We start from the raw sequence: 55,306 nt of genomic DNA, 5'->3' as shown, positions 1-55,306 counted from the left end.
AGGGCGTGTCCGTCTACCGCCAGTACAAGGAGTACGCGAGGGACTTCGGGGTGGCGCTCAAGGTCGTCGGCAACAAGGTGCAGGGCCCCGAGGACATCGAATTTCTCCAGGACGAGGTCGGCGAGGACCTGCTGGTCACCGTCGGGCACTCCGACTGGGTGCGGGCGATGGAGAAGGGCCGCCCCGCCTCCTTCGACCTGCTGGAGGCGACCAACCGATTCGCCCTCCAGGCGCTCCAGGACGCCGCCGACGACTCGTACGCGCACCGCGACTGGGTCCGGTACACCGAGCAGATGGTGAGCTTCCACCTCAAGAACGCGGAGAGCTGGGGCAACGCCAAGACCGGAGCCGACCTGGCGGAACAGGTCGACCCCGGGTTCGTCCTGTGCGAGGGCCCGAACGCCCCCGACGCGTTCGACGGCGGCGCGGGCGCCGACGAGGTCGTCAGCCCTCGTCCTCAGCCCCTTCGGCCGGCTCCGCAGCCGGCTTGACGCCGTCGGGGGCGGCCGGCGGCGCCGGCGGCCCCGCGGTCAGGAACTTCGTCCAGCCCTCCTTCGGCGCCTCGCCGACGTCGAGGGTGCGCATCCACTCCAGGGCCTTGGGGTCCTGGGCGTCGAGCCAGTCCACCAGCTCGCGGAACGGCACGCAGCGGACCTCCTTCTGCGTACACATGCCCTTGATCGACTCCTCGACGGCGCGCATGTAGGTGCCGCCGTTCCAGGACTCGAAGTGGTTGCCGATGATCAGCGGCGCGCGGTTGCCCTGGTAGACGCGGTCGAAGGCCTGTCGCAGGCCGTCGCGCATCTGGTCGCCCCAGTAGGTGTGCTGCGAGGGGTCGCCCTGGGAGGTCGTCCCGGACTGGTTGACCATGTAGTTGTAGTCCATGCTCAGTGTGTCGAAGGCGCGGCCCGGCATCGGCACGAGCTGGAGCGGGATGTCCCAGAGGCCGTCCGTCTTCTTGGGCCAGATCTGCTTGCTGATGCCGCTGGAGTCGTAGCGGAAGCCCATGTCCTTCGCCGCCAGCATGAAGTTCTTCTGCCCTTCGAGGCAGGGGGTCCGGGCGCCGATGAGCTCCTTGTCGTAGTCGAAGGGGAGCGCCTGCTCCTGCTTCAGGCCCGCGTTCGTCTTCCAGTTCTTGACGAAGGACTTGGCCTGGTCGATCTCGCTCTTCCACTCCTCCACGGACCAGGTGCCGACGCCGCCGTCGGGCCCGCAGAAGTGCCCGTTGAAGTGGGTACCGATCTCATTTCCCTCCAGCCAGGCGGCACGGACCTGCGCGGCGGTGTCCTTGATGCCCTGCAGGTCGCCGAAGCCGATGTCGGAGCGGCCGGGCGCGTGCTGCGGCGCGGTATAGAGGAAACGCTTCTCCTCCGGGAGCATGTACACGCCGCTGAGGAAGTACGTCATGCGGGCGTTGTACTTCCTGCCCACCTCGCGGAAGTGCGAGAAGAGCTTCTGGCTGTCCTCGCCGGCCCCGTCCCACGAGAACACCACGAACTGCGGGGGCTTCTCCCCCGGCTTCAGCTTCTGCGGCTTCTGCACATTCGGCTGCGGCCCGGTGTACGCCGTCGAACCGTCGCCGATGGGGCGGTTGACGCTGCCGGGGGCCTCCGGAGCGCCCTTCAGCGCGTTCGGGCCTCCGGCGGCCGGGGACTTCGCGGGTTCCGAGGCGGTGCACCCGGCGACGCCCAGGACCAGCGCCGTGGCGACCAGGCCGCCGGCGATCTTCTTCGTGGCGGCGATCATCCGCCCCACCTCTCCCTCGCAGTTCCATCGCAGGACTTCCGCGCCGCAACGTGCCATGCGGTCCACCGCAAGGAAGGTATGACAAGCCGGACAAAATGCTTAATCACCCTTGAGTGCTAATTCATAAGCCATTTGCCCGAATTATCCACCACTCATCTTTACTCTCCATTACCATCCGTTTACTGAGTGTTGAGACTCCCGCCGCTTCACCCCTCATCCCAGAGGAGACGGGACCCCATGACAGCCACCTTCCCCACACGCACACCCCAGGGGATCCGCAAAGATCTCTCCGCGGACCTCTCCGCCTCCATCACCGTCTTCCTGATCGCCATGCCGCTCTCCCTCGGCATCGCCCTGGCCACCGGAGCCCCGCTCCAGGCGGGCCTGGTCGCGGCCGCGGTGGGCGGGATCGTCGCCGGACGCCTGGGCGGCGCTCCGCTCCAGGTGAGCGGGCCCGCGGCCGGACTCACCGTGGTCACCGCGGAGTTGATCCAGCGGTATGGATGGCGCACCACGTGTGCCATCACCGTGCTCGCCGGTGTCTGCCAGCTCGGCCTCGCCGCCCTGCGCACCGCGCGGTCCGCGCTCATGGTCAGCCCGGCCATCGTGCACGGCATGCTCGCGGGCATCGGCGTGACCATCGCACTGGCCCAGCTGCACATCGTGCTCGGCGGCACCCCGCAGAGCTCGGCCGTGGCGAACGTCCTCGGGCTGCCGGCCCAGCTGGCCGACCTGCACCCCGTGGCACTCGGCATCAGCGTGCTGACACTGGTCGTCCTGCTCGGCTGGCCGCGGCTGCCCGGGCGGGTGGGCCGGGGCCTGCGCAAGGTGCCGGCACCCCTCGCCGCCGTCGCCACGGCCACCGCCTTCGCCGCTCTGGCCGGGCTCAGCCTTCCCCGGGTGGACCTGCCGTCCTGGCGCAGCCACGCCCTTCCCGAGATGCCCGAAGGACCGGTTCTCGGTCTCATCGCCGCCGTACTGACCATCACCCTGGTCGGAAGCGTGGAGTCCCTGCTCTCGTCGGTCGCGACCGACAAGCTGATCGCCTCCGAGCGGGGCACGGACAACCGCCCGCCGCGCGCCGATCTCGACCGTGAGCTGCGCGGGCAGGGCGCGGCGAACATCGTCTCCGGTGCTCTGGGCGGGCTGCCGATCACGGGCGTGGCCGTGCGCAGCGTGGCGAACGTCAAGTCCGGAGCGGCCAGCCGGAATTCGGCCATGCTGCACGGCCTGTGGGTGCTGCTCGCCGCCTTCCTGCTGGTCCCGCTCCTCGACCTGATCCCGCTGGCCACGCTGGCCGCCCTGGTGATGGCGGTGGGGGTGCAGATGGTCAGCATCACGCACCTGCGCAGCGTCACCCGGCACCGGGAGGCCCTCGTCTACGGGACGACCATCGTGGCCGTGGTGCTCGGCGGGGTACTGGAGGGCGTGGCCGTGGGCATCGCCGTGGCCGTGGCCCTGGCCCTGCACCGGCTCGCCCGGACGCGCTTCACGCTGGAGCGGCTGGACAGCGGTGTCCACCGGGTCCGTGCGCGCGGGCAGTTGACCTTCCTCGCGGTGCCGCGGCTGAGCCGGGTGCTCAACCAGATCCCGCACGGAGCCCACGCCGTGGTCGAGCTCGACGGGTCCTTCATGGACCACGCGGCCTACGAGACGATCCAGGACTGGCAGCAGTCCCACCTGGCGCACGGGGGGTCCCTGGAGGTCACCGGCCGCTCGGGGCAGGCGGCCCGGATCACCGGGGCCGATCCGGCCGCGGCCGGGAAGGCCGGTTCCCCCACCGGAGCGGACGGGGCCGGAAGCACCGACGGGACCGCGGACGGGGCGCACGGATCCGGTCGCGGCCACGACGGCCGCCACGCCGAGGGCGGGCACCTTGGCGAGCGGTCCCGGCGCGCCCAGCAGCGCGGGACCCACCAGTGCTGCCGCCCCTGGACCCCCTGGCAGAACCACTGCGACCACCGTGCCACGGCCACCCGTACGGCCACGGCCGCGACCATGGCGGCAGCGGCGGCCACGGACCCGCAGGACGTCGGGGCACGGGACGCCGGAGCACAGGGCGTCGGAGCGCAGGACGCGGGGGCGCAGGACCCCTCACCGCCCCGGCGGCGCGGCGCGGGCCAACTGGCCAACGGGATCAGCGCCTTCCAGCGGGACACCGCACCCCACGTGCGGGACGAGCTGGCGCGGCTGGCCCGCGAGGGGCAGCGGCCCTCCCAGCTCTTCATCACCTGCGCGGACTCCCGGCTGGTGACCAGCATGATCACGGCGAGCGGCCCCGGAGACCTGTTCACCGTCCGCAACGTCGGGAACCTGGTGCCGCTGCCCGGGGCCGAGTCCACGGACGACTCCGTCGCGGCGGCCATCGAGTACGCGGTGGACGTGCTGAAGGTGGACAGCATCACGGTCTGCGGGCACTCGGGCTGCGGGGCCATGCAGGCCCTCCTCAGCTCCGCTCCCGGGGTCGCGGTGACCCCGCTGCGCCGCTGGCTGCGCCACGGACTGCCCAGTCTGGAGCGGATGGCGAGCCGCCATCACGCGTGGGCCCGGATCGCGGGCCGGTTGCCCGCCGACGCCGTGGAGCAGCTGTGCCTGACCAATGTGGTCCAGCAGCTGGAGCACCTGCGGGCCCACGAATCGGTGGCCCGGCGGCTCGCCGAGGGCAGCCTGGAACTGCACGGGATGTACTTCCACGTGGGTGAGGCCCAGGCCTACCTGCTGTCCGAGGGCGAGGACTTCTTCGACTGCAGGGTCTTCGACACGGTCGGCCAGCACGCCTGAACCGATACCCTCCGGTATCCGTGCCATCGATTGGCCCCTTCCCGCACCCTGCAGCGGGGAGGGGCCGTTCGCACGCCGTTCTCGTACCGACCGTCTGCGTGATATAGGTCTAAACCAATTTCAGGTTACCCCTTGTCACCCGGGCCGCAGACTGATGAGCTATGCCCGGGGACACAACGGACACCCTGGGAAAGGGAGATGTCGTGAGCAATGAGAGCCTGGCCAATCTGCTCAAGGAGGAGCGGCGGTTCGCACCGCCCGCCGATCTGGCCGCCGCCGCCAATGTGAAAGAGGCTGCGTACGCACAGGCCGACGCGGACCGGCTGGGCTTCTGGGCCGAGCAGGCCCGGCGGCTGACCTGGGCCACCGAGCCGACCGAGACGCTCGACTGGACGAACCCGCCCTTCGCGAAGTGGTTCGCCGACGGCAGGCTGAACGTCGCCTACAACTGCGTGGACCGCCACGTGGAGGCCGGCAACGGCGACCGCGTCGCCATCCACTTCGAGGGCGAGCCCGGAGACAGCCGCTCGATCACCTACGCCGAGCTCAAGGACGAGGTCTCCAGGGCCGCCAACGCCCTCACCGAGCTGGGCGTCGAGGCCGGCGACCGCGTCGCCGTCTACCTCCCGATGATCCCCGAGGCGGTCGTCGCGATGCTCGCGTGCGCCCGCATCGGCGCCGCGCACTCGGTGGTCTTCGGCGGCTTCTCCGCCGACGCCGTCGCCTCCCGGATCCAGGACGCCGACGCCAAGCTGGTCATCACCGCCGACGGCGGCTACCGCCGCGGCAAGCCCAGCGCCCTGAAGCCCGCCATCGACGAGGCCGTCGCCAAGTGCCCCCAGGTCGAGCACGTACTCGTCGTACGCCGCACCGGCCAGGACACCGCCCTCACCGAGGGCCGCGACGTCTGGTGGCACGACGTGGTCGCCCGCCAGTCCGCCGAGCACGCCCCGCAGGCCTTCGACGCCGAGCACCCGCTCTTCATCCTCTACACCTCGGGGACCACGGGTAAGCCGAAGGGCATCCTGCACACCTCCGGCGGCTACCTCACGCAGGCGGCCTACACCCACCACGCGGTCTTCGACCTGAAGCCGGAGAGCGACGTCTACTGGTGCACGGCCGACATCGGCTGGGTGACCGGGCACTCCTACATCGTCTACGGGCCGCTCGCGAACGGCGCCACTCAGGTCATGTACGAGGGCACGCCGGACACCCCGCACCAGGGCCGGTTCTGGGAGGTCGTGCAGAAGTACGGCGTCACGATCCTCTACACGGCGCCCACGGCCATCCGCACGTTCATGAAGTGGGGCGACGACATCCCCGCCAAGTTCGACCTGTCGAGCCTGCGTGTCCTGGGATCCGTCGGCGAGCCGATCAACCCCGAGGCCTGGGTCTGGTACCGCAAGCACATCGGCGGCGACCGCTGCCCGATCGTGGACACCTGGTGGCAGACCGAGACCGGCGCGATGATGATCTCCCCGCTGCCCGGCGTCACGCACACCAAGCCGGGCTCCGCCCAGCGCGCCCTGCCCGGAATCTCCGCCACCGTCGTGGACGACGAGGCGCACGAGGTCCCGGACGGCGGGGGCGGCTACCTGGTCCTCACCGAGCCGTGGCCGTCGATGCTGCGCACCATCTGGGGCGACGACCAGCGGTTCATCGACACCTACTGGTCGCGTTTCGAGGGCAAGTACTTCGCGGGCGACGGCGCCAAGAAGGACGACGACGGCGACATCTGGCTGCTGGGCCGGGTGGACGACGTGATGCTGGTCTCCGGCCACAACATCTCCACCACCGAGGTCGAGTCGGCGCTCGTCTCGCACCCCGCGGTCGCCGAGGCCGCCGTCGTCGGCGCCACCGACGAGACCACCGGCCAGGCCATCGTGGCCTTCGTCATCCTGCGCGGCAGCGCGTCCGAGACCGAGAACCTGGTCGCGGACCTGCGCAACCACGTGGGCAGCACGCTCGGCCCGATCGCCAAGCCCAAGCGGATCCTGCCGGTGCAGGAACTGCCGAAGACCCGCTCGGGCAAGATCATGCGCCGTCTGCTGCGCGACGTGGCGGAGAACCGCGCCGTCGGCGACGTCACCACGCTCGCCGACTCCTCCGTCATGGACCTCATCCAGAGCAAGCTCCCGGCCGCCGCCGGCAGCGAGGACTGACACCACGACACCGGCGTCACCGGCGACGGACGCGGGAAGGGGCACTCGGCGCGACGCGCCGGGTGCCCCTTTCGCGCATAAAGTGACGATCGCCGGATACGCCCTCGCGTACACCCTGTAAAATCTTGAAAGCGTAAAGAAAGACCACAGGGTGCGCCGGGAAGTCTGGTCGGCAACCAGTTCCGTCATGCCGTCCAACAGCCCCCGGAGGTGCCCCCGTGGCCGCGCCCACCCCCACCGACCACAAGAGCCGCAAGCTCCTCGGCCGGCTCTCGCTGCCCGAGAGCCGCTACATCGCCGATGCCCTGCGCGCCGAGACGGTGGGCGGCGTCCTGCTCCTCGTGGCCGCGATCGCCGCGCTGCTCTGGGCCAACATCCCCGCCATCTCGGACAGCTACGCGAGCGTACGGTCCTTCCACATCGGCCCCGCCTCCCTCGGCCTGGACCTCTCCCTCCAGCACTGGGCGGCCGACGGACTCCTCGCCATCTTCTTCTTCGTCGCCGGCATCGAGCTCAAGCGCGAACTCGTCGCGGGCGACCTGCGCGACCCCAAGGCCGCCGCTCTCCCGGTGATCGCCGCCCTCTGCGGCATGGCCGTGCCCGCACTGGTCTACGCACTGGTCAACGTCACCGGCAACGGCTCCATGGACGGCTGGGCAGTCCCGACGGCAACGGACATCGCCTTCGCACTCGCCGTGCTCGCCGTCATCGGCACCTCCCTCCCCTCGGCCCTGCGCGCCTTCCTGCTGACCCTCGCCGTCGTCGACGACCTCTTCGCCATCCTGATCATCGCGGTCTTCTTCACCAGCGAGATCGACTTCCTGGCGCTGGGAGGGGCGCTGGTGGGACTGGCCCTCTTCTGGTTCCTGCTCCGCCGCGACGTCCGGGGCTGGTACGTCTACGTCCCGCTCGCCCTGGTCATCTGGGGCCTGATGTACAACAGCGGCGTACACGCCACCATCGCCGGCGTCGCCATGGGCCTGATGCTCCGCTGCAGCCGCAGGGAGGGCGAGCGGAGCTCCCCCGGCGAGCACATCGAGCACCTGGTCCGGCCCGTCTCGGCCGGTCTCGCCGTCCCGCTCTTCGCCCTCCTCTCCGCCGGGGTCTCGCTCTCCGACGAGGCCATCGCGCAGGTCTTCACCCGCCCCGAGACCCTCGGCGTGGTCCTCGGCCTCGTCGTCGGCAAGGCCGCGGGCATCTTCGGCGGGACCTGGCTGGCCGCCCGCTTCACCAAGGCCGAGCTGAACGAGGACCTGGCCTGGCCCGACGTCTTCGCCGTCGCCACGCTCGCCGGCATCGGCTTCACCGTCTCCCTCCTCATCGGCGAGCTCGCCTTCGCGGGCGACGCGACCCTCACCGACGAGGTCAAGGCCGCCGTGCTGATCGGCTCCCTCATCGCCGCCGTGACGGCGTGCGTGCTGCTCAAGCTCCGCGACCGCCGCTACCGGCTGCTCACCGAGGCCGAGGAGCGCGACGACGATCAGGACGGCATCCCGGACATCTACGAGGAGGACAAGCCCGAGTACCACCTGCGGATGGCGAAGATCTACGAGGACCGGGCGGCGGAACACCGCCGCAAGGCGGAGAAGGCGGCCGCCACCGCGCTCCAAAGCGAAGCCGGGTCCACCACCGAGGCCGACCGTCCGGCATGATCTGAGTGACGACGCGGGGACAGACGCACCACAGCCGCCAGGCGGCGGCGGACGACAGAAGGAGAGAGCGATGAGCGCAGTGGACCAAGGGGCGCAGGGAGCCGAGCGCACACTCGGCCAGCTGGTCGCCTCGGCCACCGCCGAGATGTCCGCCCTGGTTCACGACGAGATCGCCCTGGCCAAGGCCGAGCTCCGCGAGGACGCCAAGCGCGTGGGCAGCGGCAGCGTCTCCCTCGTCGCCGCGGGTGTCTTCGCCGTCTTCTCCCTCCCCGTGCTGACCTTCGCCGCGGCGTACGGGATCCACAACCTGGGGCTCGGCCTCGCCTGGTCCTTCCTGATCGTCGGCGGCGCGTTCCTGCTGATCGCGGGCGTGCTCGCGCTGATCGCCGTACGGAAGTTCAAGAAGATCAAGCCGCCGGAGAAGTCCATCGCCTCGGTCAAGCAGACCGCCGCGGTGGTCGGGACCGTCAAGCCGCACCCGCGGCCGGTGAGTGACAAGGCTGTGGGTGTGGCACGCTCGTCCTCATGACAGCGCCCACGCCGGACCCCAGCATTCCGCCCACGGCCGCCACAGCCGTGCGGCTCGGCCTCCCCGGCGGGGAAGCGGTGACGCACCGGGACGTGGCCGCCAACGGTGCCCGGTTCCACGTCGCCGAGCTCGGTGACGGACCGCTGGTGCTGCTGCTGCACGGCTTCCCGCAGTTCTGGTGGACGTGGCGGCACCAACTGACCGCGCTCGCCGCCGCCGGGTACCGCGCGGTCGCGATGGACCTGCGCGGGGTCGGCGGCAGCGACCGCACCCCGCGCGGCTACGACCCCGCCAACCTGGCGCTCGACATCACCGGGGTCGTGCGGTCCCTCGGCGAGCCGGACGCCGCGCTCGTCGGGCACGACCTGGGCGGCTATCTCGCCTGGACGGCGGCCGTGATGCGGCCCAAGCTGGTGCGCCGGCTCGTCGTGTCGTCCATGCCCCATCCCCGTCGCTGGCGCTCGGCGATGCTGTCGGACTTCGGCCAGACCCGGGCGAGTTCCCACATCTGGGGCTTCCAGCGGCCCTTCGTGCCCGAGCGGCAGCTCGTCGCCGACGGCGGGGCCCTCGTGGGGGACCTGATCCGCGACTGGTCGGGGCCGCGACCTCCCGAGGAGGAGGACCTCGCCGTGTACCGGCGGGCCATGTGCATCCCGTCCACCGCGCACTGCTCGATCGAGCCGTACCGCTGGATGATGCGGTCGATGGCCCGGCCCGACGGGCTCCAGTTCAACCGGCGGATGAAGCGGCCCGTCCGGGTGCCCACGCTGCACCTGCACGGTTCACTCGACCCGGTGATGCGCACGCGCAGCGCCGCCGGATCCGGCGAGTACGTCGAAGCCCCCTACCGGTGGCGGCTGTTCGACGGGCTCGGGCACTTCCCGCACGAGGAGGACCCCGTCGCCTTCTCGACCGAGCTGGAGAACTGGCTGAAGGACCCCGAGCCGGACCGCTGACCGTCCGCCGCACACAGGGCAGTTCAGCAGTCGGATCGCCCTACGGGCATTCAATTGCCCGGCGCATAGGCCAATTGGCCGCCCCGTACGGGGTTACGGACCATGGGGCCCGGGCACAGAGCCGAGTATGAGCTGGACGCACGACTACGGTGACACCGCGCACGAACGCCGCCCGGCAGCCACACCGGGCACGCACGAGAGGGCCGGCCGGCACGGCCACGACCCACGCCTCGGAATTCCCCGCATCCTGCGCCGCCGGGCCCGCTGGGTCTCCGCACGCCTGCGGCATCCACGGACGTAGGGACCCGGCGGGGCGCCGCGTCAGAGGGCGCAGCCCTGGCTCTCGACCCGGCGCTCGGCGGTCCGGCCCTTCTCGATGTCGTCGCGGATCTCGTCCAAGGTCAGCGCGTAGCCGGTGTTCGGGTCGTCGAGGGACTTCGCGAACACGACCCCGTAGACCTTTCCTTCGGGCGTAAGCAGCGGGCCGCCGGAGTTGCCCTGGCGGACCGTCGCGAACAGCGAGTAGACGTCCCGTCGGACGGTGCCGCGGTGGTAGATGTCCGGTCCGTTGGCATTGATCCGGCCGCGGACCCGGGCCGCGCGGACGTCGTACGCGCCGTTCTCCGGGAAGCCGGCGACGATCGCGTCGCCGCCGCTCGTCGCGTCCTTGTCGGTGAACTCCAGCGGCGGCGCCTTCAGCTTGGGCACGTCCAGGACGGCGATGTCACGCTCCCAGTCGTAGAGCACGACCTTGCCGTCGTACAGCTTGCCCTCGCCGCCGATCTGCACGGTCGGCTCACCGACCCCGCCGACGACGTGCGCGTTGGTCATGACCTTGCCGGGCGCGAAGACGAAGCCCGTGCCCTCCAGCACCTTGCTGCAACTGGGCGCCGTGCCCACGACCTTCACGATCGAGCGCTTGGCCAGGTCCGCGACGGGACTGGTGGCGAGCGCCGGGTCGGGCGCCTTCACCTCGGTGATGGGCTCGTTGGAGAACGGGCTGAACACCTGGGGGAAGCCGTTGCGCGCGAGGGTGGAGCTGAAGTCCGAGAACCAGGTGTTCGCCTGGTCGGGCAGCACCCGCGAAACCCCCAGGAGCACCTTGGAGTTACGGACCTCCTTGCCCAGCGTGGGCAGCGAGGTGCCGGCGAGCGCCGAGCCGATCAGCCAGGCCACGAGCAGCATCGCGACCACGTTGACCAGGGCGCCGCCGGTGGCGTCGAGCACGCGCGCGGGCGTACCGGTGATCTGGCGGCGGAGTTTGCCGCCGAGGTGGGTGGTCAGCGCCTGGCCGACCGAGGCACAGATGATGACCGCGACGACGGCGATGACCACGACCGTGGTGGACACCTGGGTGCCGTCGTCGGTCACCCGGTCCCAGATCAGCGGGAGTAGGGCAACGGCGACCAGGCCACCGCCCAGGAAGCCGATCACCGACAGGATGCCGACGACGAACCCCTGGCGGTAGCCGACGATCGCGAACCACACGGCGGCGAGCAACAACAGGATGTCCAGCACGTTCACGTGGGCCACCGTCTCATGCGTGCCAGTCGAGCGGGACCTGACGTGATCGGTCCCACGGACGTTCCCAGCCGGCGAAGTGCAGGATCCGGTCGATCACTCCTGCCGTGAAACCCCAGACGAGGGCCGACTCGACGGTGAACCCGGGGCCCAGATGCCCCCGCGGGTGGACCGTCGTGACCCGGTACTCGGGATCCGTGAGGTCGGCCACCGCAACCGTGAACACCCGGGCCGTCTCGGCCGGATCCACGACGCCGACCGGGCTCGGGGTGTGCCACCAGCCCAGAACCGGGGTCACGACGAACTCGCTGACCGGGATGTAGAGCCGGGGCAGCACCCCGAAGAGCTGAACACCGGACGGATCGAGTCCGGTCTCTTCCTCGGCCTCGCGCAGTGCGGCCGACAGCGGGCCGGTGGTGTGCGGATCCCCGTCCTCCGGGTCCAGCGCACCGCCCGGGAAGGACGGCTGGCCCGCATGCGAGCGCAGCGTTCCGGCGCGCTCCATCAGCAGCAGCTCCGGCCCACGGGGGCCCTCGCCGAACAGGATGAGGACAGCCGACTGCCTCCCCCGGCCGTCCTCGGGCGGCAGGAACCGGCTCAGCTGCCGCGGTTCCACGGTCCGGGCGGCCTCGACGACGGGATCGAGCCATTCGGGCAGCCCCGCGGTGGTGACGGCCGGGCCGCCCCCCTCGCGCACTCCCGCAGTGACCCCGGCCTCGTCCCGTGTACCGCGCGTCATAGGCGCTCCTGTCCGCGTTCCTCTGTCAACAGCGTCTCCCACACCGCAAACGCGGTCCGGGTACCGATTCGTTCCTACGGCTCCGTCGCTCCGGCTCCTACGGCTCCTACGGCTCCGTCGCTCCGCCTCCGGACTCCGGCTCCTACGGCTCCTGTGACTCCTGCGCGGCGACCGCGCCGAGCGGCGGCGCCGGCAGGCCGGGGTAGTCCGGGGGCGGGCTCAGCCGCTGGCCCGGCCGGCCGCCCTTCTCGTACTTGAGCAGCTTCTTCGCCTTCTCCGGGTCCGTCTCGCCCTCCCCGTACGCCGGGCACAGCGGGGCGATCGGGCAGGCCCCGCAGGCGGGCCTGCGGGCGTGGCAGATGCGACGGCCGTGGAAGACGACCCGGTGCGAGAGCATCGTCCACTCGCTCTTGGGGAAGATCGCGCAGATCTCCGCCTCGACCTTCTCCGGGTCCTGCTGCTCGGTCCACTTCCAGCGGCGCACCAGCCGTCCGAAGTGGGTGTCCACGGTGATCCCGGGGACACCGAACGCATTGCCGAGAACCACGTTGGCCGTCTTCCGGCCGACGCCGGGCAGCTTCACCAGGTCCTCCAGCCGGCCCGGCACCTCCCCGCCGTGGCCGTCCCGCAGCGCCTGCGACAGGCCCAGCAGCGACTTGGCCTTCATCCGGAAGAACCCGGTCGGGCGGATGAGTTCCTCCAGATCCTCGGGGACGGCCGCGGCCATGTCCTCGGGGGTCGGATAGGCCGCGAAGAGGGCCGGGGTCGTCTGGTTCACCCGCAGGTCGGTGGTCTGCGCGGACAGCACCGTCGCGACGAGCAGCTCGAAGGGATTGCGGAAGTCGAGCTCCGGATGGGCGTACGGGTAGGTCTCGGCCAGCTCGCGGTTGATGCGACGCGCCCGGCGCACCATGGCCAGGCGGGATTCCTGCTTCGCCGCCTTCGGTTTCTTGGCCGAAACTTTGCCCTGAGGGGCGGTCGCGGCCTTCGGAAGCGCCATCGAGGGGGCTTGTTCGCCCACGGCTGAATTCTGGGCGTCCGTCACTCCTGCGGACCCCTTGGCCTGTGCTCTCAGCGGCTTATTGGACACCCGGCCAGCCTAAGGCCGGGCGCTGACGCCCGTCCGGACCTCAGGTAACACCACCCCGATCGGGCTCTCGCCGCACAGCACGCCCGTCCGTCCGGCATCCTTGTGATTGATCGCACTGTTTGAGCCGTCCGGCAAAATGGGGAGCACGGTCCCCTGAGCTGGTCGACATAGGAGAGAGACTCGTGGACGACGTTCTGCGGCGCGCCCCGCTCTTCGCGGCGCTCGATGACGAGCAGGCCGCGGAGCTCCGCGCCTCCATGGGCGAGGTGACCCTCGCACGCGGCGACGCCCTGTTCCACGAGGGCGACCCCGGCGACCGGCTGTATGTCGTGACCGAGGGCAAGGTGAAGCTGCACCGCACCTCCCCCGACGGCCGCGAGAACATGCTGGCCGTCCTCGGCCCCGGTGAGCTGATCGGTGAGCTGTCGCTCTTCGACCCGGGCCCGCGTACCGCCACCGCCACCGCGCTGACCGAGGTCAAGCTGCTCGGCCTCGGCCACGGCGACCTCCAGCCCTGGCTCAACGCCCGGCCCGAGGTCGCGACCGCCCTGCTGCGCGCCGTCGCACGGCGCCTGCGCAAGACCAACGACCAGATGTCCGACCTGGTCTTCTCCGACGTTCCCGGCCGCGTGGCCCGGGCGCTCCTCGACCTGTCGCGCCGCTTCGGCGTGCAGTCGGAGGAGGGCATCCACGTGGTGCACGACCTCACCCAGGAAGAGCTCGCACAGCTCGTCGGCGCCTCGCGCGAGACCGTGAACAAGGCCCTGGCCGACTTCGCGGGCCGCGGCTGGCTCCGCCTCGAGGCCCGCGCGGTGATCCTCCTGGACGTGGAGCGCCTCGCGAAGCGCTCCCGCTGACAGCTGCCGGTCGCACCGCACGGTCGTACGCGAGAGGGGTCCTGCCCGGCCGGGCAGGACCCCTCCGCATGCCCGGCGGCGCCGCCGTTCGCGGGGCGGCCTCCCCCGGCCCGCCCCCGTGATGCGGCGACGGGCCTTGACCGCCGTGATCTACCGGCCGTCCCGGATCAGGGCGCGCACCTCGTTCATTCGGGTCCGCCGGGGATCAGCCCGTGCTCTTGGAGGTACTCGAGCTGTGCCCGCACGGACCACTGCGCCGCCGGCCACAGGGAGCGGTCGACGTCCGCGTACACCTGGGCGACGACCGCCTCGGGGGTGGTGAAGCCGTTCTCGACGGCCGTCTCGACCTGCGCCAGCCGGTGCGCCCGGTGGGCCAGGTAGTACTCGACGGCGCCCTGTGCGTCCTCCAGGACCGGCCCGTGTCCCGGCAGGACGGTGTGCACCCCGTCGTCCACGGTGAGCGAGCGCAGGCGGCGCAGGGAGTCCAGGTAGTCGCCGAGGCGGCCGTCGGGGTGCGCGACCACCGTGGTGCCACGGCCGAGGATGGTGTCGCCGGTCAGCACCGCCCGGTCGGCGGGCAGGTGGAAGCAGAGCGAGTCGCTGGTGTGGCCGGGCGTCGGCACCACCCGCAGCTCCAGCCCGCCGGTCCGGATCACGTCCCCGGCGGCCAGCCCCTCGTCGCCCAGGCGCAGCGCCGGGTCCAGCGCCCGGACCGCGGTACCGGTGAGCTCGGCGAAGCGGCCCGCGCCCCCCGCGTGGTCGGGGTGGCCGTGGGTGAGCAGGGTGAGCGCGACCCGCTTGCCCGCCCGCTCGGCGGTGGCGACGACCGCCCTCAGGTGGGCCTCGTCCAGCGGGCCGGGGTCGATGACGACGGCGAGGTCCGAGTCGGGCTCGGACACCAGCCAGGTGTTGGTGCCGTCCAGGGTCATCGCGGAGGGGTTGGGGGCCAGTACGTTCACCGCGCGGGCGGTGGCCGGCCCCGAGGTGACGAGTCCGCGGGGCTGTCCGGGCAGTGCGGCGGCGTCGCTCATGCGGGACCTCCCGGGCCGGCGGGGCGTCCGAGGCGGACGCGCTTGGTGAACTCGTCGTGGCCCGGCCAGCTGAGCACCACCTCGCCGTCCTCCAGCGCGGCCTGCGCCAGCACCGGGGCGAGCTCCTGGGCCCCGGCCGCGGTGAGCGCGTCCGCGGCGCTCCCGTACGCCTCCAGGGACCGCAGCGTGGAGATGGTCGGGGGCATCATCAGCAGCTCGCCCTTGTCGTACCCGTCCGCGGCGTCGGCCGGGCGGATCCAGACGGTCCGGTCGGCCTCGGTGGAGGCGTTGCGGGTGCGCTGGCCCTCGGGCAGGGCGGCCACGAAGAACCAGGTGTCGTAGCGGCGCGGCTCGAACTCGGGCGTGATCCAGCGCGCCCACGCACCGAGCAGGTCCGAGCGCAGCCACAGGCCGCGGCGTTCGAGGAAGTCCGCGAAGGACAGCTCCCGCGCCACGAGGGCCTGCCGGTCCGCCTCCCAGTCGTCGCCGGTGGTGTCCCCGACGACGGTGTCCGGGGTCGGGCCGGCGAGCAGGACGCCCGCCTCCTCGAAGGTCTCCCGTACGGCGCCGCACACAATGGCCTGCGCGGTACGGGCGTCGGTCCCGAGCCGGGCCGCCCAGTCCGCCTGCGAGGGCCCCGCCCAGCCGACGTGGTGCTCCTCGTCACGGGGGTCGACCCCGCCGCCCGGATAGGCGTACGCGCCGCCGGCGAAGGCCATGGAGGCCCGCCTGCGCAGCATGTGGACGACGGGCCCGTCGGAGGTGTCGCGCAGGAGCATCACGGTGGCGGCGAGCCGCGGTTCCACCGGGCTGAGCGAGCCGTCCGCGAGCGCGCGGATGCGGTCGGGCCATTCGGGCGGGTACCACTGGCCCCCGGCGGGGGGCTGCTGCTGACCATTCGGCATGGCCGGATGCTACGGCCATCCGGCCCGATGTTCGAGGGTCGTCCTTCCGACGGCCGACGCGCGGCGGCCGGAAGGCGGCGCCCGCCGCTCCCGCGCCGGCGCGGGACCCGCGGCGGGCCGGATCCGGGACGCCGGCACCGTGAAGCGGCGCCGCGCCCCGGCCCGTACGGCTTCCCTCGGGGGGTCAGGCTCCGGGAACCAGCTCGACCTGGATCTCGACCTCGACGGGCGCGTCGAGCGGCAGGACCGCCACGCCGACGGCGCTGCGGGCGTGGACGCCCTTCTCACCGAGAACGGCGCCCAGGAGCTCGCTCGCGCCGTTCAGCACGCCCGGCTGACCGGTGAAGTCGGGGGCCGAGGCGACGAAGCCGACGACCTTCACGACACGCGCGATCTTGTCGAGGTCACCGACGACCGACTTGACAGCCGCCAGGGCGTTCAGCGCGCAGGTGGCGGCCAGCTCCTTGGCCTGCTCCGGCGACACCTCGGCGCCGACCTTGCCGGTGACCGGCAGGCTGCCCTTGACCATCGGGAGCTGGCCCGCGGTGTAGACGTAGGCACCCGACCGCACGGCCGGCTGGTACGTGGCCAGCGGCGGGACGACCTCGGGCAGGGTCAGGCCGAGCTCGGCCAGCTTCGCGTCGACGACGCCGCTCATGCCTTCTCCCGCTTGAGGTAGGCCACGAGCTGCTCGGGGTTGTTCGGGCCGGGCACGACCTGGACGAGCTCCCAGCCGTCCTCGCCCCAGGTGTCCAGGATCTGCTTGGTGGCGTGGACCAGCAGCGGGACCGTCGCGTATTCGAACTTCTTGGTCATGGGAGCGAGGGTAGTGCCTGTGATGCGGGGCTCATGCGCGCCCCGGGAGCCGAGTGGTTAGGCTCGGGCGATGTGAGCAGGCTCCAGGTGGTCAGCGGCAAGGGCGGCACCGGCAAGACCACGGTCGCCGCGGCACTCGCGCTCGCCCTCGCACGCGAGGGCGGACGGACTCTACTGGTGGAGGTCGAGGGCAGGCAGGGACTCGCGCAGCTCTTCGGCGCCGAGGCGCTCCCCTACGAGGAGCGGAAGATCGCCGTGGCGCCCGGCGGGGGTGAGGTCTTCGCGCTCGCCATCGACGCCGAGCGGGCGCTGCTGGACTACCTCCAGATGTTCTACAAGCTCGGCTCGGCCGGACGCGCCCTCAAGAAGCTCGGCGCCATCGACTTCGCGACGACGATCGCCCCCGGCCTGCGCGACGTGCTGCTGACGGGCAAGGCGTGCGAGGCGGTGCGCCGCAAGGACAAGGCGGGGCAGTACGTCTATGACCACGTGATCATGGACGCGCCGCCGACCGGCCGGATCACCCGCTTCCTCAACGTCAACGACGAGGTGGCGGGCCTGGCCCGGTTCGGGCCCATCCACAACCAGGCGCAGGCCGTCATGAAGGTGCTCAAGTCCCCCGAGACGGCGGTGCACCTGGTCACCCTCCTGGAGGAGATGCCCGTCCAGGAGACCGCGGACGGCATCGAGGAACTGCGCGAGGCGGGGCTGCCCGTCGGCCGCGTCGTCGTCAACATGGTCCGCCCGCACCATCTGGACGAGGACACCCTGCGCACCGCGGCCGCCGACCACCGCGCCGGGGTGGCGCGCGCCCTGTCCTGGGCGGGGCTGGGCGGTGCGCGCCGCGGCGGACTCGCCGAGCGGCTGGTCGAACCGCTGCTCGCACAGGCCGCCGAGCACGCGGGCCGGGTGGAGCTGGAGCGCGAGCAGCGCGCCGTACTGACGGGGCTGGACCTGCCGACGTACGAACTGCCCCTCCTCGGGGCGGGGATGGACCTGGCGGGGCTCTACGAACTGGCCAAGGAACTCCGGAAGCAGTCGGTGGCCGAATGAGCGAGGGGGTGGAAACGGTGGGCCTGGACTCTCCGCCGCGGCTGGTGGTCGACCGGCTGCTGGACGACCGGCAGACCCGCATCATCGTGTGCTGCGGGGCGGGTGGCGTCGGGAAGACCACCACGGCCGCGGCCCTGGGCGTACGGGCGGCGGCGCGCGGGCGGAAGGCGGTCGTGCTGACCATCGATCCGGCGCGGCGGCTCGCGCAGTCGATGGGGATCGACTCGCTGGACAACACGCCCCGCAGGGTCGCCGGCGCCGGTGCGGACGGCGGCGAACTGCACGCCATGATGCTCGACATGAAGCGCACCTTCGACGAGATCGTCGAAGCGCACGCGGACGCCGAGCGTGCCCGGGCCATCCTCGCCAACCCCTTCTACCAGTCGCTGTCGGCCGGCTTCGCGGGCACGCAGGAGTACATGGCGATGGAGAAGCTCGGGCAGCTGCGGGCCCGGGACGACTGGGACCTGATCATCGTGGACACCCCGCCGAGCCGGTCCGCGCTGGACTTCCTCGACGCGCCGAAGCGCCTGGGGTCCTTCCTGGACGGGAAGTTCATCCGGGTGCTGATGGCGCCGGCGAAGGTGGGCGGCCGGGCCGGGATGAAGTTCCTGAACGTCGGGATGTCGATGATGACCGGCACCCTCAGCAAGCTGATGGGGGCTTCGCTGCTGAAGGACGTCCAGACCTTCGTCGCGGCGATGGACACGATGTTCGGCGGCTTCCGCACGCGCGCCGACGCGACCTTCCGGCTGCTCCAGGCGCCCGGTACGGCCTTCCTCGTGGTCGCGGCGCCCGAGCCGGACGCGCTGCGCGAGGCGGCGTACTTCGTGGAGCGGCTGGCCGCGGAGAGCATGCCGCTGGCCGGTCTGGTGCTCAACCGGGTGCACGGCAGCGGTGCCGACCAGCTGTCCGCCGAACGGGCGTTGGCCGCCGCAGAGAATCTTGAAGACGGCTGCATTGTCGATCAGGAGTCCGGGAAAGCTGGACTTCGTGACACGGCCGCCGAACCCCCCGGCGCCGATGACGACACCACGGCCGTCGACCGGATCACGGCAGGACTGCTGCGCCTGCACGCCGAACGGATGCAGGTGATCGCGCGTGAGCAGCGCACGCGTGATCGCTTCACCTCGCTTCACCCCGAGGTGGCGGTGGCCGAAGTGGCCGCCCTGCCCGGCGATGTGCACGACCTCGCCGGGCTGCGGGCCATCGGAGAACGACTCGCGGCCGGGGTGCCGGCCGGAGCGTAAGGCGTTCGTACGAGGGTGGCCGCCGTGTGATCTACCCGGCTGCCGCGTACGTCTCGTACGGAACGTCGATCTCCGCGTCTGCATCCATGGTCAGGATGCCCGTGCTGCGCTCGTACTCCGTGCGTGCGGTTTCGAGCAGCCGTCGCCACGAGGTGACGGTGGGACGCCGGCGCAGCAGCGCACGTCGTTCCCGCTCGGTCATTCCGCCCCACACGCCGAACTCGACGCGATTGTCGAGCGCGTCGGCCAGGCATTCGGTCCGCACCGGACATCCGGTGCACACCGCCTTGGCCCTGTTCTGTGCCGCTCCTTGAACGAACAGTTCATCCGGATCGGTAGTGCGGCAGGCTGCCTGCGCACTCCAGTCGGTAACCCAGCCCATCCCGGCGCCGTCCTCTCCCGAATCGAGGCTCCCCCACGGCGGTAGCGGCATATTCACCGCTGCCAGTTGAGGACGTTACGGAAGGCGGGCAGAGTGCAACACCCCCGACGGGCCCAATCTTGAATGGTCCGAACGGACTATGGGTAAGCGGCAGATCACCCGACGGAGTGATGCTGCGACATGCCCGACCATTCCGGCGATTCGGGTGTAATCGGCGGATCAAGTTCACCGGGGCGGCGAGATTCGGACATCAGTCCACCCCATTCGGGAAGGGTGAAAATCAAGCCGAGGGGTTGATGTCGCACCGGTCTGCTGTGACAGTTGGGGGCAGCTTAGGCCAAGGCATTCGCGTGTGTCCGGTGAATCAGAACGTAGGCTGCCCTCCATGGGAAAGAAGCGCTCGGGCGGCGGGCTCACCGGGAGCCAGCAGGCCGCCAAGTTCCTCGGGGTGTCCGTTCTCTCCGGAGTCGTGCTGGCGGGCATGGCGATTCCGGCTGCAGGCGCCCTGGGACTGGCCGCCAAGGGCACGGTCGAGGGATTCGACGAGATCCCGGCCAATCTGAAGACCCCGCCGCTCAGCCAGCGGACCACGATCCTGGACGCCGAGGGTGGCCTGATCGCCACCGTCTATTCGCGCGACCGGCAGGTGGTCCCGCTCACGTCGATCTCCCCGTACATGCAGAAGGCCATCGTCGCCATCGAGGACTCGCGTTTCTACGAGCACGGCGCGGTCGACCTCAAGGGCATCCTGCGCGCGGTCAACCGCAACGCGCAGGAGGGCGGCGCGGCCCAGGGCGCGTCGACGCTCACCCAGCAGTACGTGAAGAACGTCTTCGTCGAGGAGGCCGGCGACGACGAGACCAAGGTGCGCGAGGCCCAGGAGAAGAGCCTCGGCCGCAAGATCCGCGAGCTGAAGTACTCGATCCAGGTCGAGGAGGAGCTCGGGAAGAAGAAGATCCTCGAGAACTACCTCAACATCACCTACTTCGGCCAGCAGGCCTACGGGATCGAATCCGCCGCGCAGCGCTACTTCAGCAAGCCGGCCAAGGACCTGACTCTGGAGGAGTCCGCGCTGCTGGCGGGCGTCGTGCAGTCGCCGAGCCGCTACGACCCGGTGAACGACAGCCAGGAGGCGATGAAGCGCCGCAACATCGTCCTCCAGCGGATGGCCGACACCAGGGACGTCTCGCAGGCGGAGGCCGACGCGGCCAAGGCCAAGCCGGTCACCCTGAAGGTCACCAGGCCCAAGAACGGCTGCATCACGGCGGTCAAGGGCGCGGGCTTCTTCTGCGACTACGTGCGCAACTCCTTCCTGACCGACCCGGTCTTCGGCAAGACGCGCGAGGAGCGGGCGAAGGTCTGGAACAAGGGCGGCCTGACCGTACGCACGACCCTGGACCCGCAGTCGCAGGACGCGGCCAACGAGTCGATCAAGGACCACGTCTACCAGGAGGACTCCATCGCGACGGCTGTGACCATGGTCCAGCCGGGCACCGGGCGGGTGCTGGCGATGGGCCAGTCCAAGCCGTACGGCTTCGGCAAGAACGAGACGCAGATCAACTACTCCGTGGACAAGCGGATGGGCGGCTCGAACTTCGGCTTCCAGGTCGGTTCGACCTTCAAGCCCTTCATCGCCGCCGCCGCCCTGGAGCGGGGCATGCCCCCGACGAAGGTCTACGGGGCCCCGAACAAGATGGCCTACCCGAGCCCGATCTCCCGCTGCGACGGCTCGAACTACATCAACGTCAAGAAGGAGTCCGCGGAGAACGAGACCGAGGACGAGATCGGCCCCTACTCGCTGCGCACGGCGATGGAGAAGTCGATCAACACCTACTTCGTCGAGATGATCGGCGAGATCGGCCTGTGCCCGGTGTCGGAGATGGCGGCCAAGCTCGGCGTGGTGCCGGCGAGCGGCGCGAAGCTGGCCGACGGCCCCGCCATCGCGCTCGGCTCGGAGGAGATGTCCCCGCTGACGATGGCCAACGCGTACGCGTCCTTCGCCAACCGCGGCGTCTACTGCACCCCGGTCGCCATCGAGTCGATCACCGACGCGCACGGCAAGGCGCTCGCGGTGCCCAAGAGCAAGTGCGAGCGGGCGATGTCGCAGACCACCGCCGACACCATCAACACCCTGCTGAGCGGTGTGGTCGACTCCGGCACCGGTGAGCGGGCCGGCCTGACCGACCGCGACAGCGCGGGCAAGACCGGTACGACCGACTCCCGGTACAACGCCTGGTTCGTGGGCTACACCCCGAACGTCTCCGGCGCGGTGTGGGTCGGCTCGGGCGGCGCGAAGAAGATCACGATGGAGAACATCGTGATCGGCGGCAGGTCCTACGCCAAGGTCTTCGGCGGTGGCCTGCCCGGCCCGATCTGGAAGGACGCGATCACCGGCGCGCTGTCCGGCCGCGAGGCCCTGCGCTTCACCACGGTCCACATCGCCGAACCGAGCGTCCCCTCCGGCGGCTCCCGCGGCAACAAGCCGTCCACCAGCCCGAACCGGCCCGGCAAGCCCGGCGGCGACGGCAAGCCCGGCGGGCGGCCCGGCGGCCAGACCTCAGGCCAGACCTCAGGCCAGACGGGCGGCTCCACCGGCGGCTCCACGGGCGGCGCCGAGGAACCGGACACCCCCTTCCCCGGGATCACGATCGACCCGGGCGACGTGATCGGCGGCCGCGGCCCCCAGTAGCGGGCGGTGCGCGAGGACGACACGAAGGGAGGGCCCCGGCCGTTCGGCCGGGGCCCTCCCTTCGTGTCGTGCGCGTTCGTCGTGCGCGTTCGTCGTGCGGGTCCTACGAGAGCGCCTTCTTCACGGCAGCGGCGACTCGGCCGCCCTCGGCCAGCCCGGCGACCTTCGGGTTCACGATCTTCATGACGGCGCCCATGGCCCGCGGCCCCTCGGCGCCCGCCGACCGGGCCTCCTCGACGGCCTCCGCCACGATCCCGGCCAGCTCCTCGTCGGAGAGCTGCTGGGGGAGGTAGGTGTCCAGGAACTCGCCCTCGGCGCTCTCGCGTGCGGCCTGCTCGGGACGACCGCCCTGCGCGAAGGCGTCCGCGGCCTCGCGGCGCTTCTTCGCCTCCTTGGCGATCACCTTGAGGACTTCCTCGTCGGAGAGCACACGGGCCTCCTTGCCCGCGACCTCCTCCTTGGTGATGGCGGCGAGGGTCAGACGCAGCGTGGACGAGTGCAGTTCGTCGCGCGCCCTGATCGCGGTGGTGAGGTCTTCCTGGAGCTTGGCCTTGAGCGTGGTCATGCAGGTGAGTGTGCCAGGTGCGGGGACGGTGGCGCCCACTCGTTTTCCGGTCTGCGACGATGGGTCCATGCGCGCGCGTTACGGAGTACCACTGAAAGCGGCTGCCGGAATCGCTGCGGTGGGGGCCGCGGGTGTGGCTTATGCCGCCGGTTTCGAGGCACGGTCCTTCCGGCTGCGCCGGGTCTCGGTGCCGGTGCTCCCCCGGGGGATGCGCCCGCTGCGCGTACTCCAGGTCTCGGACATCCACATGGTCGGCGGGCAGCGCAAGAAGCGCGCCTGGCTGCAGTCGCTGGCGGGGCTGCGCCCCGACTTCGTCGTGAACACCGGCGACAACCTCTCCGACACCGAGGGCGTCCCCGAGGTCCTCGACGCCCTCGGCCCGTTGATGTCCTTCCCCGGCGTGTACGTCTTCGGGTCGAACGACTACTACGGTCCGCGGCTGCGCAACCCCGGGCGCTACCTGGTCGAGAAGGTCCAGGGCCGGCACGGGCTGAACGGCAACAAGCCGGTCGTCGGCGCCGTGCACAACCCGTGGGAGGAGATGCGGGACGCCTTCGACGCGGCAGGCTGGCTGAACCTCACCAACACCCGGGCCCGGATGAAGCTGGACGGGCTGGAGCTGGCCTTCACCGGCCTCGACGACCCGCACATCAAGCGTGACCGCTACGGGAGCGTCGCCGGCGGACCGGAGGCGGCCGCGGACTTCTCACTGGCCGTGGTGCACGCCCCGTACCTGCGCGTCCTCGAATCCTTCACCGCCGACCGGTACCCGCTGATCCTCGCGGGCCACACCCACGGCGGACAGCTGTGCATCCCCTTCTACGGGGCCCTGGTCACCAACTGCGACCTGGACACGAAGCGCGTGAAGGGCCTGTCCACGCACGAGGCGGCGGGCCACCGCTCCTACCTGCACGTCTCGGCCGGCTGTGGCACGAACCGCTTCACCCCGGTCCGCTTCGCCTGCCCGCCGGAGGCCACCCTCCTGACCCTCACCCCGAAGGCGTAGGGCCCCCGCGCCCGCTCCGCGAAAACCGGATTTCGTCTCCGGCGAGAGGTCCGCTAAAGTAATCGATGTCGCCAGGACAGCAACACTTCAGGGCGGCGATCGGGGTGTAGCGCAGCTTGGCAGCGCGCTTCGTTCGGGACGAAGAGGTCGTGGGTTCAAATCCCGCCACCCCGACAGAGTAAGACCAGGTCAAGGGCCTGATCCGCATCGCGGATCAGGCCCTTCCTGCGTTTGCCGGGGGCGTCAGTAGGGGCGGGGCGACATGATGTGGGGCTCTATGGCCGGGGCCTCGAAGACGCAGCGGGGGATGCCCGGGCCCGGGGTGGCGCGGACGGAGACCTTCGTCGGGGGGTCCGTCGGTAGCTCGATGCGGACGGTCACGGGGTGGTCGTCGTGCGTCGTCGCGTGGCCCGTCTCCTTGCCGTCGACCAGGACCTCGACGACCGCGGTGCGGCCGGTCTGGACGGTGGCACTGACCGAGTGGCCCGCGTGGTCGATGTGGAAGTGATGCCGCCGTCGCATGAGACCGCCTCCCGCCGCTGCCCCCACGTCCCCACGTCCAGCGTAGCCAACAGCGGCTAGGAGCTCTCGTGGAGTGCCGCCAGCTCCGTGCGGGCCAGGCTCGGCAGGTCGGCGGTGGGGGCTGCCCCGGTCAGTGCGTCGAGGTGGTCGAGGACCGCCGCGACCGTGCGGAAGGGGCCCACCGGGCGGAGCAGCCAGAGGCGGCACCGGGGGCGGGGCGGCAGGCCGAGGGCGGCGAGGGCCTCGTCCGCCTCGCGGTCGAGGTCCCGCAGGTCCGGCTCGGGCAGCGGGGCGCACTCCACGCCGGTGATGTGGCCGTGGCCGTCGAGTGCGGTGTCGACGGCCCAGTGGGTGGACCGGTCCGGGATCCAGGTGCGGGCGGCCGGGGGCCAGACGTACGGGAGGAAGACCCAGCGCAGGTCCTCGGGGGCCGGCTCCCAGCCGAGCGCCTCCAGCTCCCGCATCTCGGGCAGCCGGTCCGCCTCCAGTTCGCTGCGGCCGGTGCGGCGCTGCGCGAGCGGGTGCGGTGTTCCGTCCTCGTCCCACGACATGTCCTCGTCCCACGACATGCGGGCACGCTATCCGACCGGGTGCCGGATCCACGTGACCTGCGCCGTGGGCGTACCCGTCAGGCGTCCAGGGGGTTGGCCGCGATGCGGGTGGCCGCGCCGGAGGCGACGTAGGCGGCGGCCGCGCAAGCCGGCTTGCGCCTCGCCTGGTCCTCGACCAGGGCGGTGAAGACGGGGCCGAAGCCGGCCCGCGGGTGGGCGGCGAGGAGGGCGGCGGTGAAGGACGCGTCGAACTCGACGAGGCGCACGCCGGAGACGTCGGCGCTCGTGCCCACCTGGAGGAGGTGGCTCTCCACGTCCTCGGCCGCGCTCACGTCGTCTCGCATGTGCAGGACGATGATCTCCTCGGCGCGGGCCCGCCGGTCCGCCGGCCAGCCCAGGCCCGCCGTCAGGACGCGCGCCACGTGGCCGCCGGCCTCCTCGAAGGGCAGGGTGTGGCTGTCGAACGGCGCGGTGAGGCCCAGGTCGTGCAGGAGGGCCGCCACGTAGAGGAGTTCCCGGTCGTACTCCAGGCCGTGGTCGGCCGCGTACCGCGCGCCGAAGGCGTAGGAGCGCACGGAGTGGTTCAGGAGCGCCGTGCCGGCGTACTCCGACGCGATCTCCAGGGCGGCACGGGCTGAGTCGGTGTCGAGCGTCCACGTCATGGCACATCAGCGTAGGCGGCGGGTGAAGTCGACGTCCGACGGGGGCTCCCCCGGCCAGCTGAGCCGGGTCGGGGCGGGCGGGGTCTCGGCCAGGACGGAGCCGCGCGAGACCACGTAACGGGGGCGCACCTGACGGCGGATCGCCTCCTCGGGCGAGGGCGCGGGCAGGAGGACGAAGGAGGCCGGGGCGCCCGCGGTGATGCCGTATTCGTCGGGGCCGAGACCGAGGACGCGCGCCGCACGGTCCGTCACCATCGAGAAGGCCACCGGGATGTCGTCGGCCCCGGTGAGCTGGGCGGCGTACAGGCCGACGAGGGCGGTCTGCAGCGGATCGGCGGTGCCGAGGGCGTTCCACGGGTCCATCACGTCGTCGTGGCCGAAGGCCACGTTGACCCCGGCCGCCAGCATCTCCCGGACCTGGGTGAGGCCGCGCCGCTTGGGATAGGCGTCGAAACGGCCCTGGAGGTTGAGGTTGGCGAAGGGGTTGGCGACCAGGTTGATGCCCGAACGGGACAGCAGGCGCTGGAGTTTGTAGCTGTACGCGCCGTTGTAGGAGCCCATGGCCGTGGTGTGCGAGGCGGTGGCGCGTTCGCGCAGGCCCGAGCGCAGGGCGAGGGTGGCCAGCACCTCGACGAAGCGGGACTGTTCGTCGTCGATCTCGTCGCAGTGGGCGTCCACGCGCAGGCCGTGTTCCTCGGCCAGCGCGAAGGCGGTGTGCAGCGAGGCCACGCCGTCCTCGCGGGTGTCCTCGAAGTGCGGGATGGCGCCGACGACGTCCGCTCCGCGGGTGACGGCCTCGCGCAGCAGCGCCTCACCGTCCGGGAAGGAGACGATGCCCTCCTGCGGGAAGGCGACGATCTGCAGGTTCATGACGTCCCGCACCCGGTCGCGCACCTCCAGCAGCGCGTCGAGGGCGGTGAGGGACGGGTCGGTGACGTCGCAGTGCGTACGAACGTGCAGCACGCCGTGGCAGGCCTGCCAGCGCAGCACCTCGGTGGCCCGCGCGATCACGTCCTCGCGGGTCAGGGTCCGTTTGCGCTCGCTCCAGCAGGCGATGCCCTCCCACAGGGTCCCGGAGGTGTTGGGGCGCGGCTCGCCGGCGGTCAGCGCCGTGTCGAGGTGGATGTGCGGTTCGACGAACGGCACGGTCAGCAGCCCGCCGTGCGCCTCGATGAGGATGCCGGTGACCGGCGGTTCCTTCTGGTCGTCGTACGGGATCACCCGCGCGATACGGCCGTCCTCCCCGACCTCGACGTCGTAGAGGCCTGATGCGTCGGACAGGCCTGATGTGTGCAGCAGCCGGGCACCCCGGACGATCATCCGCATGGCGCCAGCGTACGGACGACGGCCCTCAGCCGCGCTTGGCCTGGGCCTTCTGCTGCATGCCGCGCGTCTTCGCGGCGTTGGAGTGGGCGTCCTTGAACGCGGCCTTCGCACGGGCCTCGGCGGCGGTGTTCTTCGCCAGCGCGCGTTCGGAGTCCTGGTGCAGGTGGTGGCCGGTGCGGGCCTTCTTGGCCATGATCGTTCCTCCTCGGCGTACGAGTTCCACTGTGCGCCCGTTCGGAGCAGTCGGCATCCCGGGAGCGGCTGCGGCCACAATGGGCGCATGACCAGCGACAGCGAGATCACCCCCGAGATGCCCGACTGGGAGAAGCGGTTCCGTGCGCCGCGCGTCGGGCTGCCCGAGTGGGCCGAGGACGCCCCGGACCGTTCGCTCTTCGTCTCCAACGCGACCGGCACCTTCGAGATCTACGCCTGGGACCGCGCCACCGGCCGGCAGCGGCAGGCCACCGACCGCCCCAACGGCACCACCGACGGCACCCTCTCCCCCGACGGCGAGTGGATCTGGTGGTTCTCCGACACCGACGGCGACGAGTTCGGCACCTGGGTGCGCCAGCCCTTCGCGGGCGGCCCCGACGAGCCGGCCACCCCCGGCCTGGAGCCCTCGTACCCGGCGGGGCTGGCCATCGGGCGCGACGGCACGACGGTGGTCGGGCGCTCCACGGACGAGGACGGCTCGACCATCCACGTGGTCCGCCCGGACGGCTCCGCGCCCGCGGTGATCTACCGGCACCGGGAGTCCGCGGGCGTCGGCGACCTGTCGTACGACGGGACCCTGCTGGCCGTCGAGCACACCGAGCACGGCGACGCGATGCACTCGGCACTGCGCGTCCTCACCCTCGACGGGGCCACCGTCGCCGAGCTGGACGACTCCCGGGGCGGGACGGAGGAACTCGGCCTGGAGGTGCTCGGCTTCGCCCCGGTCGCGGGCGACACCCGGCTGCTCATCGGCCACCAGCGTCGCGGCCGCTGGGAGCCGCTGGTGTGGGACGTGGCCACCGGCACCGAGCAGGAACTCGCGATCGACCTGCCGGGCGACGTCAGCGCCGAGTGGTATCCGGACGGTTCCGCGCTGCTGGTCGCGCACAGCTTCGAGGCGCGCAGCGAGCTGTGGCGCTACGACCTGGCCGCGGGGGAGCTCGTACGCGTGGACACGCCGCCGGGGACGGTGTCCGGGGCCACCGCGCGGCCCGACGGGACGGTGGAGTACCTGTGGTCCTCGGCCGCCGAACCCTCGTCGGTACGGTCCACCGCGGGTGGTGTCGTCCTGGACCCGCCGGGCCTGCGGCCGCCGGGCTCGCTGCCGGTGGAGGACGCCTGGGTGGAGGGTCCGGGCGGCCGTATCCACGCGCTCGTGCAGCGTCCGGCCGGCCACGGCGACGGCCCCTTCCCGACGGTCTTCGACGTCCACGGCGGGCCGACCTGGCACGACAGCGACGCGTTCGCCGCGGCCCCGGCGGCCTGGCTGGACCACGGCTTCGCGGTGGTCCGGGTCAACTACCGGGGTTCGACGGGTTACGGCCGGGAGTGGACGGACGCCCTCAAGCACCGGGTCGGCCTGATCGAGCTGGAGGACATCGAGGCGGTCCGGGAGTGGGCGGTCTCGTCCGGCCTCGCGGACCCGGCGCGCCTTGTCCTGTCGGGCGGCTCCTGGGGCGGGTACCTGACGCTGCTGGGCCTGGGCACCCGGCCGGGCGCGTGGGCGGTGGGCCTGGCCGCCGTACCGGTGGCGGACTACGTGACGGCCTACCACGACGAGATGGAGGCGCTGAAGGCGCTGGACCGCACCCTCTTCGGCGGGACGCCGGAGGAGGTCCCGGACCGGTTCGAGGCGTCCTCCCCGCTGACGTACGTGGACGCGGTGAAGGCCCCCGTGCACATCGCGGCGGGTGTCAACGACCCCCGCTGCCCGATCCGGCAGATCGACAACTACGTGGACCGGCTCGCGGCGCGTGGGGCGGTGCACGAGGTGTACCGGTACGACGCGGGGCACGGCTCGCTCGTCGTGGAGGAGCGGATCAAGCAGGTCCGGATGGAGCTGGAGTTCGCGCTGAAGCACCTGCCCGCCCGACCCTGAGGACCGGTGGCCGGTGCACCCCCCGTACCGTGGTGGGGTGCACCGGTTTCTCCTGACCCCGCGCTGGTGGGGGATCAACGTCTTCGTCGCGCTCGCGGTCCCCTTCTGCCTGTTCATGGGGTCCTGGCAGCTCGGCCGGTTCGAGGCCCGTGTCGACAGCCACCGGGAAGCGACCGCCGAGCGGCCCGCCGACCAGGTGGCGGCCCCGCTGGACTCGCTGCTCCCGGTCGACACCGAGACCTCCGGACGGCTGGCTTCCGCGTCCGGGGAGTACGCCGAGCAGATGCTGGTGCCCGAGCGGCGGCTCGACGGCGCGACCGGTTTCTACGTCCTGACGCTGCTGAAGACCGACTCCGGCAAGGCCGTCCCGGTGGTCCGGGGCTGGCTGCCGGGCGCGGCGGACCCCGCGAAGGCGCCGGCCGCGCCGGCCGGGCGGGTCGAGGTGACCGGAGCCCTCCAGGCCCCGGAGAACTCGGGCACGAAGGGGGTCCACGCCCAGGGCGGTCTGCCCGCCGGGCAGGTCGGCGTGATCGCGGCGGCCACGCTGGTCAACATCGTCCCGCACCCCCTGTACGACGCCTGGCTGACCGTGCAGACCCCGGCGGACGGCATGCTTCCGGTGCCTGCGCAGGCGCCGACCAACACCGGACTCGACCTGAAGGCCTTCCAGAACCTCGGCTACACCGGCGAGTGGTTCGTCTTCGTCGCCTTCGTGCTCTTCATGTGGTTCCGGCTCTACCGCCGCGAGGTGGAGACGCTGCGCGACGCGGAGGCGGGCCTGCTCGACCCCACCGCCGCAGCGGACCCCGCCGCCCCGGCCGGCGCGGGGGACCCCGCCGCCCGGACCGCCACGCCGGATCCCGCCGCCCGGACCGGCCCGGCGGAGCCCGCCGACCCGGCCGGGCAGGACCCGCAGGATCAGTCGTCGACCGGGATCGCACCCGTCCGGTAGACCGTGCCGCCGCAGGCGTCGGGGATCGACGTCCGCGTCGTCGGTGCGCCGCCGGTCGGCGGGGTGTGGGACACCTCGACGACGCTCGGCGCCTGGGGAGTGCCGGTCTGCGGCTCCGACGCCGCGCCGGTGCCCAGGCTGCCCGAGGTGCCCGCCGACCCGCTCTGCGGCGGCGTACCGCCACTGGTGGCGCCGGTCGCCGCACAGGGCTCGCCCGGCGGCACCCAGGCGAAGCGGACCTCGTAGGACTTGTGTGGCCTGAGCACCACCACCGGCGCCTCCGCCGACGGGTCGGGCAGCAGCCCGCTGCCCGGGTCGCCCGCTGTATGGCCGACCACCGCGACCCCGGATCCCGGGGCCAGCGTCGCGGCGGGCGCGGAGGCCGCGGTCAGGGCGTCCCGGCCGGTGACGGCGCAGCCCTGGGACGAGACGTTGGTGACCCTGAAGCCGCCGGCCACCCGGCCGTCACCCTCCGGGTTGCGGATGAAGCCGACGACGCCCAGCTGTTCCGCCCCGCATCCGGGCACGCCCGGCGCGGCCACCGGCGGCAGCGGGCCGGTGCCCGCCGCCGGACCGGCCGTGGAACCGGCAGGTCCGCCCGAGGCTCCGGTGCCCGCCGGGCCCGAGGCCGGCCCACCGGACGGGGAGCCGCCCTGCGAGGGGGCCGGCTGTCCGGCGCCGCCCGCGTCCGGGGAGCCGCTGACGGAGCCCCCCGTCTTCGGGTAGGCGCCGTGTCCGTTCTGGTGCGGGTCGGACGCGCCGCCCCGCTTGGTGCCCGGCTGTGCCTCGTGGCCGGCCATGGCATGGTGGTCCGGGGCCGTGCCCTCGCCGCCCGCCAGGTGCAGGGCGGCCGGAATCGCGGTCCCCGCCAGCAGCGCGGCCGCGGCCGCGCCGACGACGACGGCCCGGCGCCTGCGGGCCCGGCGCCGCGCGGGAACGCCGTGCAGGATCCGCTCCAGCGCGTCCCCGGAGGGCTGGAGGCCCTCGACGGCCCCGCGCAGGAGGATGCGCAGTTCGTCCTCGCCGCTCGCGGCGTCCGGCGCTGTGTGGTCGTCCATCATGACTGCGCAGCCTCCATCGCCACCCGCAGCGCGGCAATGCCCCGCGATCCGTACGCCTTGACCGAGCCGAGCGATATGCCGAGTGTCTCGGCGACCTGGGACTCCGTCATGTCTGCGAAGTAGCGCAGCACCAGCACTTCGCGCTGGCGGCGCTGGAGCCCGCGCATCGCCTTGATCAGGTCGTCCCGTTCCAGCTGGTCGTAGGCGCCTTCTTCGGCGCTCGCCATGTCCGGCATGGGCTTCGACAGCAGCTTGAGGCCGAGGATGCGCCGGCGCAGGGCGGAACGGGAGAGGTTCACGACGGTCTGGCGCAGGTACGCCAGGGTCTTCTCGCGGTCGCGGACCCGGTTGCGGGCGGAGTGCACCCGGATGAACGCCTCCTGCACCACGTCCTCGCAGGAGGCAGTGTCGTCGAGGAGCAGCGCGGCCAGCCCGAGGAGCGAGCGGTAGTGGGCCTGGTAGGTCGCCGTGAGGTGGTCGACCGTGGTGCCGGCCACCACCTGCGCCGCCACGTCGGCCGTCGGGCCCGCCGTCACCTCCGCCGCGGCCGTCGCGTGGGCCGTCACCGCTGCGGTCGGCCCGGCCGTCTCGTCCCTGCCGTTCCCGTCCGCCCCGGCGTTGTCACGCTGGGCGGGCACGAGGCCGCCCGGGACCGGTGCGGCGGCCCGTGCGGGCGCCTCCGGGGTCCCCGGCCGCGGAACGGGAACGATCACGGGAAGACCGCCGCCTGACGTGCGGAAATGCCGGCGCGGCGGGACGATACCCACGCGTGCCGGTAGGACGGCCACTTCGAGCAGTGCCTCTGCCACGCCTGTAGGACGCGCGTCCCCCCGTCAGGGTTGTACGCGCGTGGAAGCCTCACCGGAGAAACCCGTATTGCGCTCATGCGTACCCGCTCTTCCCGATTGCCCCGTCCAGCGAAACGGCAGTCGGGCCATCACCTTGATCAAGGGATCGGCACCGATCCTACAAAGCGAATTACGCAAATTCACCTGCGATCAGTTCCGCGATCTGCGTGGCGTTCAGCGCCGCCCCCTTGCGGAGATTGTCGGCGCACACGAAGAACTCCAGCGCGTACGGGTCGTCGAGCGAGGCCCGCACCCGCCCCACCCAGGCCGGATCCGTCCCGGCGGCGTCCACGGGGGTGGGGAACTCCCCCGCCTCGGGGTCGTCCACGAGCACCACGCCGGGCGCGGCCTCCAGGATCTCCCGGGCGTGCGCGGCCTTCACCTCGTTCCCGAAGCCGGCCCGCACGGTCAGCGAATCACCGGTCAGCACCGGCACCCGGACGCAGGTCACCGACACCGGGAGCGTCTCCAGCTGGAGGATCCGGCGGGTCTGCGCCCGTACCGCGAGCTCGTGCGAGGACCAGCCGTCCTCGTCCAGCTCGCCGCACCACGGCACGACGTTGAGGGCCAGCGGTGCCGCGAAGGGGCCGGTGTCCTCCCCCACGGCGCGGCGTACGTCGCCGGGCTGCTCGCCCAGGGAGGTCCCGGCGACCAGCGACAGCTGACGGCGCAGCGCCTCGGAGCCGGCCCGGCCCGCCGCGCTCGCGGCCTGGTACGTGGAAACGGCCAGCTCGGTCAGTCCGTACTCGGCGTGCAGCGCGCCCAGCGAGGCGATCATCGCGGCGGTGACGGTGTCGGGCGCGGCGACGATCCCGCGCGGCCGGATCCGCGCAGCGTGGGCGTTGATCTCGGGCACCACGAGCGGCACCTCGGGATCGTCCCGGAAGGCGGCGGACTGGTCGACGACGACCGCGCCGCGCGTGGTGACGACGGGGGCCCACCTGGCCGAGATCTCGGCGGGGGTGAGGAAGAGGGCGATGTCACCCGGGCCGAGTCCGTCGAAGGCGTCCTCGGTGAGGGCGAGCACCTCGCACTCCTGCCCGCGGACGGACAGCATCCGCCCCGCCGAGCGCCCGGAGGCGATCAGGCGTATGTCGCCCCAGACGTCGGCCCGCTCGGACAGCATCCGGAGCAGGACCGATCCGACCGCTCCGGTCGCCCCGACGACGGCGAGAGCCGGAGCCGGGGTCGACCGGGGTGCCGTCATCGTCCGGTGCCCCCGTAGACGACGGCCTCGTCGCTGTCGGAGTCGAGACCGAAGGCGGTGTGCACGGCGCGGACGGCCTCGTTGACGTCGTCCTGGCGGGTCACGACCGAGATGCGGATCTCCGAGGTGGAGATCAGCTCGATGTTGACGCCCGCGTCGGACAGCGCCTGGAAGAACGAGGCGGTGACGCCCGGGTTCGTCTTCATGCCGGCGCCGACCAGGGAGATCTTGCCGATCTGGTCGTCGTAGCGCAGGGAGTCGAAGCCGATCGCGCTCTTCGCCTTCTCCAGGGCGTCGATGGCCTTGTGGCCCTCGGCCTTGGGGAGGGTGAAGGAGATGTCGGTCAGGCCCGTCGAGGCCGCGGAGACATTCTGCACGATCATGTCGATGTTGATCTCGGCGTCCGCGATGGCGCGGAAGATCGCCGCGGCCTCGCCCGGCTTGTCCGGAACGCCGACGACCGTGATCTTGGCTTCGGAGACGTCGTGAGCGACTCCGGAGATGATGGCGTGCTCCACCTGCTCGTCCCCTTGCGGATTCTCGTTGCTGACCCAGGTGCCCGGCAGTCCCGAGAAGGACGAACGGACGTGGATCGGGATGTTGTATCGGCGTGCGTACTCGACACAGCGGTGCAGCAGCACCTTGGAGCCGGAGGCGGCCAGCTCCAGCATGTCCTCGGAGGAGATCCAGTCGATCTTCCGGGCCTTCTTCACGACGCGGGGGTCCGCGGTGAAGACGCCGTCGACGTCGGTGTAGATCTCGCAGACCTCGGCGTCCAGCGCCGCGGCGAGCGCCACGGCGGTGGTGTCCGAGCCGCCCCGGCCCAGGGTGGTGATGTCCTTGGAGTCCGCGGACACGCCCTGGAAACCGGCGACGATGGCGATGTTGCCCTCGTCCAGCGCGGTGCGGATACGGCCCGGCGTGACATCGATGATGCGCGCTTTGTTGTGGACCGAGTCGGTGATGACGCCTGCCTGGCTGCCGGTGAACGACTGGGCCTCATGGCCCAGGTTTTTGATCGCCATGGCCAGCAGGGCCATGGAGATCCGCTCTCCGGCGGTCAGCAGCATGTCGAATTCACGCCCGGCAGGCATCGGGGAAACCTGCTCGGCGAGATCGATCAGCTCGTCCGTCGTGTCGCCCATCGCGGAAACCACGACGACCACTTGGTGGCCGTTCTTCTTGGCGTCCACGATCCGCTTGGCGACGCGCTTGATGCCCTCGGCATCGGCTACGGAGGAGCCTCCGTACTTCTGCACGACAAGGCCCACGTGCGCTCCTCGCTCAGTCCGTCTCATTGCTGGTGCAGTCTAACGAGCGACCGGGATCCGACCGTCTCGTACCACATCATGAGACGAAAAGATCAGAGTCCGGGTTCCCGTGCCGGAGGGTCACTTCCGCCGGGTGGTCCGGGGCGGGTCACCTGCGGCAGGTCAGGTGCGCCCGTCAGGTGCGGCCCAGGCGGCCCAGCTCCTGCGCCATCACCTGTCCGGCCTGCTCCGCGAGGTCCTCCTCGGTCAGGTCCTCGTCCGTGTCCAGGCCGTCCAGGGCCGCCAGCGGCTGGTTCAGGCGCACGTGCGAGATCAGGGACTGGAGGGCGCGCAGGGTCGCCGAGGCGGTGGGGCCCCAGTTGGTGAAGTACGAGAACTGCCACCACCACAGCGCCTCCGTGGTGCGGCCCGCCTGGTGGTGGATCAGCCCGTGCCGCAGGTCGGCGACCACGTCGGCCAGGTCGTCGGAGATCCGGTGGGCCACCGGGGCCTTGCGCGGCTCGTACGGGTCGAAGACCTCGGAGTAGACGTCGACCGGCTCCAGCATGATCGCGAACCGCTCGCGCAGGTCGTCGACGTCCGGCTCGGGGCCGAGGTCGGGCTCGTAGCGCTCGTCGGGCAGCACGTCCTGGTACGCGCCCAGCCGGCCGCCCGCCAGCAGCAGCTGGGACACCTCCAGGAGGAGGAAGGGCACCGCACTGTCCGGGTCCTCGCCCTTGGCGACCTCGGTGACCGCGACGATGAACGACTCGATCTGGTCCGCGATCGAGGCGGCGAAGTCGTCCGGATCCTGGCCGAGAGCGTGCAGCGTTGCGTCAGACATCGAGAAGTCGCCTTCCTTCAAAGGCCCGCCCCAGCGTGACCTCGTCCGCGTACTCGAGATCTCCCCCGACGGGGAGCCCGCTGGCCAGGCGGGTGACCTTCAGGCCCATGGGCTTGATCATGCGGGCGAGGTAGGTGGCGGTCGCCTCGCCCTCCAGGTTCGGGTCGGTGGCGAGGATCAGCTCGGTCACCTCGCCGTCCGCCAGGCGCGCCAGCAGCTCGCGGATGCGCAGGTCGTCGGGGCCGACGCCCTCGATCGGGCTGATCGCGCCGCCGAGGACGTGGTACTTCCCCCGGAACTCGCGGGTCCGCTCGATCGCGACCACGTCCTTCGGTTCCTCGACGACACAGATGACCGTCGTGTCCCGGCGCGGATCGCGGCAGATGCCGCACCGCTCCTCCTGCGCCACGTTCCCGCACACGGCGCAGAACCGGACCTTGTCCTTGACCTCCAGCAGCGCGTGCGCGAGGCGGCGGACGTCGGTGGGCTCGGCCTGCAGGATGTGGAAGGCGATCCGCTGCGCGCTCTTGGGCCCGACGCCGGGCAGCCTGCCCAGTTCGTCGATCAGGTCCTGGACCACGCCTTCGTACAACGGACTGCCTTCTTTCGGATGGGATGCGTCGAGTGGGAGGTGACGGGTGGGAGGTGACGAGGGAGGGTACTGCTAGAACGGCAGCCCGGGAATCCCGCTGCCGCCGCCCAGGCCCTGCGCGAGCGGGCCCAGCTTCTGCTGCTGGAGCGCCTGGGCGTTCTCGTTCGCGGCCTGGACCGCCGCGACCACGAGGTCGGCGAGCGTCTCCGTGTCCTGCGGGTCCACGGCCTTCGGGTCGATCACCAGCGCGCGCAGCTCACCGGAGCCGGTGACGGTCGCCTTGACCAGGCCGCCGCCGGCCTGGCCCTCCACCTCGGTCCGCGCCAGCTCCTCCTGGGCGGCAGCGAGGTCCTGCTGCATCTTCTGGGCCTGCTGGAGCAGCTGCTGCATGTTGGGCTGGCCACCACCGGGAATCACAGGGCACTCACTTCCGTACGTCGGTACCGTCAGGACTCTCGCGCCCGAGACCTTCGGAACGCTTGGTCAATCCGAGCCTACGTGCTCCCCGGGCGCCGCGCCCTACGCCGTGAGGACCAACTCTTTCGAGTGAGGGACGGGGCGTACGCGCACCTGATGGAGCCCTCCTTGCGAGCGGAAATCCCGGGATTCGTTGCCCATCGCCCGTCATTCGAAGGTAGGAAGAGCATGCGCATCATTGCGCACACGCGCACCACCACACGTCAGCGCAGGCAGAGGGAGTGCCGGGTGAGCCAGCCGGAGATGCAGCCCGAGGGGCCACCCCGGGATCCCCGGGAGGAAGGCGGCGGGCCGATGGCGGCGGGCGATCTGACCGGCCGGCCCTTCCCCCTCGGGGACTGGGGGGAGCCCGCCGAGCGGCTGGACGAGCTCTACCGGCGGGTCGAGGCGGACGCGCTGCGCACGGCCGAGTGGTATCTGTCCGACCGGGCGTGGAAGCGCCGCGGGGCGCGCGTCCTGCGCGTCGGCGCGGCCCTGGGGGCCGTCACGGGCGCGGCGATGCCGGTACTGGAGCTGACGGGCTCGGCGCCGGGCGGAGGATCGACGTACGGGTACCTGGCGCTGCTGCTGGGCGCGGCGGCGCTGGCCTGCGACCGGTTCTTCGGGCTGACCTCGGGGTGGATGCGGGACGTGGCCACGGCCCAGGCGGTGCAGCGCAGGCTGCAGACCCTCCAGTTCGACTGGGCGTCGGAGAACGTCCGCGAGGTGCTCGGGCCCACCGAGGGCACCGCCAGCGAGGCCGCCGAGCGGTGCCTGACCGTGCTGCGCCGCTTCTCCGAGGACATCACGGAGCTGGTGCGGTCGGAGACGGCGGACTGGATGGTGGAGTTCCGGGCCGGGCCGGCGCCGCTGGTGATGCAGTCGCTGGGCGCCCCCGGGGCGCGCGGCACGGACACGTACGTCCCGCCGGCCCGCTTCCCGCTGCCGCCGGGAACCCGCCCGAACATGCCGCGGCAGCGACCCCCGGAGCAGCCCCGCTGAGATCGGGAGGGGTGGGGCGGTGGCGCCCCGCCCACCGGCTCGGCCTTGGGCGGGGCCCGGCCCGGCGGTGGTTCGGTTCGGCGGTGGTTCGGTTCGGCTGTGGTTCGGTTCGGCCGGTCAGCTGGTGCGGTGCGGTTCAGCTGAAGATGATCATCGAGCCCTGTCCGAGACTGCGGGTGGCCGCCGCGTGCAGTCCCAGCCAGACGTGCCGCTCCCGGGCGAAGGGGCTGCCGTCGTACGGGACCGGTCCCGCCGGCTCCTCCAGCGACGTCGGCCGCCCGGGCGGCGCCGGAGCCGCCGGCGGGTTCCCGGGGTCTATCCCGATGGCGGGCGCGACGAACACCAGCTCCCGCAGGAGCCCCTGGGCGGACCCCAGCGGACCGCCTCCGGCCAGCAGTTCCTCGTTCGCGAGCGGCGCCGCGAAGTCGACGGGCACGTAGGCGCCCGCGTGGTCGTAGTGCCACACCAGGTGCGACTGCTGCGCGGTGGGCTCGAACATCTCCAGCAGCTGTTCGTAGTCCCCGCCCAGTTCGTCCACCGGGGTCACCGGCAGGCCGCAGAGCTGGAGCAGGTAGGCCCGTCTCAGGAAATGCAGGGCGTCGTAGTCGAAGCCGGCGACCGGGGCGACGTCCCCGCTCAGCCCCGGCATGTACGCGAACACGGGCACGGACGGCAGCCCGGCCTCACCCAGCGCCTTGTCGTACGAGGCGATCTCTTCCGCGAAGGGGTTGTCGGGGCTGTGGCACAGCACGTCGACAAGGGGGACCAGCCACAGGTCACAGGCCAACACGGCCTCCGATCAGTCGTTGTCGCCGATCGGGCCAGCGTAGTGCGCCGAACACCCTCCGCGAAGGGGTGCGCCGAACCGGGCGCCCCCGCGGCTCACCGGGATCGAAGCGGAAGGACCGGGAACAGGCGTCGCTCCACCGGGAACAGGCGTCGCTCCACCGGGAACAGCGGGTCTCAGAGCCGGGCGGCCCAGGCCAGGGCGTGCTCGTTGTAGCCCTGCACGATGCGGCGTACCTCGTCGGCGTCCGCCAGGGTCACGGCGTCCACCAGATCGCTGTGCCCGTCCCAGAGGGCCTCCCGCAGCCGCGGCTCGCGCTGCAGGTGGGGGACGGCGAAGACCCAGCACTGCACGCGGATGCGGTGCAGGAACTCGCTGATGTAGCTGTTGGCGACCAGACCGCTCAGCTCCCGCCAGAAGCGCAGGTCGTAGCCGATCAGCACCTCCAGGGAACCGCTCTGGGCGGCCCTGCGCGCCTCCTCGCCCCGGCGGCGCACCGACACCAGCATCTCGCCGGAGCCGGGGGCTGCGCCCCGCTCGGCAAGCCGGCGGAAGATCCCGTCCACGACCAGCGAACGGGCCTCGATCATGCCGCGGAAGTCGTCGACGGAGAGGATCCGCACACGGAACCCCCGGTGCTGGACCAGTTCGAGCAGCCCCTGGGCCGAGAGGTCCACGAGCGCCTCGCGCACCGGGGTCGCGGAGACCTCGTACTGCTCGGCGATCTGCTTCACGGTGAACTCGGTCCCCGGAGGCAGACGCCCCGCGAGCACCTCGTCACGCAGCGCGTCCGCGATCTGCTGGCGAAGTGTGTTGCGGGTGACAGCCGCGCTGCCTGGCATAGGGGTCCGTCCTGTCGTCGAGCTTCGGACACCATAGGCCAGACAGCGAGTCTGAAACCGATCGGTTTGTGATCGTTATGTGGAGGTCAGGACCGTTATGCGGACGAGAGCCGCGTTCAGGCGGTGGTGTGGCGGTCGGCGACCGTCAGCGCCTCGTCCAGCAGGGCCAGGCCCTCCTTCGCCTCCGCCTCCGTGATGGTGCACGCGGGGACGACATGGGTCCGGTTCATGTTGACGAAGGGCCACAGTCCGGAGGCCTTGCAGGCCGCCGCGAACTCGGCCATCGGGGCATTGTCCGCACCGGCCGCGTTGTACGGGACGAGCGGCTCGCGCGTCTCCTTGTCCCGTACGAGCTCCAGGGCCCAGAAGGCGCCGAGGCCGCGGACCTCGCCGACCGAGGGGTGGCGCTCGGCGAGCTCCGCGAGCGCCGGGCCGAGCACGTTCTCGCCGAGGTGGGCGGCGTGCTCGACGACGCCCTCCTCCTCCATCGCGTTGATCGTCGCGACGGCGGCGGCACAGGCCAGCGGGTGGCCGGAGTACGTCAGTCCGCCCGGGTAGGGGCGGGTCGCGAAGGTCTCGGCGATGGCGGCCGAGATGGCCACGCCGCCGAGCGGCACGTAGCCGCTGTTGACGCCCTTGGCGAAGGTGATCAGGTCGGGGGTGACGCCCCAGTGCTCGGCGGCGAACCACGCGCCTGTCCGGCCGAAGCCGGCCATGACCTCGTCGAGGATGAAGACGATGCCGTAGCGGTCGCAGAGCTCGCGGACGCCCGCGAGGTAACCGGCCGGCGGGACCATGATGCCCGCGGTCCCGGGCACGCTCTCGAGGATGACCGCCGCGATCGACTGCGGGCCCTCGAAGGCGATGGTGTCGGCGAGGTGGGCAAGGGCGCGCTCGCACTCCTCGGCCTCGGTGGTCGCGTGGAAGGCGGAACGGTAGAGGTACGGGCCCCAGAAGTGCACGACACCGGCGGCGGCCGTGTCGGACGGCCAGCGGCGCGGGTCGCCGGTCAGGTTGATCGCGGCGGCGGTGGCCCCGTGGTACGAGCGGTAGGTGGAGAGCACCTTGGCGCGGCCCGTGTGCAGTCGGGCCATACGGACGGCGTTCTCGACGGCCTCGGCGCCGCCGTTGGTGAAGAAGATCTTGTCGAGGTCGCCGGGGGTCCGCTCGGCGATGAGGCGTGCGGCCTCGGAGCGTACGTCGACGGCGAAGCCCGGCGCGAGGGTGCAGAGCCGGGCGGCCTGCTCCTGGATCGCGGCGACGACCTTGGGGTGCTGGTGGCCGATGTTGGTGTTGACCAGCTGGGAGGAGAAGTCGAGGTAGCGCTTGCCCTCGTAGTCCCAGAAGTAGGAGCCCTCGGCCCCCGCGACGGCGAGCGGGTCGATCAGGGCCTGGGCGGACCAGGAATGGAAGACGTGCTTCCGATCTGCGTCCTTCACGGCGGCAAGGGTGTGCGGGGTGGCATGAGGGGTCATGGCGTCACGCTAGAAGTGCGCAGGTGGGGAGGGATATCGGCGGACTGTATGGGGGTGGCGGGCGGGTCTCGGCAGTCTGTCTGCGCCATCCGATCGCCCGAGGAAGTATTGACAGCATCCTGTCGTTATGACAGCCTCTTGTCATAGGCGCTTTTCGTGGAAGGCCGGCACGGACGGCCCGCGCGACACGCATAACGACCACCGCGAGCACCGCAGGCACCACGAGGGCTACGAGCGCCACGAGCACCGCAGGCACCTGGCACACCTGGCACCACCCGACGCTGGAGGCGAACCACCATGAGCGAGACCGCACACAAGCCCGTCCACCTCGCGGTCTACGACACCTACGCGGACTGGGAGACCGGCCACACCACCGCGCACCTCACCCAACGCGGCCACGCCGTGCGGACGGTCGGCTTCGCCCCCGAAGCGCCGGTCACCACCATGGGCGGCGTCCGCATCCAGCCCGACCTGGCCCTGGCGGACCTGCGACCGGAGGACTCCTCGCTGCTGATCCTCACCGGGGCCGCCCTGTGGGACGCGGGTGACGAACTGGCGCCCTTCGCGGCGAAGGCGCGGGAGTTCCTGGCCGCCGGGGTGCCGGTCGCCGCGATCTGCGGGGCCACCGCGGGCCTCGCCCGCGAAGGCCTGCTGGACGACCGCGCCCACACCAGCGCAATGTCCCTCTACCTGGCCGAACAGCCCGGCTACGGGGGCGCCGAGCACTACGTCGAGGTCGACGCGGTGACCGACGGGAACCTGATCACGGCGGGTCCGACGGAGCCGGTCGCCTTCGCCCGTGAGGTCTTCGCCCGCCTGGACGTCTACAAGCCTGACGTCCTGGACGCCTGGTTCGGGCTCTTCCACCACTCGGACGAGAACGCCTACCCGGTCCTGATGGCGGCGTCGGAGGCGGGCGATGCCTGAGACGTCGCCGACGCTTGAGCCGTCGATCGAGCCGTCGCCTGCCGGGTCCGCCCGGACCCGCCAGGACCTGCTGAGCCGCACCGCACTCGGGGTGTTCCGGCTGAACGGCCAGTTCCTCTCCCTCTCCGAGGAACTGGCACGGCCGGCCGGACTGACCGCCGCGTGGTGGCAGGTGCTGGGAGCGGTGCTGCGGGAGCCCCTGCCCGTCGCGGGGATCGCCCGGAGCATGGGGATCACCCGGCAGAGCGTCCAGCGCATAGCGGACCTGCTCGTCGCCAAGGGCCTCGCGGAGTACGCGCCGAATCCCGCCCACCGGCGGGCGAAGCTGCTGCGACCGACGGAGGAGGGCCGCGCGGCGGTGGACCGGATCGGCCCGGGCCACTCGGCCATGGCCGCCCGCCTCGCGGCGGAGCTGGGCGACGCCGCCTTCGCGGAGACGGTGGGCGTGCTGGAGCGCCTCGCCGCCGCGCTCGACACCCTGCCCGCGGCGCACGATCCGGCCGCCGCGGCCGGTCCGGCAGATCCCACCGGTTCGGGCGAGCAGGCCGGTCCGGGCGATCCTGCCGAAGCCCCTGGTCCGAGGCGTCGGGCCGGGGTCTGAGGGCGTCCGGCGGCGGCGTAAGGCGGCCGCCGGGCACGCGCCTCGGTCCGGTCCGCCCCGGTCCGGTCCGCCCCTGTCCGGTCCGCCCCGGTCCGGTCCGCCCCGGTCCGGTCCGCTCAGGGGTTCGGTCCCCCGTGAGGGTGACCGGAGGCAACCGGCGGGCGCCCCCGGCCGTCCTTCCCGGCGGAGCTGTTCGGCCAGCAGGGGGAGGACCGCCCGGCCATGGAACGACTGCAGCCGCACGACCCGCACCGCATCGGCCCCTACCGCCTGCTGTCCCGGCTCGGCGCCGGCGGCATGGGGCAGGTCTACCTCGCCCGCTCCGACCGCGGCCGCACCGTCGCGGTCAAGCTGGTCCACCCCGGGCTCGCCGCCCACGAGGAGTTCCGCATCCGCTTCCGCCAGGAGGTCGCGGCGGCCCGTCGGGTCGGTGGCGAATGGACCGCCCCGGTCCTCGAAGCCGACACCGAGGCCGCGACCCCTTGGTTCGCCACCGGCTACGTCGCCGGACCGAGCCTGCGCCGCGTCGTCGCCCACGACACCGGCCCGCTGCCGGCCCGTTCGTTCCGGATCCTGGCCGCGGGCCTCGCGCACGCCCTGCGGGACATCCACGACGCCGGCATCGTCCACCGCGATCTGAAGCCCTCGAACGTCCTGATCACCCTCGACGGCCCACGCGTCATCGACTTCGGCATCGCCCGCGCACCCACCGGCCACGGCGAGGGCCCGACCCGGGTCGTCGAGGTCATCGGCTCCCCCGGCCTCATGGCCCCGGAGCAGATCCGCGGCGAGCCGGTGACCGCCGCGTGCGACGTCTTCTGCCTCGGCGCGGTCCTGGCGTACGCGGCCACCGGGCGCCTGCCCTTCGGTGACGCGGAGCAGCCCGGCGGCATGGCGGCGCTCCTGCTGCGCAGCACCGGGGCGGAACCCGACCTGGCCGGCGTACCCGCCGAGCTGCGGGACCTCGTACGGGACTGCCTGCACCCGGATCCCGGCGCGCGGCCCGGACCCGCGGAGGTACTGGCCCGGGCCGGCGCCGACGACACCGTGGCCGACGGAAGGGCCCTGGAGCCCTGGCTGCCGGCCCCGCTGGTGGCCCGGCTCGGGAGGCACGCCGTACAGCTGCTGGACCGCGAGGACGCCGGGCCGGACCGCGCAGTGTCGACGCCGCCTCCGCCGCCGCCCTCCTACTCCGCGTACCCACCGCTGGAACCGGAACCTCCGCCCAGGCCCTGGACGGCGTCCACCGCCGCACTCCTCGTGGTGGCCGCGGTCGTCGCGGGCCTCTCGGCCGGCACCGTGTACGCGGTGGTGAGCGGGGCCGAGGATCCGCGACCGCCCGTCACGGGCCCCCGTAAGCCGACGACGACCGGCACGGGCCCGATCGCGGGCGCGGGGTCGGCGCCGGGGTCCGGGGCGGGCTCCACGTCGGGTTCGGGTTCGGGTTCTGCTTCCGCTTCCGCTTCCGCTTCGGCTTCCGCTTCGGCCCTGGGTTCCGCGCCGGCCCCGGTGTCCGGCAGCCTGCCCGAGGCCTACATCGGCACCTGGCAAGCCGTACGCGGCAGCCGGACCTGGCGGCTCACCCTCACGCACGGCCGGGTCGGCGAGCCGGTGATGACGCTGTCCGTCCAGGACCCCGGCTTCGCCTGCGCCTGGACCGCGCCTCTGCGCAGCACCCACGACCCCGTGGAGCTGGACGCCTCCACCGTCACCTCCGGCGCCCCGCCGACGTGCACGGCGGGCGGCCGGAGTCGGCTCCTGCTGCTGCCCGACGGCGCCCTGCGCAGAGAACTCGTAGGCAGTGACAGCCCCCCGCTCGACTACCGCAGGCAGTGACCCGGACCGTTCGCGTCGAGGTCAACGAGCCTGCAGGCAGAGCCCGTTGCGCACGAAGAGTCGCTGCCGGACACTGCGGAGCACGGAGCCGTTGAGGGTGGTGGCACGGCTGTGGGAGCGGACCGCGGCAGGTGGCTGGGACGGCATGGCCGGGCTCGTCGCCGAGACCGCCGTCATCGACCGGATGCCGCGAGCCGGTCCAGTTCCTCGCCGATCGCCACCCGCAGGACGTCATGGCGCGGAGCCAGCGCGTACCGCTCGCCGCGCCAGCACTCCTCCTCGTCGTACAGCCACACGGGCAGCCGGACGCGGTCGGCCGGCTCCCAGTCGTAGCGGGGCCAGACATGGGCGTGGAGGTACGGGTCGGTGTTGCCGAGGATCTCGATGTTCACCCGGCGGAAGGCCGGATCGAGCCGCGCACAGGCCCGCTCGACGGCCTCTGCCAGACGCTCCGTGTCCGAGAGGTACGCGGCCCTGCGGGGCCGGGGCAGGTCCGAGAGCCGGGTCGTGGCCGGGTCGTCGGTCAGCAGGACCGAATAGCCGGGGAGGAACTGCCGGTCCCCGATGACCGCGAAGCCGGCGTCGAGGCGGCGCAGGACGGTCGGGTTCGCACCGCGGTGCGCGCTGCCGATGCGATCGTGATGCCAGTCTTCCTCGGCCATTGCCCTACTCCAAGTGGTCTTGTGCTGCCGGATGCCGGGGGTTCGTCGAAGCGCGCCGGGGGAGGCGTCGTGGCTCTGGAGTATCTGCCGTCATACCTAAGAGCGACGTAGGGACACGGCTCCGTGGCGGGACGCCGACGAGGGGCGTGGATTTCTAACTTCGGTGGTGGAGAAGGGCACTGACGGTCCTTCCGGGATACCGAGGGAACACACCATGGCGACGGGGACGGCGGCACGGACGGCGGGCACCGCTGGGGCCGCGAGCACGACACGGACGACAACGACGGCGGCAACAGCGACGGCGGCGGAAGTCGGCGCGGGCGCAGCCGCGTTCGGCTTCCGGTGGGCGGGGGCGCTCGGGGGGCGGCTGCGTCGTACGGTGCTGGCCTCGCTGGTCGCGGCCGCCGTGGTCGTCCCCGTGTCCGCGGCCTCCTCCGCGCACACACCGGCCCCGGCGGCCGTCGCATTCGCCGAGGGCGCACCGCCCCAGAGCCGGTATGCCGCCAATCGGGACAACCTCGCCGAGGCGGTCCGTATGGCGGAGCACACCGACCGCGCCGGACGGGCCGACCGGCTGCGGACCATGGCGGCGGCCGGCACGGCGCAGTTCCTCACCTTCGACGGCCGCGGCAGGGGCCGGGCCGTGGAGGTGTTCGGTGACCTGGAGAGCGCCGAGCGGATCGCCGTCCTGGTGCCCAGCTCCGACACCACCCTCGACACGTACGAGAGGTTCCGGTCCGGGGCGGTCGCCCTCCAGCAGCGTCTCCAGGCGGGACATCTCCGCGCCGCCGTGGTCGCCTGGCTCGGGTACGACACTCCGCGCACGGTCAGCACGACCGTGCTGACCGTCGGCCGGGCGGACGACGCCGCAGCCGAACTTGAGCCGTTCCTGGACCGGTTGGCGAGCATGGCGGCGCCCGGCGCCCGGCTCTCTCTGCTCTGCCACTCCTACGGCTCCGTCGTCTGCGCGCGGACCGCGACGGGCCCGGCCGTCGGCGACGTGGTCCTGTTCGGCAGCCCCGGCACCGGGGCCGGATCCGTCCGCGAGCTGCCGACCGCGGCCCGGGTCTGGGCCGGCCGCGGCGATGCCGACTGGATAGCCGACGTGCCGCACGTCCGGCTCGGCGGGCTGGGCTTCGCCGCCGACCCGGTCGATCCCGCCTTCGGGGCGCGGGCGTTCGCCGCCGGGGCCGGCGGGCACAGCGACTACCTCAAGCCGGGCACCCGGTCCCTCGACGCCCTGGCAGCGATCGTCCTCGGCACCGCTCCCGTCGAGGAGGCCGGCCATGCGTGAGCTCCGCGCACGCTGGTCCGCCCTGGCGGCGGGCATCGAGGCGGCCACGCCGGCCGACCGGGACCGGGCTGTGGACGCGCTCCGGGCCCTGGCGATCCTCGGCGTCGTCCTCGGCCACTGGCTGGTCACCTCCCTGACCGCCGAAGACGGCGGTCTGCGCGGCACCAGCCCGCTGCTGCACATGCCCTGGCTGGCCCCGGTGTCCTGGGTGTTCCAGACGCTGGCGGTCTTCTTCCTGGTCGGCGGCCATGTCGCCGCCCGCGGGTACGCCTCGGCGCGCGAGCGGGGCGTCTCGTACGGGGCCTGGGTCGGGCAGCGGTTGGGCCGGCTGTTCCGGCCGGTCACGGCGGTGCTCGTCCTCTGGACCGTCGTGGCGGGCGGGATGCTCCTCGGCGGGGCGGAGCTGTACACCGTGACGACGCTGGTCAGGCTGGTCCTGTCGCCACTGTGGTTCCTGGTCGTCTTCGCCGCGCTCACCGCCGCGACTCCGCTCGTGGCCCAGCTCCACCCGCTGTGGCCGGCGGCCGTGGTGGCGGGTGTCGACCTGTGGCGCTTCGGGCCGGGCGGGCCCGCGTGGATCGGCTGGGTCAACGTGGCCGCGGGCTGGCTCGTCCCGTTCACGCTGGGCGCCGCGTGCGCGCGCGGGGCCTTCGCCCGGCGCGGCCGGCTCCTGCTCCTCGTGGCAGCGGCCGGGGCGGCGACGGGCGCGCTGGTGCTGTGGGGCGGGTATCCGGCGTCGATGGTGGGCGTGCCGGGGGCGGCCGTCTCGAACCTGAACCCGCCGACGCTCGCCGCGGTCGCGTTCGGAGTGGCCCAGGGCGGGCTGGCCCTGCTGGCCCGCGACCGACTGGCCCGGCTCATGCGTCGGCCCGCTGCCTGGGCGAGCGTGGCGTTGGTGAACCTCTCCGCCATGACGGTCTTCCTGTGGCACCAGACCGCCATGATGGCCGTCACCGCCGTCGCACTGCTGCTCCCGGGCCGCCTGCCCGGGCTGCACACCGTGCCCGACTCGGTGGGCTGGATAGCGGCCCGGGTGCTGTGGCTGCCGGTGTTCGCGGCCGCGCTGGGGCTCTGCTGGGCGGCGTTCCGCATCCATGAACAGGACCGGCGTTCACGGTCGGCCGCGGTCACCGCCGCCCGCCGTGTCCCGTGCCCTTCCGCCGAGGAGATCACCCATGCCTAGGCTGACCGACGTGAACGAGCAGCGCCTGCCCACGGCCGAGCCGAAGCCCGCCGTGCCCGACGTGCCCGACGTGCCCGCCGTGCCCGCCCAAGGCGTGGGACCGCGCATGGCGTTGGCCCTGGAGCTGTTCACACTGCGGCGCGATCCCCTTCCCGCGATGGGACGACCGAAGTGGCTGGCCCGGCTGCCGCACGTGTTCGTCGCGTATGCGGCGGTGTTCTTCGGATTCCTCACCACCGAGCAGCTCATGGACCACTACCACGTCAAGGGCGGGCCGCCGCTGGCCGTCGCGCTCCTGACGGCTCTGTCCATCTGGCTCGCGATGTTCCGCCCGATCGCGGCCTGGTGGCTGGGGCTGCTGGCCGCGAGCTGGATCGCCTGGATGGTCCGAGACACCGTCGGGCAGGGCCAGACCTGGCCCTGGATGCCGGGCGGGATGTTCGCGCTCGCCCCCGTGCTGCTGCTGGTCGCCCTCCGGGTGCCGCCGCGGGTGACCATATGGGTCGTCGGCGTCTCCGTCGCCCTCACCGGCGCGGCCGAGCTGACCTTCCGTCCGGACGGAAGCCAGATCTCCTCCATGGCGGCCACCGTCCTGTTCGGCTTCGTCGGGCTCCTCGGGTACGCGCTGCGCGCCCTGCGGCTGGCCCGTGGCGAACTGGTCGAGCAGGAGACCCTCACCGCGGAGGAGCGGGCCCGGCGCACCCTGTTGGAGGAGCGCAGCCGCATCGCCCGCGAGCTGCACGACGTCGTCGCACACCACATGTCGGTGATCTCCATCCAGGCGCAGGTCGCCCCGCACCTCGTGGAGAACCCGTCGGAGGAGCTCAGGGAGAACCTGGCGGGCATCCGGGAGAACGCGCTGGAGGCCCTCACGGAGCTGCGCCGGGTGCTGGGGGTGCTGCGCTCGGAGCAGCCCGGTGATCCCGCGGACCCGCAGCATCCTCAGCCTACCCTCGCCGAGCTGGACGGCCTCGTGGACAACGTGCGGGGGGCGGGGCTGGACGTCACCACCGAGGTCGCGGGCATCCGCCGGTCGCTGGCCCCCGGGGTGGAGCTCACCGCCTACCGGATCGTGCAGGAGGCACTGAGCAACTGCCTTCGTCATGCGCCCGGTTCGCGGGTGGAGGTGGGCGTCGCCTACGGGCCGCGCGAGCTGCACCTGTGCATCGCCAACAGCGCGCCGACCCGGCCGGCCCCGCCCTCGCAGGGAGCGGGGCACGGGCTGCTGGGGATGCGGGAGCGGGCGGGCATGCTGGGTGGCGAACTGGCCGCGGGCCCACGTCCCGACGGAGGGTACGAGGTCAGCGCCGTGCTTCCGATGGATCCGCAGAACCCGGCCGCCGGTACCGGCCCCGAGACGAAGAAGGCCCCATGAGCACCCCGATCAAGGTGATGATCGCCGACGACCAGATGATGGTGCGGCAGGGCTTCACCGTGCTTCTCGACGCCCAGCCCGACATGGAGGTCGTCGGGCAGGCGGTGGACGGGGCGGACGCCGTCGCGAAGGTCGCCGAGCTGACCCCGGACGTGGTGCTGATGGACATCCGCATGCCGGGCATGGGCGGCATCGAGGCCACGTCGGTGATCACCCGCGTCCCCGGCGCCGCGGTGAAGGTACTGGTGCTGACCACCTTCGACCTCGACGAGTACGTGTACGAGGCGCTGCGGGCCGGGGCTTCCGGGTTCCTGCTGAAGGACGCCTCCGCCGATCAGCTCGCCGAGGCGGTGCGGGTGGTGGCCGCGGGTGAGGCGCTGCTCTCGCCGAACATCACCAAGCGGCTGATCACGGAGTTCTCACGGCTGGGCGCGCCGCGCGCGCCGTCGAGGGCCCGGATCGACGCGCTGACCGAGCGGGAGACCGAGGTGCTGTCGCTGATCGCGCAGGGCCTGTCGAACGCGGAGATCTCCGAGCACCTGGTCCTGGCCGAGCAGACGGTGAAGACGCATGTGAGCCGGATCCTGGTGAAGCTCGGTCTGCGGGACCGGACGCAGGCGGCGGTGTTCGCGTACGAGACCGGTCTGATCCGTCCGACGGGCTACTGACGGACCGGTGTAGTACTTGAGAGGGACCCGGGGAAATCCCCATCAGCGGCGACGCGGACGAAGGCGGTACCGACCTACGGTTGTGCGTATGACCGAGACGACCACCGGGGGGACAGCCCGGACGCCTGAATTCCGACTGGCATCGGAGGTGATCGATACCCTGCGCCAGGACCTCCTCACCGATGCCTTCGCCTACCGGCCGCTGCCCCTGGCGGGGCCCCTGGGGCGTTTCTCCCGACTGCTTCCCCGGGCGATACGCCATTACGCGCCGTGGCGGCGGCACGTGGCGGTGGGACTGCTGGCCTTCGTGGCCGTGCTCTTCACGATGGAAGGGCAGTCGAGCTATCTCGGTGATCTGGGGCAGCTCGTCATGGGGCTGACAGCCGCGGTTCCCGTCGTGATGACGCTGGTGCGGCCGATCGGGGCGTGGTGGGCGGCCGTCGCGATGACGGTGGTCCTGGCCGCCCTCGGCGGCAGCGGGAGCTGGCCCTGGACCCCGGGCGCCTTCTTCTCCTACATCGTGGTCATGGTCCTCGTCACGCTGCGGACCGGCCCCCGGGTGGCGGCCTGGATGTGGGCGCTGACCCTCGCGCTGGGCACCGCGCTCTCCGTGGTCTTCAGCGGCGAGTGGGGGTCGAACGTGCCGGGAATGGCGGTGACCTCGGCCTTCGCCCTGGTGGTCGCCGGCAGTATCCAGATACGCCGGCACGCGAAGGCGGAGGTGAGCGCGCAGCAGGAGGTCACGGCCGTCGAGCGGGACAAGCGGACGCTGCTGGAGGAGCGGACCACGATCGCGCGGGAGCTGCACGACGTGGTGGCGCACCACATGTCGGTGGTGGCGATCCAGGCGGAGGCCGCCCCGTACCGGGTGAAGAACCCGCCGCCGGAGCTGGAGGCGGCGTTCGCCACCATCCGGGAGAACGCGGTGGCGGCCCTGACGGAGCTGCGGCGGGTGCTGGGTGTGGTGCGGTCCGCGGACTACGAGGCGCCGGAGGCCCCGCAGCCGACGCTGGCCTCGCTGGACGGACTGCTGGCCAATGTGCGCGAGGCCGGGCTGAGCGTGGAGAAGACGGTCACGGGTGCGGTGCGGGAGCTGCCGCAGGGCGTGGAGCTGTCGGCGTACCGGATCATCCAGGAGGCCCTGAGCAACGCCCTGCGGCACGCGCCGGGCGCGGCGGCCGGGGTGGAGGTGTCGTATGTGCTGGGCGGCCTGGGGATACGCGTCGTCAACGAGGCGCCGACCGGGGACGTGCCGCCCTCCGCGGGGGCCGGCCACGGGATCACCGGAATGCGGGAGCGGGTGGCCATGCTGGAGGGGGAGATGACTGCCGCGCGGACGGAATCGGGCGGGTACGAGGTCGCGGTGTTCATTCCGGTCCGCAACCGTCCCGAGCCGGTGCCCGAGCCGCGGGAGGAGACGGTATGACGATCAGGGTGCTGATCGTCGACGACCAGATGATGGTCCGTGAGGGGTTCTCCGTTCTGCTGAACGCCATGGACGGCATCGAGGTGGTGGGCGAGGCGGTCGACGGCCGGGAGGCCCTCGCGCAGGTGGCCTCGCTGCAGCCGGACGTGGTGCTGATGGACATCCGGATGCCGCAGATGAACGGCCTGGAGGCGACACGGGAGATCGTGGCCGCCGACACGGACGCGAAGGTGCTGGTCCTGACGACCTTCGACCTCGACGAGTACGTGTACCAGGCGCTGCGGGCGGGCGCGTCCGGGTTCCTGCTGAAGGACGCGTCGGCCCGTCAGCTGGCGGACGGGGTACGGGTGGTGGCGGCCGGCGAGGCACTGCTGGCACCCTCGGTGACCAAGCGGCTGATCGCGGAGTTCTCGAAGATCTCCGAGGCGCGCAAGCTCGCGGATCCGGCGGGGGTGGGCGAGTTGACGGAGCGGGAGACGGAGGTGCTGATCCTGATCGCGCAGGGGCTGTCCAACGCGGAGATAGCCGACCGGCTGATCGTCGCGGAGTCCACGATCAAGACCCATGTGAGCCGGATCCTGGTGAAGCTGGGCCTGCGCGACCGGACGCAGGCGGCGGTGTTCGCCTATGAGACCCGCCTGGTGACACCGGCCTGATCCGCGGGTCGAGCCCTTAGTCTGCGGGGATGGGCTTTGATCCGTGGGATGCCGCGTTCGTCGCCGATCCGTACCCGGCCTACCGGGAGTTGAGGGAGCGGGGGCGGGCCGTCTGGTGGGATGCCACCGGGCAGTGGCTCGTGCCGCACTACGCCGATGTGAGCGCGCTGCTGCGGGACCGGCGGCTGGGGCGGACCTACCTCCACCGGTTCACGCACGAGGAGTTCGGGCGGCAGGCACCGCCGCCGGAGCACGAGCCCTTCCACGTGCTCAACGGCAACGGCCTGCTGGACCTGGAGGATCCCGCGCACGCGCGGGTGCGCAGGCTGGTGGCGAAGGCCTTCACCCCGCGGACGGTGGAGCGGCTGGTGCCGGCCGTGCAGCGGATGGCCGGGGAACTGGTCGGCCGGCTGCTCGCGGACGGCGGCGGGGACCTGCTCACGACCGTCGCCGAGCCGCTGCCGGTGGCGGTGATCGCGGAGCTGCTGGGGGTGCCGGAGTCGGACCGGGGGCTGCTGCGGCCCTGGTCGGCGGACATCTGCGGGATGTTCGAGCTGCGGCCGGACGAGGAGACGGCGCGGCGCGCCGTGCGGGCGAGCGTCGAGTTCAGCGCGTACGTGCGGGAGCTGATCGTGGAGCGGCGGGCGCGCCCCGGCGAGGATCTGATCTCCGGACTGATCGCCGCCCATGACGCCGAGGGGCGGCTCAGCGAGCAGGAGATGATCTCCACCTGTGTCCTGCTGCTGAACGCCGGGCACGAGGCCACCGTCAACACCACCGTCAACGGGTGGTGGGCGCTGTTCCGCAACCCCGACCGGCTCGCCGCACTCCGCGCCGGCCACGATCCCGAAAAGTTGTCCACAGCTGTGGATGAACTCATGCGGTACGACACTCCGCTCCAGATGTTCGAACGCTGGGTGCTCGACGACATCCGGGTCGGCGACACCGACATCCCCCGCGGGGCCGAGGTCGCGCTGCTCTTCGGATCCGCCAACCGGGATCCCGCGCGCTTCGAGGACCCCGACAGCCTGGACCTGGAGCGGGCCGACAATCCCCACCTGACCTTCGGCGCCGGGATCCACTACTGCCTGGGGGCACCGCTGGCGCGGCGGGAACTGGAGGCGTCGTTCGGGGCGCTGCTGGCGGACGGCGTCCCGCCGATGCGGCTCGTCGAGGAGCCGCGGTGGCGGGACGGGTACGTCATCCGCGGGCTGGAGCGCCTGCTCGTGGAGTTCTGAGCGTTCGGGACTCAGGCGGTGATGTCGCGGCGGCGCAGGGCGGCGAGGCCGGCCGCCGTCAGCGCGGCCGCCAGGACGGTCAGGGCCAGGAGCGGGACCCACGACACGGACTCCGTCCCCGGGAGCCTGGGCAGATGGGCGAAGGGTGAGAGGTCCAGGGCGACCTGTGGGAGGTTCAGTGCCGGGCCGAGCCAGCCCAGGACCAGGGCGCTCCCGGCCACCGCCCAGGCGGCCGCCGCGTACGCGGGGACCGCGCCGTGGAGCAGCGCCGCCAGGGCCCCGATCACCCACACCGCGGGGAGCTGGGCGAGGGTCGCCGCGACCGTCGTCCCCACCTCGCCGCCGTGCCCGATGCCCAGGCCGAGCCCCGCCAGCAGGAGCATCAGCGCCGACCCGCCGTAGGCCACCGCCAGGTGGCCGCCGGCCCACCGGAGCCGGCCGACCGCGTTCGCGAGCAGCGGTTCGGCCCGCTGTCCCGACTCCTCACCGCTCAGGCGCAGGACCGCCGATACGGCGTACAGGGCGGCGACCATGCCGAACATGCCGGCCATCGTGGCGAGGAAGGCGTCGGTGAGCCCGCCCTGCCCGCCCATCCGCTCCATGATCTCGCGCGTCCTGTCGTTGCCGCCGACCAGGTCGGCGGCACCGTCCGCCATCCCGCCGAAGACCGCACCGGCCGTCAGGAAGCCGGCGCTCCAGCCCGCCAGGGTGCCGCGCTGCAGCCGCCAGGCCAGCGCGCCCGCCGTACCCAGCCGTCCCTCGGCCGGCCCCGGACGGGACGGAAGGAAGCTCATCCCCAGGTCACGGCGCCCGGCCAGCAGGTACCCGGCGCCCACCTGCGCGGCGACGGCGGCGGCGAGCAGCAGGAGCACCCACCAGCGCTCGTCGGCGAAGGCCCGTACGTTCTCCACCCAGCCGAGCGGGGAGACCCATGTCAGGGCGGACCGGCCGCCGGCCGTACCGGCGTCGCCGGCGGCTTTCAGGACGAAGGCCGCGCCGAGCAGCGCGGCCGTGAGCCCCTTGGCGGTCCGGGCGCTCTCGGTCAGCTGGGCGGCGACGGCGGCCGCGCCGGCGAAGAGCATGCCGGTGCCGGCGAGGGCCAGCGCGAGCGCGGCGGCGCCCGGTGCCCCCTGCCCGGCGAGACCGCCGGCGACCAGCAGGCCGAGGCACAGGTTGGCCACGAGGGCGGCGAGCAGGGCCGCGGTCAGCGGGGCACGGCGTCCCACCATCGCTGCGGAGAGCAGTTCCTGACGGCCCGTCTCCTCCTCCTCGCGGGTGTGCCGGACCACGATGATCAGGCTCATGACGGCCGCGAGGACCGCGCCGAACACCCCGGCGCGCCAGGCGGTCAGGCCGCCGAGGGAGTCGCTGAAGACCGGTCCGTACAGTGCGCGCACGGAGCTGTTGGCGTTCATCGAGGCGGCGGCCGAGGCGCGTTCCGCGGCGGTGGCGTACACGCTGCCGAGGGCCCCGGGCATGCTCACCACCAGGAGCGTCGTGAGCAGGATCCAGACCGGCATCATCACCCGGTCGCGGCGCAGGGCCAGCCGGAGCAGCGCACCGGTGCCCGCGAGGCCGGTCGGTCGTCGCTTCATCGCACGCTCGCCCCGCTGTCGCTGTCGCTGTTGCCGCTGTCGTTGCCGTTGCCGTTGCCGTTGCCGTTGCCGTCGGTGTAGTGGCGCAGGAAGAGCTCTTCGAGGGTGGGCGGGGTCGCGGTCAGGGAGCGCACGCCCGACGCGGCGAGGGACCGCAGTACGGCGTCCAGCTTGTCGGTGTCGGCCTGCAGGCGGACCTTCAGCCCCCGCACCTCCATGTCGTGCACGCCCGGCAGGCGGGCCATGCCGTTCGGCGGACCGGCGAGCTCGGCGCTGATCGACGTACGGGTGAGGTGGCGGAGTTCGGCGAGGGTGCCGGTCTCCACGGTGCGGCCCCGGCGGATGATGCTGACGCGGTCGCAGAGCGACTCGACCTCGCTGAGGATGTGCGAGCTGAGCAGGACGGTGCGCCCGGCGGCGCGGGCCTCGGCGACGCAGCTCTGGAAGACGCCCTCCATCAGCGGGTCGAGGCCGGACGTGGGTTCGTCGAGGATGAGCAGTTCGGCGTCGGAGGCGAAGGCGGCGACGAGGGCGACCTTCTGCCGGTTGCCCTTGGAGTACGTACGCCCCTTCTTGGCGGGGTCCAGCTCGAACCGCTCGACGAGCTCGGCGCGCCGCGCCCGGTCGAGGCCGCCTCGCAGCCGTCCGTACAGGTCGATGACCTCGCCGCCGGAGAGGTTGCGCCACAGGGTGACGTCTCCGGGGACGTACGCGACGCGGCGGTGGAGGGGGACGGCATCGGCCCACGGGTCGCCGCCGAGGAGTTCGGCGGTGCCGGAGTCGGCGCGCAGCAGGCCGAGCAGGATCCGGATGGCCGTGGACTTGCCGGCGCCGTTGGGGCCGAGGAAGCCATGGACCTCGCCCGCGGCGACCGACAGGTCGAGTCCGTCCAGCGCACGGGTGCGGCCGAAGGCCTTGTGGAGGCCGACAACGCTGATTGCCTTCGTCATACCTCCGAACGTACGACAATTTCACAAATTTGTGAAGCTTGGGAATCTCAAGAATCGCGTAAAGTTGGGAGAGTGGCGGACGACATGATGAAGACGGATGGGGACGGGCCCGCGGACGCGGCCCCCGGACGCGACGAGGGAGCGGTCTCCCGGTTCGTGGAACGGTTCGCCGCGCAGCTGACCGAGGCAGGCATGCAGCGGATGGCCGCACGCGTCTTCGCGCAGCTGCTGGCCAGCGACGGGGGCTCGATGACCTCGGCGGAGCTGGGCGAGGCCCTCCGGATCAGCCCGGCGGCGGTCTCGGGGGCGGTGTCCTACCTGACGCAGGTCAGCATGGTCAGCCGCGAACGCGAACCGGGCTCGCGGCGGGACCTTTACGTCCTGCACAACGAGCTCTGGTACGAGACCTTCACCCGGCGCGACCAGGTCCTGACCCAGTGGGGGAAGACCCTGCGCGAGGGCGCGGCCAGCCTCGGCGCCCATTCACGGGCCGGGGCGAGGGTCGCGGAGACGGCCGCGTTCTTCGAGTTCATGCAGGGCGAGATGCTGGGGCTGATGGACCGCTGGCGCATCCACCGGGCGACGCTCGACCTCGGCTAGTGCCAATGCCGTTCGGTTAGGGGTTCGGTTGGCGGCGCAACGCTCGGCGTTTCGGCTGGTGATACGGGTGCAGCCCTTGTAGTGGTTCTCGGGTCC

53 protein-coding genes and 1 tRNA gene (1 of these 54 cut by a window edge) are annotated in these 55,306 nt (G+C 72.1%); 26 read left to right on the top strand and 28 right to left on the bottom strand.

Going from position 1 to position 55,306, the window contains the following annotated elements:
- On the top strand, positions 1-491 hold the 3' portion of the coding sequence (locus ACIPXC_RS20450; RefSeq protein WP_401619988.1) for an ATP-binding protein. Its footprint begins 568 nt before the window's first position; the window shows 491 of its 1,059 coding nt (coding positions 569-1,059); the start codon falls outside the window, past its left edge; the stop codon is at positions 489-491.
- On the opposite strand, the gene ACIPXC_RS20445 is transcribed toward ACIPXC_RS20450, so the two are convergent.
- Positions 445-1,746, bottom strand: coding sequence for a hypothetical protein (locus ACIPXC_RS20445; protein WP_401619985.1), 1,302 nt, complete (start codon positions 1,744-1,746; stop codon positions 445-447). The genes ACIPXC_RS20450 and ACIPXC_RS20445 overlap by 47 nt on opposite strands.
- A gap of 237 nt (positions 1,747-1,983) precedes the next feature.
- Here ACIPXC_RS20445 and ACIPXC_RS20440 point away from each other — a divergent pair, with 237 nt between their 5' ends.
- The 5 genes from ACIPXC_RS20440 to ACIPXC_RS20420 all read left to right on the top strand — a co-directional run bounded on the left by ACIPXC_RS20440 (position 1,984) and on the right by ACIPXC_RS20420 (position 9,826).
- A complete protein-coding gene (locus tag ACIPXC_RS20440; RefSeq protein ID WP_401619982.1) occupies positions 1,984-4,527 on the top strand; it encodes a bifunctional SulP family inorganic anion transporter/carbonic anhydrase in 2,544 nt (847 codons plus the stop codon).
- A gap of 161 nt (positions 4,528-4,688) precedes the next feature.
- The gene (gene acs, locus ACIPXC_RS20435; protein ID WP_401619979.1) at positions 4,689-6,689 is read left to right on the top strand and encodes an acetate--CoA ligase; all 2,001 of its coding nucleotides are present in this window, start codon (positions 4,689-4,691) and stop codon (positions 6,687-6,689) included.
- Positions 6,690-6,907: 218 nt separating this feature from the next.
- Positions 6,908-8,341, top strand: coding sequence for a Na+/H+ antiporter NhaA (nhaA, locus tag ACIPXC_RS20430; RefSeq protein WP_401619976.1), 1,434 nt, complete (start codon positions 6,908-6,910; stop codon positions 8,339-8,341).
- A gap of 70 nt (positions 8,342-8,411) precedes the next feature.
- Complete coding sequence (locus tag ACIPXC_RS20425) at positions 8,412-8,870, top strand: phage holin family protein (RefSeq protein WP_183066580.1); 459 nt, start codon at positions 8,412-8,414, stop codon at positions 8,868-8,870.
- Complete coding sequence (locus ACIPXC_RS20420) at positions 8,867-9,826, top strand: alpha/beta fold hydrolase (protein WP_401619972.1); 960 nt, start codon at positions 8,867-8,869, stop codon at positions 9,824-9,826. Before ACIPXC_RS20425 ends, ACIPXC_RS20420 begins: the two co-directional genes overlap by 4 nt.
- 321 nt (positions 9,827-10,147) lie before the next feature.
- Here the strand turns inward: ACIPXC_RS20420 and ACIPXC_RS20415 are convergent, their stop codons facing one another.
- The 3 genes from ACIPXC_RS20415 to nth form a co-directional block, all read right to left on the bottom strand.
- Positions 10,148-11,350, bottom strand: coding sequence for a MarP family serine protease (locus ACIPXC_RS20415; protein ID WP_401619969.1), 1,203 nt, complete (start codon positions 11,348-11,350; stop codon positions 10,148-10,150).
- Positions 11,351-11,363: 13 nt separating this feature from the next.
- Positions 11,364-12,086 carry an NUDIX hydrolase gene (locus tag ACIPXC_RS20410; RefSeq protein ID WP_401619966.1) on the bottom strand — a complete coding sequence of 241 codons (723 nt, stop codon included), beginning with the start codon at positions 12,084-12,086 and terminating at the stop codon, positions 11,364-11,366.
- Positions 12,087-12,228: 142 nt separating this feature from the next.
- Positions 12,229-13,107, bottom strand: coding sequence for an endonuclease III (gene nth, locus ACIPXC_RS20405; protein ID WP_401619963.1), 879 nt, complete (start codon positions 13,105-13,107; stop codon positions 12,229-12,231).
- A gap of 251 nt (positions 13,108-13,358) precedes the next feature.
- On the opposite strand from nth, the gene ACIPXC_RS20400 reads away from it, so the two are divergent.
- Positions 13,359-14,033 carry a Crp/Fnr family transcriptional regulator gene (locus ACIPXC_RS20400; RefSeq protein WP_003981529.1) on the top strand — a complete coding sequence of 225 codons (675 nt, stop codon included), beginning with the start codon at positions 13,359-13,361 and terminating at the stop codon, positions 14,031-14,033.
- Between the two features lie 185 nt (positions 14,034-14,218).
- Here the strand turns inward: ACIPXC_RS20400 and ACIPXC_RS20395 are convergent, their stop codons facing one another.
- The 4 genes from ACIPXC_RS20395 to ACIPXC_RS20380 all read right to left on the bottom strand — a co-directional run bounded on the left by ACIPXC_RS20395 (position 14,219) and on the right by ACIPXC_RS20380 (position 16,785).
- A complete protein-coding gene (locus ACIPXC_RS20395; RefSeq protein ID WP_401619960.1) occupies positions 14,219-15,064 on the bottom strand; it encodes an MBL fold metallo-hydrolase in 846 nt (281 codons plus the stop codon).
- The gene (locus tag ACIPXC_RS20390) at positions 15,061-15,969 is read right to left on the bottom strand and encodes an NUDIX hydrolase (protein WP_401619958.1); all 909 of its coding nucleotides are present in this window, start codon (positions 15,967-15,969) and stop codon (positions 15,061-15,063) included. The genes ACIPXC_RS20395 and ACIPXC_RS20390 overlap by 4 nt, the downstream gene beginning before the upstream one ends.
- A 184-nt stretch (positions 15,970-16,153) precedes the next feature.
- Positions 16,154-16,627: a RidA family protein gene (locus ACIPXC_RS20385; RefSeq protein ID WP_401619955.1), complete on the bottom strand. Its 474-nt coding sequence runs from the start codon at positions 16,625-16,627 to the stop codon at positions 16,154-16,156.
- The gene (locus tag ACIPXC_RS20380) at positions 16,624-16,785 is read right to left on the bottom strand and encodes a DUF4177 domain-containing protein (RefSeq protein ID WP_007264966.1); all 162 of its coding nucleotides are present in this window, start codon (positions 16,783-16,785) and stop codon (positions 16,624-16,626) included. Before ACIPXC_RS20380 ends, ACIPXC_RS20385 begins: the two co-directional genes overlap by 4 nt.
- A 72-nt stretch (positions 16,786-16,857) precedes the next feature.
- On the opposite strand from ACIPXC_RS20380, the gene ACIPXC_RS20375 reads away from it, so the two are divergent.
- Both ACIPXC_RS20375 and ACIPXC_RS20370 read left to right on the top strand, forming a co-directional pair.
- Complete coding sequence (locus ACIPXC_RS20375) at positions 16,858-17,838, top strand: ArsA family ATPase (protein ID WP_401619952.1); 981 nt, start codon at positions 16,858-16,860, stop codon at positions 17,836-17,838.
- The gene (locus tag ACIPXC_RS20370) at positions 17,835-19,088 is read left to right on the top strand and encodes an ArsA family ATPase (RefSeq protein ID WP_401619949.1); all 1,254 of its coding nucleotides are present in this window, start codon (positions 17,835-17,837) and stop codon (positions 19,086-19,088) included. The genes ACIPXC_RS20375 and ACIPXC_RS20370 overlap by 4 nt, the downstream gene beginning before the upstream one ends.
- Before the next feature lie 31 nt (positions 19,089-19,119).
- Here ACIPXC_RS20370 and ACIPXC_RS20365 read toward each other — a convergent pair whose 3' ends face one another.
- Positions 19,120-19,470 carry a WhiB family transcriptional regulator gene (locus ACIPXC_RS20365; protein ID WP_030648100.1) on the bottom strand — a complete coding sequence of 117 codons (351 nt, stop codon included), beginning with the start codon at positions 19,468-19,470 and terminating at the stop codon, positions 19,120-19,122.
- A 385-nt stretch (positions 19,471-19,855) separates the two neighbouring features.
- On the opposite strand from ACIPXC_RS20365, the gene ACIPXC_RS20360 reads away from it, so the two are divergent.
- Positions 19,856-22,159: a transglycosylase domain-containing protein gene (locus tag ACIPXC_RS20360; RefSeq protein WP_401619945.1), complete on the top strand. Its 2,304-nt coding sequence runs from the start codon at positions 19,856-19,858 to the stop codon at positions 22,157-22,159.
- 103 nt (positions 22,160-22,262) lie between these two features.
- Here the strand turns inward: ACIPXC_RS20360 and ACIPXC_RS20355 are convergent, their stop codons facing one another.
- Entirely contained in the window at positions 22,263-22,724 is a 462-nt protein-coding gene (locus tag ACIPXC_RS20355) for a GatB/YqeY domain-containing protein (protein WP_401619942.1), read from the bottom strand.
- A 67-nt stretch (positions 22,725-22,791) separates the two neighbouring features.
- Here ACIPXC_RS20355 and ACIPXC_RS20350 point away from each other — a divergent pair, with 67 nt between their 5' ends.
- Complete coding sequence (locus ACIPXC_RS20350; protein WP_401619939.1) at positions 22,792-23,730, top strand: metallophosphoesterase; 939 nt, start codon at positions 22,792-22,794, stop codon at positions 23,728-23,730.
- A gap of 100 nt (positions 23,731-23,830) precedes the next feature.
- Positions 23,831-23,904: transfer RNA gene (locus tag ACIPXC_RS20345), tRNA-Pro, on the top strand.
- Between the two features lie 69 nt (positions 23,905-23,973).
- Here the strand turns inward: ACIPXC_RS20345 and ACIPXC_RS20340 are convergent.
- From ACIPXC_RS20340 to ACIPXC_RS20320, 5 genes are read right to left on the bottom strand one after another with little or no spacing between them, the layout of a single operon-like run.
- On the bottom strand, positions 23,974-24,252 hold the full coding sequence (locus ACIPXC_RS20340) for a hypothetical protein (RefSeq protein WP_401619936.1): 279 nt from the start codon (positions 24,250-24,252) through the stop codon (positions 23,974-23,976).
- A gap of 56 nt (positions 24,253-24,308) precedes the next feature.
- Positions 24,309-24,821, bottom strand: a complete 513-nt coding sequence (locus ACIPXC_RS20335; RefSeq protein ID WP_401619932.1) for a DUF5956 family protein — start codon at positions 24,819-24,821, stop codon at positions 24,309-24,311.
- Between the two features lie 59 nt (positions 24,822-24,880).
- Positions 24,881-25,465: an HD domain-containing protein gene (locus ACIPXC_RS20330; protein ID WP_401619929.1), complete on the bottom strand. Its 585-nt coding sequence runs from the start codon at positions 25,463-25,465 to the stop codon at positions 24,881-24,883.
- 6 nt (positions 25,466-25,471) lie between these two features.
- Positions 25,472-26,791, bottom strand: a complete 1,320-nt coding sequence (gene codA, locus ACIPXC_RS20325) for a cytosine deaminase (protein WP_401619926.1) — start codon at positions 26,789-26,791, stop codon at positions 25,472-25,474.
- Between the two features lie 25 nt (positions 26,792-26,816).
- Positions 26,817-26,984 (bottom strand): hypothetical protein, encoded by a 168-nt coding sequence (locus ACIPXC_RS20320; protein ID WP_157879735.1) that lies wholly within the window; start codon positions 26,982-26,984, stop codon positions 26,817-26,819.
- Between the two features lie 87 nt (positions 26,985-27,071).
- Between ACIPXC_RS20320 and ACIPXC_RS20315 the strand changes: the two genes are divergently transcribed.
- Positions 27,072-28,883, top strand: a complete 1,812-nt coding sequence (locus ACIPXC_RS20315) for a S9 family peptidase (protein ID WP_401619923.1) — start codon at positions 27,072-27,074, stop codon at positions 28,881-28,883.
- Between the two features lie 37 nt (positions 28,884-28,920).
- The gene (locus ACIPXC_RS20310) at positions 28,921-29,835 is read left to right on the top strand and encodes an SURF1 family protein (protein WP_401619921.1); all 915 of its coding nucleotides are present in this window, start codon (positions 28,921-28,923) and stop codon (positions 29,833-29,835) included.
- On the opposite strand, the gene ACIPXC_RS20305 is transcribed toward ACIPXC_RS20310, so the two are convergent.
- From ACIPXC_RS20305 to ACIPXC_RS20275, 7 genes are all read right to left on the bottom strand, one after another.
- Complete coding sequence (locus ACIPXC_RS20305; RefSeq protein ID WP_401619918.1) at positions 29,802-30,896, bottom strand: hypothetical protein; 1,095 nt, start codon at positions 30,894-30,896, stop codon at positions 29,802-29,804. The genes ACIPXC_RS20310 and ACIPXC_RS20305 overlap by 34 nt on opposite strands.
- Entirely contained in the window at positions 30,893-31,609 is a 717-nt protein-coding gene (locus tag ACIPXC_RS20300) for a SigE family RNA polymerase sigma factor (RefSeq protein ID WP_401619915.1), read from the bottom strand. The genes ACIPXC_RS20305 and ACIPXC_RS20300 overlap by 4 nt, the downstream gene beginning before the upstream one ends.
- 265 nt (positions 31,610-31,874) lie before the next feature.
- Positions 31,875-32,951 (bottom strand): aspartate-semialdehyde dehydrogenase, encoded by a 1,077-nt coding sequence (locus ACIPXC_RS20295; protein WP_401619912.1) that lies wholly within the window; start codon positions 32,949-32,951, stop codon positions 31,875-31,877.
- The gene (locus ACIPXC_RS20290; RefSeq protein WP_030838740.1) at positions 32,948-34,222 is read right to left on the bottom strand and encodes an aspartate kinase; all 1,275 of its coding nucleotides are present in this window, start codon (positions 34,220-34,222) and stop codon (positions 32,948-32,950) included. Before ACIPXC_RS20290 ends, ACIPXC_RS20295 begins: the two co-directional genes overlap by 4 nt.
- 175 nt (positions 34,223-34,397) lie before the next feature.
- On the bottom strand, positions 34,398-35,045 hold the full coding sequence (locus ACIPXC_RS20285; RefSeq protein WP_401619908.1) for a DUF5063 domain-containing protein: 648 nt from the start codon (positions 35,043-35,045) through the stop codon (positions 34,398-34,400).
- Positions 35,038-35,637 (bottom strand): recombination mediator RecR, encoded by a 600-nt coding sequence (recR, locus tag ACIPXC_RS20280; RefSeq protein ID WP_030010802.1) that lies wholly within the window; start codon positions 35,635-35,637, stop codon positions 35,038-35,040. The genes ACIPXC_RS20285 and recR overlap by 8 nt, the downstream gene beginning before the upstream one ends.
- A 72-nt stretch (positions 35,638-35,709) precedes the next feature.
- On the bottom strand, positions 35,710-36,054 hold the full coding sequence (locus tag ACIPXC_RS20275) for a YbaB/EbfC family nucleoid-associated protein (protein WP_078628190.1): 345 nt from the start codon (positions 36,052-36,054) through the stop codon (positions 35,710-35,712).
- Positions 36,055-36,342: 288 nt separating this feature from the next.
- On the opposite strand from ACIPXC_RS20275, the gene ACIPXC_RS20270 reads away from it, so the two are divergent.
- Positions 36,343-37,095, top strand: coding sequence for an SLATT domain-containing protein (locus tag ACIPXC_RS20270; RefSeq protein WP_401619905.1), 753 nt, complete (start codon positions 36,343-36,345; stop codon positions 37,093-37,095).
- A gap of 136 nt (positions 37,096-37,231) precedes the next feature.
- Here ACIPXC_RS20270 and ACIPXC_RS20265 read toward each other — a convergent pair whose 3' ends face one another.
- From ACIPXC_RS20265 to ACIPXC_RS20255, 3 genes are all read right to left on the bottom strand, one after another.
- Positions 37,232-37,882 carry a hypothetical protein gene (locus tag ACIPXC_RS20265; RefSeq protein ID WP_364845594.1) on the bottom strand — a complete coding sequence of 217 codons (651 nt, stop codon included), beginning with the start codon at positions 37,880-37,882 and terminating at the stop codon, positions 37,232-37,234.
- Positions 37,883-38,058: 176 nt separating this feature from the next.
- On the bottom strand, positions 38,059-38,724 hold the full coding sequence (locus ACIPXC_RS20260) for a GntR family transcriptional regulator (protein WP_401619901.1): 666 nt from the start codon (positions 38,722-38,724) through the stop codon (positions 38,059-38,061).
- Between the two features lie 116 nt (positions 38,725-38,840).
- The gene (locus ACIPXC_RS20255) at positions 38,841-40,199 is read right to left on the bottom strand and encodes an aspartate aminotransferase family protein (protein WP_401619898.1); all 1,359 of its coding nucleotides are present in this window, start codon (positions 40,197-40,199) and stop codon (positions 38,841-38,843) included.
- A gap of 297 nt (positions 40,200-40,496) precedes the next feature.
- Between ACIPXC_RS20255 and ACIPXC_RS20250 the strand changes: the two genes are divergently transcribed.
- The 3 genes from ACIPXC_RS20250 to ACIPXC_RS20240 all read left to right on the top strand — a co-directional run bounded on the left by ACIPXC_RS20250 (position 40,497) and on the right by ACIPXC_RS20240 (position 43,563).
- On the top strand, positions 40,497-41,126 hold the full coding sequence (locus ACIPXC_RS20250) for a DJ-1/PfpI family protein (RefSeq protein ID WP_401619895.1): 630 nt from the start codon (positions 40,497-40,499) through the stop codon (positions 41,124-41,126).
- The gene (locus tag ACIPXC_RS20245) at positions 41,119-41,727 is read left to right on the top strand and encodes a MarR family winged helix-turn-helix transcriptional regulator (RefSeq protein ID WP_401619892.1); all 609 of its coding nucleotides are present in this window, start codon (positions 41,119-41,121) and stop codon (positions 41,725-41,727) included. The genes ACIPXC_RS20250 and ACIPXC_RS20245 overlap by 8 nt, the downstream gene beginning before the upstream one ends.
- A gap of 222 nt (positions 41,728-41,949) precedes the next feature.
- Positions 41,950-43,563 (top strand): serine/threonine-protein kinase, encoded by a 1,614-nt coding sequence (locus tag ACIPXC_RS20240; protein WP_401619889.1) that lies wholly within the window; start codon positions 41,950-41,952, stop codon positions 43,561-43,563.
- Positions 43,564-43,736: 173 nt separating this feature from the next.
- Here ACIPXC_RS20240 and ACIPXC_RS20235 read toward each other — a convergent pair whose 3' ends face one another.
- Positions 43,737-44,225 (bottom strand): HIT family protein, encoded by a 489-nt coding sequence (locus ACIPXC_RS20235; RefSeq protein WP_401619886.1) that lies wholly within the window; start codon positions 44,223-44,225, stop codon positions 43,737-43,739.
- 214 nt (positions 44,226-44,439) lie between these two features.
- On the opposite strand from ACIPXC_RS20235, the gene ACIPXC_RS20230 reads away from it, so the two are divergent.
- The 7 genes from ACIPXC_RS20230 to ACIPXC_RS20200 all read left to right on the top strand — a co-directional run bounded on the left by ACIPXC_RS20230 (position 44,440) and on the right by ACIPXC_RS20200 (position 52,065).
- Positions 44,440-45,519 carry an alpha/beta hydrolase gene (locus tag ACIPXC_RS20230; protein ID WP_401619883.1) on the top strand — a complete coding sequence of 360 codons (1,080 nt, stop codon included), beginning with the start codon at positions 44,440-44,442 and terminating at the stop codon, positions 45,517-45,519.
- On the top strand, positions 45,512-46,702 hold the full coding sequence (locus ACIPXC_RS20225; RefSeq protein ID WP_401619881.1) for an acyltransferase: 1,191 nt from the start codon (positions 45,512-45,514) through the stop codon (positions 46,700-46,702). Before ACIPXC_RS20230 ends, ACIPXC_RS20225 begins: the two co-directional genes overlap by 8 nt.
- Positions 46,695-48,077 carry a sensor histidine kinase gene (locus tag ACIPXC_RS20220; protein WP_401619878.1) on the top strand — a complete coding sequence of 461 codons (1,383 nt, stop codon included), beginning with the start codon at positions 46,695-46,697 and terminating at the stop codon, positions 48,075-48,077. Before ACIPXC_RS20225 ends, ACIPXC_RS20220 begins: the two co-directional genes overlap by 8 nt.
- Positions 48,074-48,745, top strand: a complete 672-nt coding sequence (locus ACIPXC_RS20215) for a response regulator (protein ID WP_401619876.1) — start codon at positions 48,074-48,076, stop codon at positions 48,743-48,745. The genes ACIPXC_RS20220 and ACIPXC_RS20215 overlap by 4 nt, the downstream gene beginning before the upstream one ends.
- Before the next feature lie 88 nt (positions 48,746-48,833).
- Positions 48,834-50,171 (top strand): sensor histidine kinase, encoded by a 1,338-nt coding sequence (locus ACIPXC_RS20210; RefSeq protein ID WP_401619873.1) that lies wholly within the window; start codon positions 48,834-48,836, stop codon positions 50,169-50,171.
- Positions 50,168-50,827, top strand: coding sequence for a response regulator (locus ACIPXC_RS20205; protein ID WP_401619871.1), 660 nt, complete (start codon positions 50,168-50,170; stop codon positions 50,825-50,827). Before ACIPXC_RS20210 ends, ACIPXC_RS20205 begins: the two co-directional genes overlap by 4 nt.
- A gap of 29 nt (positions 50,828-50,856) precedes the next feature.
- Entirely contained in the window at positions 50,857-52,065 is a 1,209-nt protein-coding gene (locus ACIPXC_RS20200; RefSeq protein WP_401619868.1) for a cytochrome P450, read from the top strand.
- Between the two features lie 11 nt (positions 52,066-52,076).
- Here the strand turns inward: ACIPXC_RS20200 and ACIPXC_RS20195 are convergent, their stop codons facing one another.
- Positions 52,077-53,660, bottom strand: coding sequence for an ABC transporter permease (locus tag ACIPXC_RS20195; protein ID WP_401619865.1), 1,584 nt, complete (start codon positions 53,658-53,660; stop codon positions 52,077-52,079).
- Positions 53,657-54,610, bottom strand: a complete 954-nt coding sequence (locus ACIPXC_RS20190) for an ATP-binding cassette domain-containing protein (protein WP_401619862.1) — start codon at positions 54,608-54,610, stop codon at positions 53,657-53,659. The genes ACIPXC_RS20195 and ACIPXC_RS20190 overlap by 4 nt, the downstream gene beginning before the upstream one ends.
- A gap of 87 nt (positions 54,611-54,697) precedes the next feature.
- On the opposite strand from ACIPXC_RS20190, the gene ACIPXC_RS20185 reads away from it, so the two are divergent.
- Positions 54,698-55,210, top strand: coding sequence for a GbsR/MarR family transcriptional regulator (locus ACIPXC_RS20185; protein ID WP_401620116.1), 513 nt, complete (start codon positions 54,698-54,700; stop codon positions 55,208-55,210).
- The last annotated feature ends 96 nt before the right edge of the window (positions 55,211-55,306 follow it).

Origin of the sequence: Streptomyces sp. NPDC090021, from assembly GCF_044748225.1 — a bacterium.
Classification (GTDB): Bacteria; Actinomycetota; Actinomycetes; order Streptomycetales; family Streptomycetaceae; genus Streptomyces.
Note: the sequence above shows the minus strand (reverse complement) of the source record. Positions and strands in the feature narration are given on the sequence as shown.

Bases quoted from the DNA above. Each gene is read 5' to 3' on its own strand.
- ACIPXC_RS20220 (WP_401619878.1), top strand. From the start codon at position 46,695: ATGCCTAGGCTGACCGACGTGAACGAGCAGCGCCTGCCCACGGCCGAG.
- ACIPXC_RS20195 (WP_401619865.1), bottom strand. From the start codon at position 53,660: ATGAAGCGACGACCGACCGGCCTCGCGGGCACCGGTGCGCTGCTCCGG.
- ACIPXC_RS20245 (WP_401619892.1), top strand. From the start codon at position 41,119: ATGCCTGAGACGTCGCCGACGCTTGAGCCGTCGATCGAGCCGTCGCCT.
- ACIPXC_RS20295 (WP_401619912.1), bottom strand. From the start codon at position 32,951: ATGACGGCACCCCGGTCGACCCCGGCTCCGGCTCTCGCCGTCGTCGGG.
- ACIPXC_RS20260 (WP_401619901.1), bottom strand. From the start codon at position 38,724: ATGCCAGGCAGCGCGGCTGTCACCCGCAACACACTTCGCCAGCAGATC.
- ACIPXC_RS20385 (WP_401619955.1), bottom strand. From the start codon at position 16,627: ATGAGCGGCGTCGTCGACGCGAAGCTGGCCGAGCTCGGCCTGACCCTG.
- ACIPXC_RS20205 (WP_401619871.1), top strand. From the start codon at position 50,168: ATGACGATCAGGGTGCTGATCGTCGACGACCAGATGATGGTCCGTGAG.
- ACIPXC_RS20190 (WP_401619862.1), bottom strand. From the start codon at position 54,610: ATGACGAAGGCAATCAGCGTTGTCGGCCTCCACAAGGCCTTCGGCCGC.
- ACIPXC_RS20285 (WP_401619908.1), bottom strand. From the start codon at position 35,045: ATGTCTGACGCAACGCTGCACGCTCTCGGCCAGGATCCGGACGACTTC.
- acs (WP_401619979.1), top strand. From the start codon at position 4,689: ATGCCCGGGGACACAACGGACACCCTGGGAAAGGGAGATGTCGTGAGC.
- ACIPXC_RS20210 (WP_401619873.1), top strand. From the start codon at position 48,834: ATGACCGAGACGACCACCGGGGGGACAGCCCGGACGCCTGAATTCCGA.
- ACIPXC_RS20320 (WP_157879735.1), bottom strand. From the start codon at position 26,984: ATGGCCAAGAAGGCCCGCACCGGCCACCACCTGCACCAGGACTCCGAA.
- ACIPXC_RS20250 (WP_401619895.1), top strand. From the start codon at position 40,497: ATGAGCGAGACCGCACACAAGCCCGTCCACCTCGCGGTCTACGACACC.
- ACIPXC_RS20370 (WP_401619949.1), top strand. From the start codon at position 17,835: ATGAGCGAGGGGGTGGAAACGGTGGGCCTGGACTCTCCGCCGCGGCTG.
- ACIPXC_RS20410 (WP_401619966.1), bottom strand. From the start codon at position 12,086: ATGACGCGCGGTACACGGGACGAGGCCGGGGTCACTGCGGGAGTGCGC.
- ACIPXC_RS20425 (WP_183066580.1), top strand. From the start codon at position 8,412: ATGAGCGCAGTGGACCAAGGGGCGCAGGGAGCCGAGCGCACACTCGGC.
- ACIPXC_RS20340 (WP_401619936.1), bottom strand. From the start codon at position 24,252: ATGCGACGGCGGCATCACTTCCACATCGACCACGCGGGCCACTCGGTC.
- ACIPXC_RS20185 (WP_401620116.1), top strand. From the start codon at position 54,698: ATGAAGACGGATGGGGACGGGCCCGCGGACGCGGCCCCCGGACGCGAC.
- ACIPXC_RS20365 (WP_030648100.1), bottom strand. From the start codon at position 19,470: ATGGGCTGGGTTACCGACTGGAGTGCGCAGGCAGCCTGCCGCACTACC.
- ACIPXC_RS20390 (WP_401619958.1), bottom strand. From the start codon at position 15,969: ATGCCGAATGGTCAGCAGCAGCCCCCCGCCGGGGGCCAGTGGTACCCG.
- ACIPXC_RS20255 (WP_401619898.1), bottom strand. From the start codon at position 40,199: ATGACCCCTCATGCCACCCCGCACACCCTTGCCGCCGTGAAGGACGCA.
- ACIPXC_RS20440 (WP_401619982.1), top strand. From the start codon at position 1,984: ATGACAGCCACCTTCCCCACACGCACACCCCAGGGGATCCGCAAAGAT.
- ACIPXC_RS20360 (WP_401619945.1), top strand. From the start codon at position 19,856: ATGGGAAAGAAGCGCTCGGGCGGCGGGCTCACCGGGAGCCAGCAGGCC.
- ACIPXC_RS20420 (WP_401619972.1), top strand. From the start codon at position 8,867: ATGACAGCGCCCACGCCGGACCCCAGCATTCCGCCCACGGCCGCCACA.
- ACIPXC_RS20380 (WP_007264966.1), bottom strand. From the start codon at position 16,785: ATGACCAAGAAGTTCGAATACGCGACGGTCCCGCTGCTGGTCCACGCC.
- ACIPXC_RS20240 (WP_401619889.1), top strand. From the start codon at position 41,950: ATGGAACGACTGCAGCCGCACGACCCGCACCGCATCGGCCCCTACCGC.
- ACIPXC_RS20330 (WP_401619929.1), bottom strand. From the start codon at position 25,465: ATGACGTGGACGCTCGACACCGACTCAGCCCGTGCCGCCCTGGAGATC.
- ACIPXC_RS20315 (WP_401619923.1), top strand. From the start codon at position 27,072: ATGACCAGCGACAGCGAGATCACCCCCGAGATGCCCGACTGGGAGAAG.
- ACIPXC_RS20235 (WP_401619886.1), bottom strand. From the start codon at position 44,225: ATGGCCGAGGAAGACTGGCATCACGATCGCATCGGCAGCGCGCACCGC.
- ACIPXC_RS20225 (WP_401619881.1), top strand. From the start codon at position 45,512: ATGCGTGAGCTCCGCGCACGCTGGTCCGCCCTGGCGGCGGGCATCGAG.
- ACIPXC_RS20350 (WP_401619939.1), top strand. From the start codon at position 22,792: ATGCGCGCGCGTTACGGAGTACCACTGAAAGCGGCTGCCGGAATCGCT.
- ACIPXC_RS20355 (WP_401619942.1), bottom strand. From the start codon at position 22,724: ATGACCACGCTCAAGGCCAAGCTCCAGGAAGACCTCACCACCGCGATC.
- ACIPXC_RS20200 (WP_401619868.1), top strand. From the start codon at position 50,857: ATGGGCTTTGATCCGTGGGATGCCGCGTTCGTCGCCGATCCGTACCCG.
- ACIPXC_RS20215 (WP_401619876.1), top strand. From the start codon at position 48,074: ATGAGCACCCCGATCAAGGTGATGATCGCCGACGACCAGATGATGGTG.
- ACIPXC_RS20230 (WP_401619883.1), top strand. From the start codon at position 44,440: ATGGCGACGGGGACGGCGGCACGGACGGCGGGCACCGCTGGGGCCGCG.
- ACIPXC_RS20305 (WP_401619918.1), bottom strand. From the start codon at position 30,896: ATGATGGACGACCACACAGCGCCGGACGCCGCGAGCGGCGAGGACGAA.
- ACIPXC_RS20335 (WP_401619932.1), bottom strand. From the start codon at position 24,821: ATGTCGTGGGACGAGGACATGTCGTGGGACGAGGACGGAACACCGCAC.
- codA (WP_401619926.1), bottom strand. From the start codon at position 26,791: ATGCGGATGATCGTCCGGGGTGCCCGGCTGCTGCACACATCAGGCCTG.
- ACIPXC_RS20395 (WP_401619960.1), bottom strand. From the start codon at position 15,064: ATGAGCGACGCCGCCGCACTGCCCGGACAGCCCCGCGGACTCGTCACC.
- ACIPXC_RS20445 (WP_401619985.1), bottom strand. From the start codon at position 1,746: ATGATCGCCGCCACGAAGAAGATCGCCGGCGGCCTGGTCGCCACGGCG.